The sequence below is a fragment of the Nocardia bovistercoris genome (genome assembly GCF_015674855.1).
In the GTDB taxonomy this organism is placed as follows: domain Bacteria; phylum Actinomycetota; class Actinomycetes; order Mycobacteriales; family Mycobacteriaceae; genus Nocardia; species Nocardia bovistercoris.
Window position 1 is genome coordinate 55721 of the sequence record NZ_JADMLG010000011.1, and the last position, 57671, is coordinate 113391.

The 57671-nt window shown below is 68.9% G+C and carries 40 protein-coding genes (2 of these 40 running past the window's edge); 19 read left to right on the plus strand and 21 right to left on the minus strand.

What is annotated here, in order from left to right:
* The 3 genes in view from IT779_RS24620 to IT779_RS24630 are tightly spaced (each overlapping or abutting the next) and all read left to right on the plus strand, a layout consistent with a single transcriptional unit that may run on beyond the window.
* Nucleotides 1-639, plus strand: the 3' portion of a protein-coding gene (locus tag IT779_RS24620; protein ID WP_196151780.1) for a hypothetical protein. It extends 252 nt beyond the left edge of the window; only the last 639 of its 891 coding nucleotides appear in the window; its start codon lies beyond the left edge, outside the window; the stop codon is at nucleotides 637-639.
* Complete coding sequence (locus IT779_RS24625; RefSeq protein ID WP_196151781.1) at nucleotides 639-1325, plus strand: hypothetical protein; 687 nt, start codon at nucleotides 639-641, stop codon at nucleotides 1323-1325. The genes IT779_RS24620 and IT779_RS24625 overlap by 1 nt, the downstream gene beginning before the upstream one ends.
* Nucleotides 1304-2179, plus strand: a complete 876-nt coding sequence (locus IT779_RS24630; RefSeq protein ID WP_232542066.1) for an inositol monophosphatase family protein — start codon at nucleotides 1304-1306, stop codon at nucleotides 2177-2179. Before IT779_RS24625 ends, IT779_RS24630 begins: the two co-directional genes overlap by 22 nt.
* Before the next feature lie 9 nt (nucleotides 2180-2188).
* On the opposite strand, the gene IT779_RS24635 is transcribed toward IT779_RS24630, so the two are convergent.
* Nucleotides 2189-3451, minus strand: a complete 1263-nt coding sequence (locus tag IT779_RS24635) for an ArsB/NhaD family transporter (RefSeq protein ID WP_196151782.1) — start codon at nucleotides 3449-3451, stop codon at nucleotides 2189-2191.
* Between the two features lie 57 nt (nucleotides 3452-3508).
* Here IT779_RS24635 and IT779_RS24640 point away from each other — a divergent pair, with 57 nt between their 5' ends.
* Nucleotides 3509-9247, plus strand: a complete 5739-nt coding sequence (locus IT779_RS24640; protein WP_332838950.1) for a WD40 domain-containing protein — start codon at nucleotides 3509-3511, stop codon at nucleotides 9245-9247.
* Between the two features lie 12 nt (nucleotides 9248-9259).
* Here the strand turns inward: IT779_RS24640 and IT779_RS24645 are convergent, their stop codons facing one another.
* Genes IT779_RS24645 through IT779_RS24665 form a run of 5 tightly spaced genes read right to left on the minus strand, consistent with a single transcriptional unit; the run spans nucleotide 9260 to nucleotide 21567 of the window.
* Entirely contained in the window at nucleotides 9260-10702 is a 1443-nt protein-coding gene (locus IT779_RS24645; protein ID WP_196151784.1) for a hypothetical protein, read from the minus strand.
* The gene (locus IT779_RS24650) at nucleotides 10699-14475 is read right to left on the minus strand and encodes a hypothetical protein (RefSeq protein ID WP_196151785.1); all 3777 of its coding nucleotides are present in this window, start codon (nucleotides 14473-14475) and stop codon (nucleotides 10699-10701) included. Before IT779_RS24650 ends, IT779_RS24645 begins: the two co-directional genes overlap by 4 nt.
* Nucleotides 14472-16817 carry a hypothetical protein gene (locus tag IT779_RS24655; RefSeq protein ID WP_196151786.1) on the minus strand — a complete coding sequence of 782 codons (2346 nt, stop codon included), beginning with the start codon at nucleotides 16815-16817 and terminating at the stop codon, nucleotides 14472-14474. The genes IT779_RS24650 and IT779_RS24655 overlap by 4 nt, the downstream gene beginning before the upstream one ends.
* Nucleotides 16814-20779: a DUF6603 domain-containing protein gene (locus IT779_RS24660; RefSeq protein ID WP_198428895.1), complete on the minus strand. Its 3966-nt coding sequence runs from the start codon at nucleotides 20777-20779 to the stop codon at nucleotides 16814-16816. Before IT779_RS24660 ends, IT779_RS24655 begins: the two co-directional genes overlap by 4 nt.
* Nucleotides 20773-21567, minus strand: coding sequence for a ribosome-inactivating family protein (locus IT779_RS24665; protein WP_196151787.1), 795 nt, complete (start codon nucleotides 21565-21567; stop codon nucleotides 20773-20775). The genes IT779_RS24660 and IT779_RS24665 overlap by 7 nt, the downstream gene beginning before the upstream one ends.
* A 693-nt stretch (nucleotides 21568-22260) precedes the next feature.
* Here IT779_RS24665 and IT779_RS24670 point away from each other — a divergent pair.
* From IT779_RS24670 to IT779_RS24685, 4 genes are read left to right on the plus strand one after another with little or no spacing between them, the layout of a single operon-like run.
* Nucleotides 22261-23907 (plus strand): DUF4407 domain-containing protein, encoded by a 1647-nt coding sequence (locus IT779_RS24670; protein WP_196151788.1) that lies wholly within the window; start codon nucleotides 22261-22263, stop codon nucleotides 23905-23907.
* The gene (locus IT779_RS24675; protein WP_196151789.1) at nucleotides 23888-26308 is read left to right on the plus strand and encodes a hypothetical protein; all 2421 of its coding nucleotides are present in this window, start codon (nucleotides 23888-23890) and stop codon (nucleotides 26306-26308) included. Before IT779_RS24670 ends, IT779_RS24675 begins: the two co-directional genes overlap by 20 nt.
* Nucleotides 26305-29244 (plus strand): acetate and sugar kinases/Hsc70/actin family protein, encoded by a 2940-nt coding sequence (locus IT779_RS24680; protein ID WP_196151790.1) that lies wholly within the window; start codon nucleotides 26305-26307, stop codon nucleotides 29242-29244. The genes IT779_RS24675 and IT779_RS24680 overlap by 4 nt, the downstream gene beginning before the upstream one ends.
* Nucleotides 29244-30302, plus strand: coding sequence for a hypothetical protein (locus tag IT779_RS24685; protein ID WP_196151791.1), 1059 nt, complete (start codon nucleotides 29244-29246; stop codon nucleotides 30300-30302). The genes IT779_RS24680 and IT779_RS24685 overlap by 1 nt, the downstream gene beginning before the upstream one ends.
* Before the next feature lie 60 nt (nucleotides 30303-30362).
* Here the strand turns inward: IT779_RS24685 and IT779_RS24690 are convergent, their stop codons facing one another.
* Nucleotides 30363-30929 carry a GNAT family N-acetyltransferase gene (locus tag IT779_RS24690; protein WP_196151792.1) on the minus strand — a complete coding sequence of 189 codons (567 nt, stop codon included), beginning with the start codon at nucleotides 30927-30929 and terminating at the stop codon, nucleotides 30363-30365.
* Nucleotides 30930-31159: 230 nt separating this feature from the next.
* Between IT779_RS24690 and eat the strand changes: the two genes are divergently transcribed.
* The 3 genes from eat to eutC are packed head-to-tail and all read left to right on the plus strand — an operon-like array spanning nucleotide 31160 to nucleotide 34799.
* Nucleotides 31160-32572 carry an ethanolamine permease gene (gene eat, locus IT779_RS24695; protein WP_196151793.1) on the plus strand — a complete coding sequence of 471 codons (1413 nt, stop codon included), beginning with the start codon at nucleotides 31160-31162 and terminating at the stop codon, nucleotides 32570-32572.
* The gene (locus IT779_RS24700) at nucleotides 32569-33981 is read left to right on the plus strand and encodes an ethanolamine ammonia-lyase subunit EutB (RefSeq protein WP_196151794.1); all 1413 of its coding nucleotides are present in this window, start codon (nucleotides 32569-32571) and stop codon (nucleotides 33979-33981) included. The genes eat and IT779_RS24700 overlap by 4 nt, the downstream gene beginning before the upstream one ends.
* The gene (gene eutC, locus IT779_RS24705) at nucleotides 33978-34799 is read left to right on the plus strand and encodes an ethanolamine ammonia-lyase subunit EutC (protein ID WP_196151795.1); all 822 of its coding nucleotides are present in this window, start codon (nucleotides 33978-33980) and stop codon (nucleotides 34797-34799) included. Before IT779_RS24700 ends, eutC begins: the two co-directional genes overlap by 4 nt.
* A 59-nt stretch (nucleotides 34800-34858) precedes the next feature.
* Here the strand turns inward: eutC and IT779_RS24710 are convergent, their stop codons facing one another.
* From IT779_RS24710 to IT779_RS24720, 3 genes are all read right to left on the minus strand, one after another.
* Entirely contained in the window at nucleotides 34859-35263 is a 405-nt protein-coding gene (locus tag IT779_RS24710) for a Dabb family protein (protein ID WP_196151796.1), read from the minus strand.
* Between the two features lie 84 nt (nucleotides 35264-35347).
* Entirely contained in the window at nucleotides 35348-35713 is a 366-nt protein-coding gene (locus IT779_RS24715; RefSeq protein WP_196151797.1) for a VOC family protein, read from the minus strand.
* Nucleotides 35714-35790: 77 nt separating this feature from the next.
* Nucleotides 35791-37029, minus strand: a complete 1239-nt coding sequence (locus IT779_RS24720; RefSeq protein ID WP_196151972.1) for a helix-turn-helix transcriptional regulator — start codon at nucleotides 37027-37029, stop codon at nucleotides 35791-35793.
* A 187-nt stretch (nucleotides 37030-37216) separates the two neighbouring features.
* On the opposite strand from IT779_RS24720, the gene hxlB reads away from it, so the two are divergent.
* Together hxlB and hxlA are read left to right on the plus strand one after the other, a co-directional pair.
* Nucleotides 37217-37795, plus strand: a complete 579-nt coding sequence (gene hxlB, locus IT779_RS24725; RefSeq protein ID WP_196151798.1) for a 6-phospho-3-hexuloisomerase — start codon at nucleotides 37217-37219, stop codon at nucleotides 37793-37795.
* A gap of 39 nt (nucleotides 37796-37834) precedes the next feature.
* Nucleotides 37835-38464, plus strand: a complete 630-nt coding sequence (hxlA, locus tag IT779_RS24730; protein WP_196151799.1) for a 3-hexulose-6-phosphate synthase — start codon at nucleotides 37835-37837, stop codon at nucleotides 38462-38464.
* Nucleotide 38465: 1 nt separating this feature from the next.
* On the opposite strand, the gene IT779_RS24735 is transcribed toward hxlA, so the two are convergent.
* The 6 genes from IT779_RS24735 to IT779_RS24760 all read right to left on the minus strand — a co-directional run bounded on the left by IT779_RS24735 (nucleotide 38466) and on the right by IT779_RS24760 (nucleotide 46671).
* A complete protein-coding gene (locus IT779_RS24735) occupies nucleotides 38466-39641 on the minus strand; it encodes an alanine--tRNA ligase-related protein (RefSeq protein WP_196151800.1) in 1176 nt (391 codons plus the stop codon).
* A 486-nt stretch (nucleotides 39642-40127) separates the two neighbouring features.
* Complete coding sequence (locus IT779_RS24740; RefSeq protein ID WP_196151801.1) at nucleotides 40128-41762, minus strand: peroxidase family protein; 1635 nt, start codon at nucleotides 41760-41762, stop codon at nucleotides 40128-40130.
* 77 nt (nucleotides 41763-41839) lie between these two features.
* Nucleotides 41840-42079 (minus strand): hypothetical protein, encoded by a 240-nt coding sequence (locus IT779_RS24745; RefSeq protein WP_196151802.1) that lies wholly within the window; start codon nucleotides 42077-42079, stop codon nucleotides 41840-41842.
* Between the two features lie 39 nt (nucleotides 42080-42118).
* Nucleotides 42119-43417 (minus strand): S8 family serine peptidase, encoded by a 1299-nt coding sequence (locus IT779_RS24750; RefSeq protein WP_196151803.1) that lies wholly within the window; start codon nucleotides 43415-43417, stop codon nucleotides 42119-42121.
* Nucleotides 43418-43869: 452 nt separating this feature from the next.
* Complete coding sequence (locus IT779_RS24755; RefSeq protein WP_196151804.1) at nucleotides 43870-44067, minus strand: hypothetical protein; 198 nt, start codon at nucleotides 44065-44067, stop codon at nucleotides 43870-43872.
* 147 nt (nucleotides 44068-44214) lie between these two features.
* A complete protein-coding gene (locus IT779_RS24760) occupies nucleotides 44215-46671 on the minus strand; it encodes an FHA domain-containing protein (protein ID WP_196151805.1) in 2457 nt (818 codons plus the stop codon).
* 949 nt (nucleotides 46672-47620) lie between these two features.
* Here IT779_RS24760 and IT779_RS24765 point away from each other — a divergent pair.
* The gene (locus IT779_RS24765; protein WP_196151806.1) at nucleotides 47621-47782 is read left to right on the plus strand and encodes a hypothetical protein; all 162 of its coding nucleotides are present in this window, start codon (nucleotides 47621-47623) and stop codon (nucleotides 47780-47782) included.
* 595 nt (nucleotides 47783-48377) lie between these two features.
* A complete protein-coding gene (locus tag IT779_RS24770) occupies nucleotides 48378-50537 on the plus strand; it encodes a molybdopterin oxidoreductase family protein (RefSeq protein ID WP_196151807.1) in 2160 nt (719 codons plus the stop codon).
* A gap of 3 nt (nucleotides 50538-50540) precedes the next feature.
* Here the strand turns inward: IT779_RS24770 and IT779_RS24775 are convergent, their stop codons facing one another.
* Nucleotides 50541-51428 (minus strand): alpha/beta fold hydrolase, encoded by an 888-nt coding sequence (locus tag IT779_RS24775; RefSeq protein ID WP_196151808.1) that lies wholly within the window; start codon nucleotides 51426-51428, stop codon nucleotides 50541-50543.
* 170 nt (nucleotides 51429-51598) lie between these two features.
* On the opposite strand from IT779_RS24775, the gene IT779_RS24780 reads away from it, so the two are divergent.
* The gene (locus tag IT779_RS24780) at nucleotides 51599-52195 is read left to right on the plus strand and encodes an NUDIX hydrolase (protein WP_196151809.1); all 597 of its coding nucleotides are present in this window, start codon (nucleotides 51599-51601) and stop codon (nucleotides 52193-52195) included.
* Between the two features lie 11 nt (nucleotides 52196-52206).
* Here the strand turns inward: IT779_RS24780 and IT779_RS24785 are convergent, their stop codons facing one another.
* The gene (locus IT779_RS24785) at nucleotides 52207-52350 is read right to left on the minus strand and encodes a hypothetical protein (protein ID WP_196151810.1); all 144 of its coding nucleotides are present in this window, start codon (nucleotides 52348-52350) and stop codon (nucleotides 52207-52209) included.
* Nucleotides 52351-52558: 208 nt separating this feature from the next.
* Here IT779_RS24785 and IT779_RS24790 point away from each other — a divergent pair, with 208 nt between their 5' ends.
* The 3 genes from IT779_RS24790 (at nucleotide 52559) to IT779_RS24800 (ending at nucleotide 53727) form a co-directional block, all read left to right on the plus strand.
* Nucleotides 52559-52795 carry a hypothetical protein gene (locus IT779_RS24790; protein ID WP_196151811.1) on the plus strand — a complete coding sequence of 79 codons (237 nt, stop codon included), beginning with the start codon at nucleotides 52559-52561 and terminating at the stop codon, nucleotides 52793-52795.
* Between the two features lie 111 nt (nucleotides 52796-52906).
* Nucleotides 52907-53320, plus strand: a complete 414-nt coding sequence (locus IT779_RS24795) for a phage holin family protein (protein ID WP_196151812.1) — start codon at nucleotides 52907-52909, stop codon at nucleotides 53318-53320.
* The gene (locus tag IT779_RS24800) at nucleotides 53317-53727 is read left to right on the plus strand and encodes a DUF3618 domain-containing protein (protein WP_196151813.1); all 411 of its coding nucleotides are present in this window, start codon (nucleotides 53317-53319) and stop codon (nucleotides 53725-53727) included. The genes IT779_RS24795 and IT779_RS24800 overlap by 4 nt, the downstream gene beginning before the upstream one ends.
* Before the next feature lie 71 nt (nucleotides 53728-53798).
* On the opposite strand, the gene IT779_RS24805 is transcribed toward IT779_RS24800, so the two are convergent.
* The 3 genes from IT779_RS24805 to IT779_RS38880 form a co-directional block, all read right to left on the minus strand.
* Entirely contained in the window at nucleotides 53799-54695 is an 897-nt protein-coding gene (locus IT779_RS24805; RefSeq protein ID WP_196151814.1) for an SGNH/GDSL hydrolase family protein, read from the minus strand.
* 460 nt (nucleotides 54696-55155) lie between these two features.
* Nucleotides 55156-56295 carry a hypothetical protein gene (locus IT779_RS24810; RefSeq protein ID WP_196151815.1) on the minus strand — a complete coding sequence of 380 codons (1140 nt, stop codon included), beginning with the start codon at nucleotides 56293-56295 and terminating at the stop codon, nucleotides 55156-55158.
* Nucleotides 56296-56326: 31 nt separating this feature from the next.
* Nucleotides 56327-57671, minus strand: partial view of a metal-dependent hydrolase gene (locus IT779_RS38880; RefSeq protein WP_332838951.1) — the 3' portion only. The gene runs 632 nt beyond the window's last position; 1345 of the gene's 1977 nt are visible here — the last part of the coding sequence; the start codon falls outside the window, past its right edge — the gene reads right to left on this strand; its stop codon occupies nucleotides 56327-56329.

The following is a 57671-nucleotide window of genomic DNA, read 5'->3' on the forward strand; positions in this document are numbered from 1 at the left end:
GCGCGGCGCGATACCGAAGTATGGATCTTCAAGGGCGGCACCGGAACCTACATCCGCGCGGTCACGCTGCGCGCCTGCGTCGAGAATGCCCGCCGCGAACAGCGGCCGCTGCGTATGCAATTGGAGATACTCGACCCGGCCAACGAACCGCTGTGCAAGACCTACGCGCAGTTCCGCACCTCGCTCAGCCCGGAGACCGGGCGCTCCGACGAGGCGTGGACCACCGAGCGGACGCGGCGGGAGTCGTATGCGACGGTGCTCGCGGCGTGCTGGTTCCGGCAGCGGTTCACCTTCCTCACCATCGAGGTCGGGCTGTCCTCGGTGATGACCACCTTCCGCTGGGATCTGTCGTCGAGCTGCGTCATCGTCACCCAGGACAATCCGAACACCCCCGCGCTCATGTTCGAACGCGACAAGCCCTATTACCGCGACCTCAACCGAGAACTCGTGGCGAGTTTCAAACAGACCCGCCGGGTTCAGCTCAGCCGCTGCGAGGAACTGCCGCTGGGCAACGAGCCGACGGTCGACGAGGTCCGCGGACTCTTCGACGCCCTCGGACTCGGCCTGCCCGCATCCTTCACCGACCGCGATGTCGCCGATATCACGCGGCGCGCGCTGCAACCGAGGAATCCGTACTAGTGCACGATCACTTACCCGCCCGCTGGCCGATCACCTCCGAGACCACCGCGGCCGACATGCGCCGCTGGGCCCGCGCCTGGCTCAGCGACGTCGTCGCGGGCCGAGGCGAGGTCACCGCCGTGCGACATCCGCTGGGGTTCCTGTGCTTTCCGGTGTGGCGCGGCGGCACGCTCGGCATCTGCGTGCACGTGTGGTGCGACGGCGTGCACGCCCGGCTCACCACGTCCCCGATCCACGCGCACAGTTGGGACCTGGTGAGTTTCGTCCTGTACGGGACGGTGGCGAACGAGGTCGTCGACGTGGTGGACGCGGCGGCGCCGACGCACCGGATCTTCGAGGTCCGCAGCGACGAGGACGGCGATCTGGTGCGCGCGACGCCGCGGCTGGTGCGCCACCGGCACCGGTCGAGGGAACTGTTCGGCCGCGGCGACACCTACCGGCTGCCGCGTGGGGTGTTCCATCTGTCCGATGTGCGCGGCAACGCCGCCACCGTCGTCCTGGGCGATTATCGGCCGGATTGCCCCGATCGATCACTCGGAGCGGTTCTCGGGGAGGATCATCGGGTATATCGCATCCGTTGCACCGCCGAGGAGACCCGCCGGTTCGCGCGGGTGGTGCTGGAACGATTGGCCGATTCGAACACCCCGCGAGAGCTGGAGGACCGATGCGATCAGGCGAGATCATGAACGAGGCGCCGGACGCCGCCGTCGTGGCTTCGGCCACCGATATCGCCATCGCCGCGGCCGAGGAAGCGGGCGCGGCGATCCGCGCGGGCCTACGCGAGGCCCTGCAGGTGCGGGCCAAGGGCGCCGACGGCGATCTGGTGACCCAACTCGACCTGCTCGCCGAGGACATCATCCTGCGGCGGCTGCGCGAGGCCTTTCCCGGACACGCGATCCTGGCCGAGGAGTCCGGGCGGCACGGCGGCGCGCAGGACAGTTGGTGCTGGGTGGTCGACCCGCTCGACGGCACCAACAACATCGCCGTCGGGCTGCCGGTCTACTCCGTCGGCATCGCGCTGTGCCACGCGGGCACACCGGTGGTCGGCGTGGTGCACGAACCGACCACCGACCGGACATGGTGGGCGGTGCGCGGCGGCGGCGCTTTCGGCCCGCACGGCCGCATCCGCGGCCTGGCTCGCGAACGCAAGCGCTCGGCCCCCACACTGGCCTGGCTGCAAGGGTATTCGGTCGGCAGCGCCGATCCGGTGGCGCGCGGGCTGCGGCTCACACTCGAGGCCAATGCGCGGCGCGTGATCCAGCTGTGGTCGCCGCTGCTGTGCTGGATGATGGTGAGTCGCGGCGACATCGACGGATTCGTCGGCTACCGCGCCGGTGTGATCGACCTGCCAGCGGGCAGTCTCATCGCGCGCGAATCCGGCATCAGGATCACCGATTTCGACGGCGCGCCGCTCGACGAGCGCATCGACCCCGCCGACGGCGGCGTCGACTTCCTGGCGGGCACGGGCGAGATACCGCACGATCTGGCGCTGTTGGTGAAATCCGCGGCCGATGTGCGGGTCAGCGGTCTCGCACGCTGAGCACGCACCTCATCCGAATACGAGCAGCGCGCCGACGGCCGCCGAGGTGGCGAGGACCGCGAGCACGATGCCGGTGCGCACGAAGCGCGACAGCGGTATTCGCACCCCGTGGCTGCGGCAGAACTCGAGGCACAGCAAGGTCGCCAGCGAAGCCCACGGCGTGATGACCGGCCCCACATTGGTGCCGATCAACAGGGCCAGGAGTTGGTTGCGGTTCTGCTCCGGCACCACCGCCTCACCGGCGGTGTAGGCGGGCAGATTGTTCGCGATATTGGACAGCGCCGCACCGGCGCCCGCCGCGCGGTAGGCGCCCGCCGCACCGGGATCGGCGCCGATCAGCCCGCGCATGACATCGTCGAGGCCGTGCCTGCTCAGCGTCGGCACCACGAGGAACAGCCCGACCACGAAAACCAGCAGCCGCCACGGAATCAACGAGAACGTGAGGGCCGAGCGGTCCAGGACCGCGAAAGCCGCCAGCGCGATGAGCGCCGCGGCGGCGGCGGCGAACTCCACACGTTCGCCCAGAATCGGCACGGCGACGATGAACAGCACGCAGGCGCCCGCCGTGATGCGGAACAGGCGGCGTTCGTCGGCGCCGTCGAGCCGCACGGGTTCGGGCACCACGTACCGGTCGCTGTCGCGTTGTCGGCGCCGCCAGAAGAACACCCACAGGCACACCGAGGTCACGAGCATCGAGGCCAGTTGCGGCGCCCACATCGCCGCGGCGAACGCGGTGGCATCCATACCGACGCGATCGGAGGCGAGCAGATTGGTGAGGTTGGAGACCGGCAGCAGCAGGCTGGCGGTATTGGCCAGCCACAGCGTGGTCATGGCCAGCGGCAGCGGCGCGATCCGGGCGGGCGCCGCGACCGCGAGCATGACCGGGGTGAGCAGCACGGCGGTGGTGTCGAGGTTGAGCAGGACGGTGGTGGCGGAGGCGAACAGGACGCACAGCACGAACAGGGCGGGATAGTTGCCGCGGGCCGCGATCACGACGCGATGCGCGATCACCTCGAAAACCCTGGCGCGTCTTGTCAATTCCGCCAGCACGACGACACTGCCGAGGAACAGCAGCAGCGGCCCGATGCGCCGCATGTTGTCCACGGCGTCGGCGCGCGGCAGCAGACCGGTGAGCACGCAGAGCAGCCCGGCCGCCAGTAGCGACAGCCGCACCCGGTCCAGAACGCTCAGCCGCGCCGGGCGTGCGCGTGCCGCGCCGGGACTCGACGGCGACGACGCGGAGGGATCCACCTGTTCGGACACACCCGCCATCTCATCATGGCAATCCACCTGTGCTCCACGGGGATCAGGGCGGGGCATACTGGGTGGGTGACAGCGCGGGGTGGGCTTCCCAGGGACTTCTTCATCAGCTATTCCCCTGCCGACGAACGGTGGGCGACCTGGCTGGCGTGGCAATTGGAGGCGGCGGGGCACAGAACCCTCATCCAGGCATGGGACTTCGTGCCCGGAACGAACTTCATCGACTTCATGGACCGCGGCGTGCGCGAGTCGGTCGTGGTGATCGCGGTGTTGTCGGACAGATATCTGGCTTCGCGCTACGGAACCATGGAGTGGCAGGCGGCATATCGCACCGATCCGGGGAAGCTGTTGCCGATACGGATCGCCGACTGCGCACTGGACGGGCTGCTCGCCACCCTCACCTACGTCGACCTGGTCGGCGTCACCTCCGCGGACGAAGCCCGGCGCACCCTCTTCGAACGCATCGGGCACCTGCTGGAGGGACGGGCCAAACCGCGCATCGCGCCGAACTATCCGTCGGTCGGGATGCTCGAAGGGATCGGCGGCGAGACGAGTGATCTCGGGCACAGCGACCCGAGCGACCTCGGACCGGTCGAATCGCCCTTGCGCAGGCGCACCCCGGTCGCGGCGCCCGTATTTCCCGCCGCGCCCGACGCCGCGGGCAAGCGGCACGACGGCATCAGCGTCCTGCACATCGCGGGCCCGCGTTTCGGACGCGGCATGTTCGGACGCGACGACCCCGCGACCGCGGGCGAACTCCAGTCCCGCGTCTGGGCGAACGTCACCCACCTGATCGACCAGGGCGCCCCGAAACCCGACCTGATCGTGGTGACCGGCGACCTCACCGAATCCGGCCGCCCGAAAGAGGTCGACGAGGCGCTGTCGTTCCTGACCGGGCTGCGCGTGCTGCTCGGGCTCGAACCCGCGAGGCTGGCGATCGTGCCGGGCAACCACGACGTGTCGAAAGCGGGCTGCCAGGCCTACTTCCTGCAGTGCGAGGCCCGCGACCGCTTCCCGCAGCCGCCCTACTTCCCCAAGCTCGACCAGTTCGCGCGCCTGTTCGCCGAGCTCTACCAGGGCTTGGACCACCTGGTGTTCGACATCGGGCAGCCGTGGACGCTGTTCCCGATACCCGAACTGCACGTGGTGATCGCGGGCCTGAACTCCACGATGTCGGCCACCCACCGCGCGGCCGACGACTACGGCCAGATCGGCACGCCGCAGGCGGCCTGGTTCGCCGAACAACTGCGCGCCTTCGAGGAACGCGGCTGGCTGCGGATCGGTATCCTGCGCCACGATCCGGTGCCGGGCTCCAACGCCGCCGACGACGACCCGGCGCTGCTGCGCGACGCCGACGTGCTCAATCGTCTGCTCGGCGCCAGGCTGCACCTGCTCGTGCACGGACCGGGCCCCGGCGGTCGACTGCCCGACACGCTCGGCAAGGAATTGGTGGTGATGCCCGCCGCGGCGCCGGGCCGCGACGAGCTGATCCACATCACCGCGAGCGGACTGGTCAGGTACAGCGCGCACAGCGCGACACCGGAAAAACCCGAGGCGCGGGTGGAGCGAGCGTGGCCGAAAGCCGACACCGCACTGGCCGCCGCGGCGCCCGAGACGACGGATCCGCGCCGGATCGAAGCGCCGACCGAGCGGAACCAGGTCCTCGATCCGCACGCCAGACTGCTGGAACGGGTCACCGAGATCTGCGAGAACCGCTATCCGGGCGCCCGAGTCCGGCGGGTCGAATCGGACCCGCCGCACCTGTTCGTCACCCACCACAACGAAGGGGTGGCCGCGCAGTGGCGCATCGGCGTGCGCGTCGGCGAGACGACGAGGCAGGTCGTCGAGGACTTCCTCGCCCTCGATCCCGAATACGGATCCGAGATCGTGTACCGTGGCGCCGCCCCGCCGCGCTCGTTGCGCGAGCAGGCGGCGAGCAACGGGCTTCGGGTGCGCAGCTTCGTCGAATTCCAGGGCCTGCTGGATCTGGACGACTACCTGGCCAAGCAGGAGGCGCGGCTGCGCACCGACCACAGGTATCCGCCGAATATGTACGTGCCGCAACGGTTCCGCGCGATGGAGGAGGACGACCAGCGCGTCCACGACGATCTCGTCGAGGAACTGACCCGCATGGTGGCCGCCGACCACGGTCGTTTCGTGCTGCTGCTCGGCGACTTCGGCCGCGGCAAGACCTTCGCGCTGCGCGAGCTCGCCCGGCGGATCACCGCGACCATGCCCGCGCTGATCCCGATCTTCGTCGAATTGCGGACCCTGGACAAATCGCATTCGGTGGACGGGCTGGTGGCGGCGCACCTGGCCAATCACGGCGAGGACCGCATCGACCTCAAGGCCCTCCGCTACATGCTGCGCGAAGGCCGAGTGGTGTTGCTGTTCGACGGATTCGACGAACTCGTCACCCGTATCAGCTACGAATTCGCGGCCGATCACCTGCAGACCTTACTGCAGGCCGCCGAGGGCAAGGCCAAGATCATCGTCGCGGGCCGCACCCAGCATTTCGAGTCGCGCGCCCAGGTGCTGACCGCGCTCGGCGAGCGCGTCGGGCTGCTGCGGGAACGGCGCATCCTCGCGATCGAGGATTTCGGCGAATCCCAGATCATGGCCTTCCTGACCAACCGATACGACGGTGACGAGCAGCGGGCCGCGAGCCGGATGCGCCTGATCACCGGCCTGCAGGATCTGCTCGGGCTGGCCAGGAATCCGCGCATGCTCGGATTCATCGCCGATCTCGACGAGCGGCGGCTGCGCACCGCGGCGGGCGCCAAGCAGGCCGTCGGGCCCGCGGGCCTGTACCGGCAGATCCTGGAGTCGTGGCTGTCGTTCGAGGCGACGCGGGTCGCGGGCGTCGCGGGCGGGCAGCCGGGGTTGCGCCTGCCCGACCTGTGGCAGGCGGTCACCGCGTTCGCGTTGCGCTGCTGGGAGATCGGCGAACCCTACCTGCGGCTGTCGGAACTGACCGAGGTGGCGCGCAGCTTGGTCGACCTGACCGGACCGAACCGGATGTCGGTGCAGCAGTCCGCGCACGCCATCGGATCGGGCAGCCTGCTGGTGCGCACCGACGAGAACCTGTTCGGGTTCATCCACACCTCGGTGATGGAATGGCTTGTGGCCGACCACATCGCCGAACAGTTCGGCGCGGGCGTGGCGCATCCACCGCAGCTGTCGCACGCGCCGCTGTCGCAGCTGTCCATCGACTTCCTCGGCGACCTCGCCGATCCGCGGCCCGCGCGCGCCTGGGCCGAAGCGGTGCTCGCCGACCCCGACGCCGACGTGCACGCGCGGACCAACGCGCTGCGACTGACCACAAGGATGCGGACCGCGCCCACCGCGGATCTGCGCGACGCCGTCCTGATCGGCGAGGACCTCTCCTATCGCGACCTGCGCGGGGTGGATCTCAGCGGCGCCGATCTCACCGACGCCAGACTGGTCGGCACGAACCTCGCGGGCGCGAACCTGCGGGGCGCCCGGCTGGTCGGGGCGCGGCTCGACGAAGCGGTGCTCACCGACGCCGACCTCACCGACGCCGACCTCACCAGGGCGCGCCTGGCGCGCGCCGACCTCACCGGTGCGCGCGCGGTGGGCAGCCGATGGGCGCGGGCCGCGCTGGTCGAGGCCACCGGCCGACCGCTCGGCACCGACCTGCTCGGCGCCGCCGTCGTGCCCGGCGCGGCGGCGCAGACCGAATTCGCGCCCGCCGCCGTCGGTGTCAGGCACGGCTTCGACGCCAGGCACGGCAGGCTCCCGCAGCCGGTCGCCTACAGCCCCGACGGCGGCATGCTGGCCACCGGCAGCGACGACGGCGGGGTGCTGATCTGCGACAGCGAGACCGGACGCCCGCTGCGCACCCTGCAGACCCACCGGGCCAGGACCTTCGCCGTCGGATACACCGATACGGTCCTGGTCACCGGATCCGGCGACGGCACCGTCGGCCTGTGGGACGTGACCTCCGGCGAACTGCGCCGAATCATCCACGGGCACAAGGACTGGCCGTGGCCGGTGGTGCTGAACGAGACCGGGACGGTGCTGGCCACCGGCGACGCCGAGGGCGTGCTGCGGCTGTGGTCGCTGCCCGGCGGCGACCTGCGCCACACCTGCCGGGCCGAAACCGGCCACGAACTGATCTACAGCATGGCCTTCAACGGCGCCCTGCTCGCGGCCTCCTACCGCGACGGCACGGTTCGGCTCTGGAATGTCGAAACCGGCGCGCGGACGGGACAATTCACCGCCGTGTCCGGTGCGGTGTTCCGCATCGCGTTCAGCCCCGACGGCCGACTGCTCGCGACGGGCGGCGCGAACGGCGCGCTCGCGCTGTGGGATCCCTTCACCGGCACTCGGGTACACCGGCTGCACGGGCACACCGGGCGCGTCTACACCCTCGCCTTCCACCCCACCCGACCGATACTGGCCAGCGGCGACACCGAAGGAAGTGTGCGCATCTGGGACGCAGGCAGCGGTGCGTCGACCCACGTGTGCGCCGAACACGGCGCGGCGATCTACTGGATGGCGTTCGACCCGACGGGCTCGGTACTGGCCTCGGGCGACAGCGCGGGGCTGGTCTGCCTGCGCGACGGGGTGAACGCCGAACTGCGGCACCAGCTCTCGACGCACACCGGCTCGATCTGGCCGTTCGCGTTCCGCCCCGACGGCGCGCAGCTCGCGGTCACCGACGACCAGTTCACCACGCGACTGTGGGATCCGGTCACCGGTGCCTGCCGTCACACCCTGACCGGCCACGGCCGCCAGGTCACCTCGGTCAGCTTCAACGCCGACGGGACGCTGCTGGCCTGCCGGGGCAACGACGGGGTCGTCCGGATCTGGGATCCGGTGACCGGTCGCATGACCCGACCGCTCATCGGCAGCCGGGACCGCCTGTTCACCTTCGAATCCGCGGCGTTCAGCGCCGTACGGCCGAACCTGATCGGCACCGTCGGCAACGACGGCAGGCTCGGCCTGTTCGATCTCGGCGGCGACGCCTACGACCGGCACATCAGCGTCGAGGCGGCGCCGGTGTGGGCCTTCGCGTTCGACCCCACCGGAGAACTGCTCGCCACCGCCAACGACGACGACACGGTGGTGATCTGGGTGCAGAACACCGGCGCGCTGCACACCGTGTGCGGCGAACACCGGGGACGGGTGCGCTCCATCGCCTTCAGCGCCGACGGCGCCGTCATGGTCACCGGCTGCGACGATTCGATGGTGCGGATCTGGGACGTGCAGTCGGGACAGCTGCTGCGCACCCTGCGCGGCCACACCGACCGCGTCTACGCGGTGCTGACCCACGGCGACCGGCTGGTCAGCGCGTCCTGGGACGGTACGGCCCGGATCTGGGACACCGCGACCGGCGAATGCGCGCACGTCCTGGAACGGCACACCTCGCGGCTGTGGGCGGCCGCGATCGACACCGCCACCGGCGTGCTCGCGACCGGCGGCGACGACCTCGTCGTCCGGCTGTGGGACGTCGCCACCGGGCGCCACCTGCACACCCTGGAGGGCCACAAACGGCGGGTGTGGTCGCTGGCGTTCCGTCCCGGCGGCGGCCTGCTCGCCAGCGGCGGCGACGACGGGAACACCATCCTGTGGGACACCGACGCGGACTCCCCCGCCATCCGGGCGACCCTGCTCGGGCTGCCCGAAGGCTGGGCGGCGCTGGCCCCCGACGGCCGCTACAAGTTCGACGGCGCCATCGCGGGCCAGTTCTGGCAGGTGATCGGCATGTCCCGCTTCGAGATCGGCGAACTCGACCCCTACCTGCCCGAGGTCCGCCGCATGACCGCCGCCGAACCGTTCTGACTCAGCGCGGCCTCACCCGCGCTCGATGGTCCAGTAGGCCTCGAGGACCGGCTCGTCGGCGGCGTGCCAGGTGAAGACCTTCCAGCGGTCGCTGTCCTCCTGCCATTCGCTGGCGTACAGGTAGGACGGGTAGTAGGTGTTGTGCAGCGCGATGGTGTCGTTCTCGCTGATGACGCGGCTGCCTTCGGAGTACATGCCGGAGCCGGAGCTGATGCTCTCGTCGACGGAGAGGCTGCCGTTGACCGACAGGCTTCCGGAGACACTGCCGTAGACGCTCAGGTCGCCGGAGACGTCGAGGTCGGAGCGGGCGGTGAGACGGCCACTCGCGGCGAGTTCACCGCTGACCTCGATGCCGTCGGTGTCCTCGGTGGTGAATTTGCGTTCGCCGTCGGAGGAGACCGTGAGGTCGCCGTCGGTGCGCAGTGATCCGTCGATGGCGCAGTTGTCCTCGACGTACAGTTCGCCCAGCACGGTCAGGCCGTTGGTTCCCGAGGTGTCGATCTTGCGTTCGCCTTCGTCGTAGACGATCAGATCGCCCTTGGCGCTCAAGAGTTCTTCGACGGTGCACTCCCCCTGGACTTCGACCGAGCCGAGGACCGCGAGTCCGTCGGTGTCCGCGGTGGTGAGTTTCGTCCCCGAATACCCGGCGACGGTGAGGTCGGTCAGAATCGGGTTCGTGACGGTCACGGTGAGGGTGGCGTACTGGTAGATGGGTTCGAAACCGTTCTGCGGCTGCGCGTTTCCAGAGGTGAGGGTGGCGCACAGCGTGAAGGTCGTGTCGTTGTCGATCCCGTCCCACACGGTGTACTGGGTGCCCGCGCCGTCGGTGAGCAGGCTGCCGTCGCCGTCGTAGAGCTGGAAGGCGGTGCCGTTGCTCTCCCAGGTGAGGTCGATCCGGTCACCGACGGTGAATTTGGTGCGCGGCACGTTCGGGTTGCCGGGGTCGCGGGCCAGGAAGTTGTTGAGGTAGAAGGTCTGTTCGTCGACGGGCATGGTGAGGGCCCCCTGTTTGTAGGTGAAATCAGCCGGGGTGTCGGTGGTTCCGGAGTGCTCGCGCAGCAGGCAGGTGAGGGTGCCGGTGTTGGCGCCGAGGATTCCGTCGATGCCGAAGTTGAGGGGGTAGTCGACGCGGTCGTCGGACCGTTCGACGGTGCGGAAGCCGGTGCGGTAGTACTGCACTTTGCCGCCGATGTCCCAGTCGTCGATGTCGGTGCTGGTGTCGATCTCCCACGCGGCGTTGCTGCACGACCAGTTCGGGGCCTGCGTGAAGTAGGGATTGCCGTCGACATCGTTCTTGGGCACGGCCAGCTGGATCTTGTCGCAGTAGACCGGACCGTCTTCCGGAGCGAAAACGGCTATGGTGATGCGGTTCTCGCTCGGTGTGGTGGCGCCACTGGCTTGCAGCGGGTCGGGACTGGTTGCGGCGGCGTAGCGGAGCAGCGGCGGATCGGTCATCGTGTGATCTCCTCGGGGTTGTCGTCTTCGAGGTCGGTGGTGAACCGCAGCAGCCCGTCCTCGACGGTGATCGGGGTGTCGGGGAATCGGGCGTCGGAGGTGACGGCGGTGAGCGTGTTCGGGGTCCAAACGCCGTCCGGTCCGGGACGCAGCCAGGACCAGCTGCCGTGCTTCTCGCTGGGTTGCGGGAACGCGACGGACTGCCCGCTCTTGTCGGACACGGTCAGCACGGGGCCGAAGCGGAACAGGGCTTCGATGTGGTCCAGCGGTGTCTGGACGTGGCTGGGCGCCACGCTCACCGCCGCGGTCGGGGTGATGCCGGTGACGGCGTGCACGCTCGCGTGCGGGTCCATCAGCAGCAGCACTTCGGTAGGCGCGGGATCGGCGAAGGTGAGTTCGAGGTAGTTCGCGTCCGAGGGGGTCGCGCACGGTCCGAGGGGACCGATGCGGGTGATGTAGTCCTGCCGCGGGTCCGGTGCGGTGACGCTGTTGAACCGGTCGTATCGGTAGGTTCCGTCGGCGTCGGCGGTGAAGTAGCCGATGAGGCCGTCGTCGCGAGCCGCCTGGTCGCCGAGCCGCACGGCGAACCGATACGCCGTGAAGGCGGCTGGCGGCGGGTCGAGGGTCGCGGCCCACCCGGTGTCGAAGATCGGCGTGCCGTCGAGTTCGAGCCGCAGCTGGGCGCGCACGAGCGCCAGTGGACGCCCGAGCAGGACCGACAGGTTCCGGTCGGCGCGGGCGCCGAGCGGGTCGACGGTCCACAGGGTGGAGTCGATGACGTCGAGGAAGGCGGTGAAGTCGGCTTCGGTGGCGAGCTTCGACGAACCGATGAGACCCGCGACGACCGGTGCGCGGGCGGCCAGTTCGGCGAGGGTGGTGACGGCGCCGTCCGGTGGCGGATCCCACTGTCCGACGCGTCGGGAACCGCTGGTGACGAGCCGGTAGGTGCCGAGCAGCGCGCCCGCCGGGTCGTAGAGCAGCAGGCTGTGGTCGAGGTGGTTGGGCAGCAGCCAGCCGCCGACCGGGTTGGCCTCGGCGTCGGTGCCGACCACGCGCGTGCCGGTCATGCCGTCGAGCAGTTCGAAGTTCAGCCGGGCCGGTTGCAGCAGGCGCGGCGGCAGTTGGGCGACGGCGGCGATCGTCGGGTCGAGCGCGGTGTCGGTGGCGAAGGCGTCGTCGATGACGAACGGGAAGTTCCGGTAGTCGTGCAGCCCACCGTGTTCGGTGTCGGGGTTCACGACGTCGAGGACCCGGCCGAACTTGTCGTAGAGGAACAGCTGCTGGAAATAGAGCTGCCCCTGCCGAATTTCCTGGAACGGCGCGTCCTCGCCGCCGGGCAGGTAGGGCACGGTGGTGACGCGGCCGCGGTAGCGGGCGGGCAGACTGTCCGCACCCGCCGCGTCGGGATAGCCGACCAGGTCGGCGATGCGGGGGTGGTGCGGGTCGTCGGGGGTCGGGCGGCGGAACGCACGCGAGTCGCGGGCGGTCAGGCGCTCGTTGAAGCCGGTCAATTCCTGGGCGAGGAAACTCCAGTCGCCGATGGCGGCCAGCCACCGCGCCAGCCGGTCGCGCTGCGGGCCGGTGCCGTGATCGGTCACGAACTTCTCCAGGCGCGCGGCGAACAGGCTGCGGGGGTGTGGGCTCAGGGCCGAGATGCCCTTGATGTCCACCGGATTCGCCGACACCGTGGCCGTTCCGGGGGTGTAGCGGTAGTCGGTGCCGTCGAAGGTCCAACAGCGCTGCGCGCCTTCGGTGTACGGGATCGGCAGGTACTGCGCCTTCCATTCCATGAACAGCGGCTGCCAGGGTTGGGTCCACGCGGTCAGGCCGAGGGCGGGCAGGGTTCCGGTGTAGGCGGCGGGGTCGTGCGCGGTGAGCGCGGCGGTGACGGCTTCGACGGAAATGCCTGCGGCGGTAGCCAATACGGTGGCGTTGCCGGGGTCGAGCAGGAAGTATTCGGCGAGCAGGGCGGCGGCGCCGTCCGGAAGGGCGGCGAGAACGGGGATCTCGGGCATGGGTGGTCGGCCCGGCGTGGCGTCGATGTCGGTGCCCGACACCGTGACTCGGCTGATCAGGCTGGAGCTGTGTTCGTCCACCGGTCGCACGGGCAGCGATCGGTCCTCGGCCACGGCGTCGGAGGGCGGCAGCACGCCCGACAGTGCGACGACCGGATTGTTGCTCTGCCAGAACGAGGATTTGGGGATCGCTTTCAATGTCGCCCCTGCGGGCAGGTCCCTGGTCGCCGCGAAGGCGCCGATGCCCGCTCGCAGGGCCTGATGCGCGGTGGCGTGCGCGGTGTCGGGGTCGGGTTGGGGCACCGCGTCGGCCAAGGCGCGCACCGCGTCGGTCAGGCCGCGCACCGTCGCGGCCAGGCCGTCCCGGTCCGGGTCGAGCTGGGCGTCCATCTCGTCGGGATCCGGCGCGTCGTCGGGGGCGGGCCAGAGTGCGTCCACGAGACCGCGTTTGAGCCAGAGCGCGTTGAGTCGCCATTGTGACGAGGCGAGCAGACCCAGTTGTGCGTCGAGGCTGCGTTGGTCGTCGTTGAGGGTGTCGAGCCAGTCGGGTGTGGTGAAGTTCGCGGGCGCGCCGTCGGGGGTCGGCGGGGGCGTGATCGTCCAGTGGTAGCCGCCCGCGGTGGCGTCGAACCACGAATCGCGGATGCCGCGCAGCACTTTCGCGTCGCCGCCGGATTCGTCGGCCCGCGCCAGCAGACCGTGCAGGAAGGCGCGAAGCAGTTGCATGTCGGCGACGGTCAGCCCGGCGGCGTCGTCCACCGCGCGACCGGCCAGTGCCGCGAACGCGTCCTCGGTGGTGTTGCCGATCGCGACGTCGAGCGCGCCGCTGTCCCGCAAGGAACGCAGCGGATCCCGTGCGGGCGCCGGGCCGTCCGGATCCCACGCGACGGTCAGCGCCTGGCCGGAGTAGAGGCTGCGGGTGGCCGGGGTCACGGCCGCGTCGTGGTCGGCGTCGCCGGTCAGTCGCGGGTCCTGCCACTGCAGGTGCGCGAGGTGTTCGGCGTAGGTGGCGCCGGGCGGGAGGGTGGCGAGGATGTCGGCGTCCGGGTCGGAGTACCACCCAATCACGTGGTAGCCCAGGGTCGTCGCGTAGCCGAGATCGGCGAGGTCGTCGGTGCAGGAGAAGATATTGCTGTTGTGGGGTGTGTAGGAGGCGAAGGACGGGTTGCCCGCGCCGAGGGCGGTGAGGAACAGCGGATCGGCGGCGGCGCGTTCGGTCCACGAATCGGCGTCGAAGGCGAGTCCGATCGGCACGCGGGCGCTGCCAGGCACCGTGTCGTCGGGTTCGGCCTGATTGCGGTAGGGGTCGGCGCTGGTCCGCCAGGCGCCCGCGACGTCGGGGGCGACCAGATGGTCGGTGGAGAAGGCCACCTCGTGTCCGCCGTTGTGGACCGCGTAAGCGCTGTGCGGGCAATCGCTTTCGATCACCCAACTCTTCGCTGTGCGGCTGGTGGTCCCGCTGAACCGGGTGACCAGCCAGCGGTTGGGGACCAGCGGGAACGTCAATTGCCCGGACTTCTCATCCTGTACGCCGTGACGCAGGCCGCGCGGCAGCGTCCAGTGCAGGTGGACGCCCGCGCCCGCGAGTTTCGGGTCGCTGACCTGCCGGTCGCCCTCGTCCGGTTCGGGGCTGCCGTAGTCGGCCAGTGCCGTGTAGCTCTGCCGCCAGACGCGAAAGGTGTTCTCGTTCAGCACGGCCGGGGTGATCACGAGCGCGTCGAGCGCGACGGGGACGACGAGAGTGGGACGCATGCTCACTGTTGCTCCTGATCGGGTCCGTCGAAACGGATCGCCTCGGGTACGCGGACCATCTGCATGGCGAGGTCGGCGGGGCCGATGGGGCCGACCGACCGACCGTGCACGGTGTCGAGGGCCTGTTCGAGCGCCGGGACGAGCGAACTCACCTCGAGCACCCGGCAGTCGCCGCCGCTACGCAGGTGGTCGAGGACGCGGAAGGTCACGTCCGGGGTGAAGGTGTCGCCCAGTTTCAGGCCGCCGGGCGATTCGGACGGCGGCAGCAGGTTGCGCAACGGGATGTAGCCGTCGTCGTCCACCCCGAATCGGAAGCCTTCCTGCGGTTGGCGTAGTTCGACCCGCGCGGGTATGCCGTCGAACAGGCACAGCAACACCGTCGGCGACAGATGGTCCATGCGCAGCACCGGCAGCAGCCCGCCGTCGGGGTCGTAGCCGCGCACCGCGAGATTCGGCCAACCGGCGACGATCGCGGAGCGCAGAAGGAAGCCCGAGACATTGTGCAGCGCTTCGGCATTCGCCGAGGAGGCGAGTCGGCGGACGCTGACCGCACGCGCGGTGTCGCGGTGGATCGAGGCCAACCGCGCCGCCGCCGCGCGGACCGCGGCGCCGATGATCCGGTCCTGCTCGGTCTCTCGGCTGGACTGCGCGCCGATGGCGAAGGCCCCCGAGACCAGCGCGTCCGACCAGGCGCCGTCGAGGTGGAAGAAACGCAGCGATTCGATCGGCAGGATCCGCTCGTCGGGAACCAGGTGGGTGAAGGGCACGCCGTAGAGCAGCATCCGTTGGCCCAGCCAGGTCGCGACCGGTTCGAGCCGCTCCCCGAGGGCATCGTCCAGCGCGTCCAGCAGTGCCGATCGCGCCCGGTCCGAATCGAGGAAGGCGGCGAGGTCGCGCGTCGGATCCGCCGGTGGCGCGGCGGGAGTCGGCGGCGTCCAGGTTCCGGTGGGACGGGATGGCGCCTGTCCGAGTGTGGTCAGTATGTCGCCGTCGAGGAGTGCGCCGAACGCTTCGAGCACGGTCGCGGCGCCGCCGTCGGCGGGCAGGTGGGTGCTGGTGTCGCGGTGGTAGAGGGCGTCGACCACGCCGCGGGCGCCGCGCCGCAGCGTCACGAGTTGTTGTGCGAAGGCCGAATCGGCCGTGGCCAGCGCGCGGCCGAGTTCGAAGGCGCTCGCCAGCGACACGTCGAAGGTTCCCCACACCGGGTCGTAGCCGATCAGCGCGTCCGCCGAGGTGGCGGTGGCGGCCTGCGGCGTGGCGAGCGGCGCCACCGGCGTCAGCGGTCCGCGATACCAGCCGTAGGTCGACTCGCCGGAACGGGTCACATACGGCACGGCGACATAGCCGTCGTCGAGGCGGCGCGCCACCTGCCGCTGCGCCGCGGTGGCGCTCGCGTCGTCCGGATAGGGCGACGGCAGCCTGAGCCACATGCGTTCGCGCGGCGCCGGGGTGGACGAGTCGGGCAGGTGGGTCAACCCTTCGGCGAGTTCGCGGAAGTCGGCCTGCGGGTCGGGGAAACACCAGAACGACCAACTGCGCAGCGACAGCAGCGCCACCGAGGTGTGGCCGCCGAAATCGGGATCGTCGGTCAGGATGCGCTGATGGCCCTCGAGGGACACCAGATGCGCGATGTTCTTCGTCGCTTTCACGTTCTGCGAGGTCGGAGCCGCCGGGAACCGGCCCGCGACGACCACCGAGAACAGCCCGTCCTCCTCGATGCCGAGGATCGGCCGGTCGCCGGTGTTGGCGCCGCGGCAGTGCGCCAGGAAACGCGCGTCGTCCGGGCGCGGCGCCACCGCCCGGAACGCGGCGGAGGCGACCTGGATATAGGAGCACGGGGTGTCCGGCGCGATGTCGGGTTCCAGGGGCAGGTCGGGTTTGAGCACGTCGGGGTCGGCGGCGAGGAAGTCCTCGACGGTGGCGCCGATGGTACGGGTGACATCGGTCGGCGCGCCGAGGAGTTGATCGTCGGTGAGCACGAGCAGCGCGAGCCACGGCGTGCCCTCCGTGGTGTCGCGCATCGTGCGTTCCCACGGCAGCATGGGGTCGCCGAGCACGACATGCGGCAGCACCTCGGCGAACCGTCCGCTGCTGCCGTCGGCCGGTTGCACGGCGACCACCGCGCTCGGGTCGAGAGCCACCTGCGGGCCGCGCACGGTGAAGCGCTGGGTGCTGCCGAATCGGCCGCCGTCGATGATCGAGGAAGCGCCGGAACCGGTTCCGTCGAGCAGATCGTGGGTGACCTCGATGGAGTAGTCGCCCGCCTGTAGACCGGGCAGGTAGTTGTCGTGCAGTTCGACATCGCCCAGCGGCAGGGTGTCGCGGGCGGAATGGGGCCTGCTGCTCATGTCGGACTTCCCACTTTCTCGACCATCGGCGCCTGGCTGTAGAGGTGGCCCGCGGCGGCGGCCAGCGCCGTCATCGCGTCGTTGCCGCCGGTGTAGAGCCCCGCGTCGGCCAGCGCCGCGAACACCGCGTCGCGTTGCTCGCGTACCGGGTCCGTCGCGATCTCGCCGAGGTAGTCCATGACGTCGGGATCGGCGTCGAGGACGTAGTCGCGGTTGTCGTCGGAATGTCTCGGCAGCGGGGACAGGCCGGGTGGTAGTTCCTCGTCGTCGTATTCGCTGAGCGGGAAGACACCGCGGGAATCGGCGAGCACCGGCAGCGGCGCCTGCACCGAGAAGCCCACCGGCAGATCGGGAACGGTGTCGGCGCTCGGCGCGTCGGGTGTGTGGCCGAACGGCGAGGGCGGCGCGCCCCACAGCGAGGCGGGCAGGTTGCGGGTGTCCGCGGTGATCGTCCAGCCGGAGGTGTCGACGAGTCGATCGTCGTGGCGCACGCGCAGGCGGTGCACGCCCGCGAGCGCCGACTTGTTCATCGGGCGGATGTCGACACCGGCCAGGTCACCGGATTGCGCTGTGTCCCATGGCGTGTCGCCGATGCGCAGGTGGCTGGCCGGGATCGCGGACCCGGTGCTGAACCGCAGGTCGCGGGCGCGGACCAGCCAGCGATTCCCGCCGGTGCTCTCGCCGTCGGCAATGGTGGCGTCCAGGCCGTTGACCGCGACGATGCCGATCACCTTGTCCCGCTCGGGCAGCATGGCGGCGACCTCGGACCAGGTCAGCGGCGTGCTGGTACCCCCTCGGCCGTCGTCGCCGAAGCTGATGGTCACGGTGAACACGACGATGTGTGCGGTGACCGTGCCGCCGGTCGGCGGACCCCACAACCGCAACGACGCGCCGACCGAGGCGCCGATCGTCTTCTGGATGCCGAAGACCGAAATCGTCACCGAGGCGCCGATCTCGATCGAGAGGCCCGCGAGGAAGAAGAACGGGCGCCAGGACACCAGCAGGTCGGCCTGGGCGTTGAACCACGCCTTGACCGGGCCCGCGTGGAACAGCACCCGCAGGTCGGTGCCCGCCATCGCGCACGACGGCGTCACGGCCAGGTAGGCGTCGGCGGTGACGGAGACGGCGTCGCTGACCGCCCATCTGATGCCGAGGCGGGGCACGGTGGGATAGCACGACGGCGGCTGGAAGGCCGGGTGGTAGCCGCCGAGGGTGACGACGAACTGTCCGGCGTTCGGATTCGACCCGAACCACACCGCCGCCGCGAAACCGCCGGTCACATGGCAGTCCGGGGTCAGCACATACGAGGCGGGCGAGAGCTGTGCCTGCACCTGCGCGATGCCATCGGTGGGGCGCAGCGTTGCCTCCAACCCCAGTTCGGCGTACACGTACCTGACCGCGCCCTCGTCCTTGAGCGGCAGCTGGAGTACGGCGGTGCCGAGCAGGGCGAAGATCAGGTCCTGACCGAATTCCGCGGCGAGCACGACCGTGGCCGTCACCACTTCGAACACGGTGAGCTGCGCTCCGACCGCCAGCCAGTAGTTCCCCTCGAGCGGCGCTATCCATTGCCGCGTCGTCCCGTCGGGCGTGGACGCGCGGCCCTCGAGCACGTCGAGGACGTGCATCGCCTTCTGCCCCGGCGCGTCCAGGATCAGCAGCGGGAAGCCGGGCACCTGCGCGGCGGTCGGCATGGTCAGCTTCCGGTTGAATCCGAAGCCCGCCATCAGCGCGCTCACCACCAGCGGCGGCTCGCCGAGCGGGACATCGAGCTGCGCGAACACGAAAAGCGAAGGCGCGCCGCCGCTCAGCTGGGCATAGGAGCCGATCGCGGCGAGGGAGAACTTCGAGGTCTCCACGACCGCGGCGCCGTCGTACTGGAAGTCGATCGGGGCGGGCGGGTCCGGCACGTGCAGCAGGCCGCCGGTGATCGTCACGGCCGGGTTCGTGAAGGACACGCCGAGACCGGACAGCGCGAAGGTCGGCGCGAACTCCTCGAGCGGCGAACCGACCCCGAGTCCGTCGAAACTCAGCGTCAGTGGGCCGAGGGTGACCGCAGCGTCGAGGGCGAACAGCAGTGCGTTGTGCTGATAGATCAATCCGACCCGGTTGATCTGGAGCACGCCGAGCTGCTTCTGCACCTGCACCCACACGCCGGTGGAATTCGAACTCGGCGCGGTGTCCGCGGCGGCGAGCGCGGTCTGCGGTGCGCTCTGCCCGGCGGGCAGGCCGAGCGCCACCGGTACCAGTCGACCGCCGAGGCGCAGCGAAGCCTGCACGGCCAGACCCGATTTCAGTCCCGCGGCCGGAATCGGCAGCACGCTCAGGCTGCCGAGCAAGGTGTTGACCGCGGCGGCGGTCGCGGCGTCGACGATCCCGGTGCTGTAGAGAACCTGGAGACCGTCGATGCCGAGCGTCCCCGCTTCGGACAGGAAACCGCCGACCAGCGGCAGCCCGGACAGGTCGATATCGGCCGAGAGATCGAATCCGACAGCCAGACTCGCGGTTTTCCCGCCCGGTTTGACGCGCACGACCTTGGCGTCGATCAGGTCGACACGCAGGCCATCGGGAACCACCGCCGCGAGATCGGCGGAGAAGTCGGCCACCCAGTCGTGCACTTCGACCTCGGCCGCCTCGGCGGTGCTGTGGTAGGCGGCGACGATCGCCTCGGTGCCGCCGCCGGTGTCGAAGACCAGGTCCAGTTCGAACTCACCGACCCGAAGCACTCCCCCGTACCGCGTCTGCGCGCTGTCGCGGTCGATGCTCACCCCTATTGTCGCCGTGACGCTTTCGGTGATGTCGATATCGCCTTGGCAGGTGAAGTGGAACTTCTCGGTGCCGGTGGTGTGGGCGAACCAGAGCGAGGTCAGTTCGAGGCTCCGCACGACCTCGGGAACACCGGTCAGGTTCAGGGCCGTGACCACCGCCGCCATCGTGAGCGCGTCGCCTGCGGGGAGCCCGCCCTCGAAGGTCCAGCCGCCGCTCGCGTCGGCCGATTTGGCGGCGTCGATCTCGACGGTGATCGCCGAGTCGATGCCCACCGTGCCCGAGAACCCGGCGACGAACTTCTCCTCGGTGTCGTAGGCGATCCGCGCGGACAGCTTCTCGATGTCGAAAGGGCCTACGGCCCAACTGCCTTCGAGGCCGAGCGCGAGTTGGTAGGTCTCACCGAAACCGCCGGAGAAATCCAGTTCCCTGACGTCGAGTCCGCTGGGCACATCGGTCGGTAGGCCGAAGGCGGCGAGCAGCGTCGCCACATCGGTCTTCCCGCCCGATGTGGCGTGCAGGCTGCCCTCGATATATTTGTCCTGCAACCACAACCAGATGTCGAAGGTGAGGTCGTGCAGCGGGAGCGCCGCGGTGACGGCGCTCGAGCGCAGCGTATAGGCGATCGGGTCGGCGCCGGGGGTCCGCTCGAGGCGGTAGTCGAATCCGGTGGCCTGTCCCACGCTGAGATCCAGTTCCCTGAGCCCGCTTTCCAGTTCGCTCCAGCTGTCACCCGCGGCCAGGCGGGCGACGAGTGTCGCCACCTGGAAGGCGCCGGGCGTCGTGGATCGCACCGCACCGGTCACCGCGCCGGTGTCGTCCTCGGTCACGGTGGCGACCACGGCCGTGGCGTCGAACTCTCCGTTCAGGGTGAGGGTGACCGCGCCTTGTTTCGTGACGACGACCGTCATCGCGCTGATCGTCGCGGTTGCCGTCGCGTCGGAAGGCCAGGCGCCGCCTGCGGCACATGTCACCGCCAGCGTCAGTTCTTTTCCCTCCGAGTCGATTCGAGGGTCCAAGACACCTGCCGCCGCGTGGACCTCGCGACCGGCGAAGGTGGTGAGCATGTCTCGCAACGAATCCGGCAGCGTGGTGTCCGCGGCGGCCAGCACCGGCTGGTCACCCAAACCGATCAGATGCGCCTGCAGGCCGTTCAGATCCACCGGCGTCCGACTCGCCGAGCGTGCATCCTCTAACACCGGGCCCCGTCCTTCCCCAGAACTTCCTCGGCCATTTCCTTCGTCACCTTTATGCCTCCGAGTTCGAAGGCTTCGCTGTTCGATTCGGTCTCCACGGCCTTCTTGCTGAATTTCTGCCATTTCAGGTGAGCGACGTCGAAACGTGGCATCACCGTCCAGTGGGTAGACGGGCTCGGTCGCATATTCTGGTCGACGCCGCAGTTCCATTGCGCGGCGAACAGCTGGTGATAAGGATCGAATCTCGCCATTTCCGACGTCATCTTGGCCAGGAGGTGCAATTTGCCCTGCACCTCCGCCCGTTTCGGTTCCGGGGCGGTACGCCACGCCCCGTCCGCCAGGTAGTCGTAGAGTTTATCGGCGGCGGTGAAGAATTCAGCTCTCGAGAGTCGCGGCTTCTTCGCATTGTCATTGTCGGAATACCTCAGGCTGATATAGCCGCCGGGCGGAGGACCCAGGTATCCTGCCCCGCCCGCGGGCAGGGCCTGGATCGGACCTCGGTCGCCCCCCTGAATCCTCGCCCATTCCTCGTTGTCCCATGCCGCCATGAACGCGGTGGCGGGTTCTTGACCGCCGACAGTCCATCCACGCAGGTAGAGGCTCGACTTCTCGAAGTACAGCCCGATTTCACGCCGGTTGTCCGTGATCACGGCGACCCGGAAGAACTTAACGTCGCCGTCCCCTCCGGGGCGGGTGGCGTAGCGGTCCCGCAAGAACTTGATCATGCGCTTGTACGTCTTCACGCCCGCGTTCTTCTGCCGAAAATTCACAAAGGTGTCGTCTTCGCTCATTACCATGGCATGCCTTTTCCCGTCGACCGCAGGGCCGCACGGCATCTCGTACGAACAGCCGAATCGGATAGATTAATCGGAGTCAAGAACAGGAAGGTAGAATAACTCTCGGCACATATCGCTCGACATTTTCCGACCAAGTGGACGACACACCGGCTTCACCGCTTCCCCCTGCATCGACGACTGAAGAGTTGCGAATCTCGCGGCCGGTCGAAGTCGCCTGAAATGTAAGGGGATTCATCCGTTCGGCCTCGATTGATGCGTTATCAGCGTATCAGGATCACCTAACACCGGACAAGGCGTAAGTAGTTCGAAACGGTAGTATCAGGAACCTACCGGTCTTTTTTCGGGTCCGGATATATCGCGGATTCGATCGGATCACACGCATCGGGCGGCTCGATAATATTAGCCGAGCAGTCGCTGTACGCGACTCCCGATGGCGTCAGCCCCCGTATCGCTCGTACAACTCCCTCGCTGGCACCGTGTCAGCGATCTTCGACGAGCGGCCCGCGGGGCGACGAGTCGTCGATGATCGCAGCGAACCTCGAACATGCGAGGCTCCAACACAATTGGTGGCCTGCTCGGTCGTGATGATCGTGCACGAACCATGGCGGCAAGGTCGGGACAAGGTCGCGGCCGGCCTCTCGCTCTACCTTCGGTGACGGATCGGTCGAACCGGTCACGGGAGGCAACATGGACAGCGCGAACGCCCGCCGAAATGGGCGCCAGGACAACCGTATCCGGGTCGAGAAGGACTCCGCGAGCCTCGATTCCGCAGCCGCGTCGGACACCGAGGACCGAGCGGAGGACACAGGGGCGCCCACCACCCCGGGCCGCCGCGCCGGGTCGAGCGGGGGCTCGACTCACGACGGTGCGGGCGGACACGGTACCGCGCGGGCGGCACGCCGTGCGGACGCGGAGGCGGGCGGCGCACCGATCGACCGGATCGGCCGGACTCGGCCGGGGACAACGCGACCCGAGAACGCACGGCGCGACGGGTCGGACGGCGCCCGCGCACCGAGCCGCGTCGAACGGGCCATGATCTGGGTGTCCGGATACGACCCGGCGCTGCTCGCGACCGCGGTGGAACGGTACCGAGCCGTCTGCGCGGGCGTTCTGGTCCTGCTCGTCTCCGCACTGGCCGCCTTCGGGGTGACCGTCCTGCTGTGGACCGTCGTCGGCGGGTTCCGGTTCTGGTTTCTCGCGGCCGGTGCGGGATGGGCCACGGTGGTCTTCTGGGTCGATCGGTCCATTCTGGTGGAACCGCACTACGGGAACCTGCGCGACACCGACGCCGAGGCCGACCGGAGGTCCGAACAATCCACCGCCGAACTGCGGACCCCGTGGCCGCCGCACGAGTCCGAGGCCGACGAGAAGCGTACCCGCCGTGGGCGAATGCCGCGTCCGAGCGGCGCGGGAGCTAGCAGGATCGTGGTGTACGCGGCGCGCGTCCTGTTGGCGGTGGCGGTCGCCTTCCTGGTCGGCGAGGCACTGGTGCTGGCCGTCCTGCATCCCGAGGTCATGAGCGTGTGGCGGGCGACCGCCGAGCAGGACTACCGCAGCGAGCTGCTGGAGCTGGGGCCGAAGCGGGTGCCGGGGTTGCAGCGACAGCTCGCGGGCGTCAACGACACCCTCGCCGCGAAGACCACGGCACGCGACACCGCCAAGACCGAACGCGACCGCGCCTACGCGATCTACAACGAAGAGCTCAACGGCACCGGCGGCACCGGCGTTCCGGGCCGAGGCCGAGAGGAAGGGGACGCGCAGGCGAAATACACCCACGCCGAGGCACAACTCACGGCGGCCCAGCAAGAGCTCGACCGGGCCACCCCGATCCTGCGCGGGCAGGCGGCCGGACTCGAACAGCAGATCAAGGATCTGAGCGGCGGCGCGATCGACAGCGACGCGATGAAGGCGGTCGCCGACGACGACGCGGGCCGCGCGGCGTGGGAGCGCACCCACGCGCGCCCCGGCTGGGTCGAGCAGGAGAAGGCGCTCGAGACCTACCTCTCCCGACAGGACAGCTGGTTCGTGCTCGCGGTGCCCTGGGTGCTGCGGGTGCTGCTGCTGAGCGTCGACCTGCTGCCGCTGAGCCTGAAGCTGCTCACCCCGCACACCGTGATCGGCGCCCGGATCCGCGATCAGGCGCTCGCGGTGCGCTACGACGACCGCCGCCTGCTCCGGTCCCGCCTGCGGCACCTCGATCGGTCGGCCGCGCTGCGGGACCACGACGAAGGCCTCGCGGCACGGCTGCGCTACGACACCCAGTCCTTCTACTTCCACAACCGCACCGATCACCTGAACCCGAGGAGACCCCGCGATGGGCAACAGCCGACCTGATGAGGACTACCCCGCCACCATCGCCGAGCTGCGCGCCAAGGCGGTGCGGATCGGCGCCGAGCTGGCCGCGATGAAACCGCCACCGCACCTGGCGAAGACCTTTCAGCGCGCGAACGCCGTGCGGCGCGCGCTGCATCAGATCACCCACCACAACACCTCCGTCGCCATCGCGGGCGGTTTCAACATCGGCAAGACGCTCGTCGTCTCGGAGTTGCTCGGCCTGTCCGAATTGCTGCCGGTGCGGGCCGAAGCGGCCACCGGCAACATCACCCGGATGCGGCTGCGGCCAGGAGCCACCCCCGCGATCACCTACGCCGCGATCACGCTGATGCCGGTGGAAATCGTCGCCGAGATGGTGGAATACGTCATCGCGGGGGTCACCGACGAGGTCGGGACACTGCCCGCCTACGCGGCGCTGCGAGCGCTGCGCGGCACGCCGATCGTCGATGTCGACGATCCGGCGGAGACGGACTGGTCGGCGCTGGAATCCGCGCTCGCACAGGCATGGCGCGCGCCCGCGACCAGTCCGGCGATCCGCAACGCCACCGTGGAACTGCTCGGTATAAGGAACGCGCTGCGGGTCGCGGGTCGGCAGCTGCCGCGCCGCCTGCCCGGCGCCGAGATACCCATAGGGTTGAACCTGCTGCCCGCGGCGCTGTTGATCGAGGACAGCCGCGACATCTCGGACGACCCGCTCGGCGCCGCGGCCCCGCACGAGGAGATCGGCGGCGCACAGCTGTCGTCCGAGGCCGGGCTGCGGGCGGTGTTCCCGCTGATCCACGAGGTGGTCGTGGACGTCGTGGTCGATCCGCGGGTGTGGTCGATCGCCGACACCGGCACCGATCTGCTCGACCTCCCCGGGGCGGGTGCGTCGAGCAAGCACGACGACTTCCTCATCGATCTGGCGATCGCGCAGGCGACGGTGGTGGCGTTCATGGTCGACGCCGAGAATCCGCAATCGGATCGGGTGGTGCGCATCCATCACGCGCTGGAGAAGGGGCGGCGCGATCGCCGGGCCGTCGCGGCGTCGGCGCTGGTGCTGGCGAACCGTTTCGATCGGGTGAATCCGCCTGTGCAGCCGATGAATTCGGCGGCGCAGCTCGGCGCGCACGAGGGCGTCGCCCGGGTGCTCGCCCAGGTCGACGCGCTGGCGGGGCAGCATTACGAACGACTGGTGCTGCTTTCGGCGCTCGGCGCCGCCGGGGAGCGCGGACAGACCGTGCCCGGCGCGAAAGCCAAGGACCAGAACGACGATTCGCGGCAGCGGTGGGCGCACGCTCTCGCGCATCTGCCCGCGGCGAGCGAAGGCGATCACCCCGTTCCCGCCCTGCGCGGCTACATCGCCGACTACGGGGTGCGCACCGCCCGTAACCTGATCACCGAACACCTGCTGCGCCACGGGCATCCGATCGTGCTCGCCGAAGCCCGCGCCGCCGAGGCCGAGCTCGACGAGCTGATGCGACTGCTCGGACCGCCCGCGCGACCCGCGGCCGCGGACGAGCGCGAGCGGATCCATACCCTGGTCTCGGCGTTGTCGCGGGTCATGCACCACATCCGGGACGGAGTGGACGACATCCGGCTGCTGTCCGGGCTCACCACCGCAGATGCCGACGGTGCGTCGGTACCGCTGGACGACGCGCTGCGCGCACGAGCCGCGCAGCTGGTGCACGGCTGGCCGCTGTGGCAGGAAACCATTCGGGTGGCCGCCGACCCGACCGCGCATACACCGCCCCCGAAATCCGGCGCGTTCGACGACTGGCTCGGCATCGAGAACGAGATCGCCGACGAGCGCGGCGATTCGCACGACTCGGTCGCGCTCACCACCCGACCGCTGCTCGTCCACTATCGCGACAGCGCCGCCGCCCTGGCGGGCGAAGTGGACACCCTGCTCGGCGCGGCGCTGACGGCATGGCTCGACGAGGTCAGGACCGCCGAAGCGGTGCGCGTCGCGGCCGATCGGTACGGCAGCGCCGACGCGCCCTCCGAGGACCGTCGGCTGCTCGAGCGACGGTGGGGCTCGATCAGCTCGCTCGACCTGGTGCGCAAGCGGCTGGCCGTGGTCGACCGGGTGTTCACCGGACCGTCGCTGGTCGAGCTCACTCCGGCACAGCGCCCCACCCGCGACGAGAACCATGACCCGGCGCATCCGAACCGCGCCCTGCCGTGGCATCCCGATCTGCCCGCCGCCGAGGCGGGCGGCCTGGCCGAACTCGCCCACCCGTTCACCGCGCTGCGGATCAGGCACGACTTCGTGGCGGCGCTGCACCGCGACGCCTGCCGATATGCCCAGCAGACGCTGGACCGGGTCTGCGCCGAGGTGCGCGGCCGCGCGGAATCGATCGACAAGGTAATCCTGCCCTCGGCCGCCGAGCAGCAGCGCATGAACGGAGACCAACGATGAGCACGCCCGATCCCGCGAACGGCCCCCGCGAATCACTGCGCTACGAGCCGCGCGACCGCGCCGACAACACCGACCTGACCGTGGCCGTCGACTACGGCTCGTGGTCGTCGGCCGCCGCGATCTTCGCCAATCGCCAGGTGCGCGACATCTTCGAACCGCAGGCCCTCGACCTGTGGGGCGCCGAACTCGCCGCCCTGCTCGGCGCGGAGAGCGGGATCGCGGAGAAGGTGTGCGAAGGGTTGGACAGCGCGGCCCGCCTGGATCACCGGTCGCCGAAACTGCGCATCCCCGCGTCGGTGGGCGAACTGCTCGATCGGCTCGGCGGCGACCCGGGCGGACTCCGGCACCGCCTCGCCGCGACGACCGCGATCGCGCTGGAACAGGTGCTCGCCTACGACGAGGTGAATGGTCCGCGTCTGGCGCCTACGCTCGACGACCTCTACACGAGGGTGTTCGCGCTGCCCGCGCTCTCGGTGCAGCGCCTGCACCTGCCCGCGCTCGGTCGACGCGACGACATCCCCGACACCGACGATCTGCTCGACGTCAGCAGCGTGCTCATGGTGGCCCCGAAGGAGGTGCGTTCGGCGCACCTGCGCGATATCGGCGACGAATCGAAGTACGAGGAGACCGACGAAGCGTTCCCCGGTTCGAAACGGGCGCTCGCCGAACCGCGACGCCGCGGCAGGCTCGCCGACCGCTCGCTACCCTTCGGCTGGCGCGCCGACACCGACCTGCTGGTCGGGCTCTCGATCCGGGATCTGGTCAAACGCGTCGAGTTCAACGCGCTCTCCTCCGCGAACGAGTTCGAGCTGCCCATCCGACCCCGGCTGACCCAGTTCGTGATCACCTTTCCCACCACGCTGGACCCCTTGGCGCGCAAACGGTACCGGCGCCTGGCGCACGACGCCCTCGCGGTAGCCCCTGACATCGACCCGACGGCGAAACCGATTGCCATCACGATGGATTGGGACGAGGGTGTGGCCGCGGCCATGTACTTCGTGCTGCGCTCGCTCTCCGGTTTCCTGGAACAGGGCCTCGACACCTTCCGCTCGCGCGCGGTCGGGCTGCCCGGCCGCCGCGGCGGCTGGCGCACGCACATGCTCGTCATCGATGTCGGCGGCGGCACCACCGACATCGCGCTGCTCGCCCTCGACCTCGTCGACCTCACCGCGGGCGATCCCGCGGGCCCGAACGACCCACCGGACCTGAAGGGCCGCAGCTATACTCTCGTGCCACGACTGCTCGGCTCCACCGGCCATCCGCAGCTCGGCGGCGATCTGCTCACGTTGCGCATGTTCTACTGGCTCAAGGCCGCGATCGCCGACCGCCTGCACGCCGACGATCCCGACCACATCCCGCTGGCCCCCGCCGTTCTCCGGTCCTACGACTACCGGCCCGTGCCCGCCGAGGTCCGCGCGGCGCTGCGGCGGCTGACGCCGACGCACCGCACCGCCGAGGTGGACGGACCGCAGGGATGGCAGGACGCCGCGTTCCTTCGGCTGTGGGGCGCGGTGGAGAACGCGAAGCGCAACGGGGTCGATTCGAAGGGCATCAAATTCAGGTTCGGCGCCACCCACGCCGCCGACCTGCCATCGGGCGTCGCGTGGATCGACGCCCTGCGCGCGGGCGACATCTCGATCGAGTTGAGCCAGGCCGATTTCCGGCAGCTGTGCGCACCGCTGATCACCGGCGCCGCGCGCCTCGGCGCCGACCTGGTGCGGCGTTGCCTCGGGGGCGACACCTCCGCGCGACTCGACATCGTGGCGCTGTCGGGGCGGACCACAACCCTGCCCGGCGCGGACGACGACATCACCGAGGTGCTGGCGCGCGAGTTCGAGCGGGCCGACGGACCGGGAACGGTCCGCTGGAATCCCAACGGCGTGATCGTCGAGACCACCCACCCCAAGCAGGCCGCCGCCATCGGCGCGGCGTGGGTGGCGGGGGTCAACAGATTCGGCTTCGCCAACCGCCGCGCGCACGGCGGCGACGAGCTCACGGTGCAGGCGGGCGAGCTGCGCTGGACCCTGCCCATGAGCCTGGGTCCCGCGGGCGCCTTCGGCACCCCGATCCCCATCCTGTCGGTGGGCACCCGCTACGCCATGACCGACCCGACCGGGTACGCGTCGACGATCGCGTTCACCCGGTCCGCCTGGCAGCCGCTGGCCGCGTCGATCTCGCTGCACCGGCTGCTCGGACCGCTCGAAGGCGCCAGATCCATGGTGTGGGGGCACTACCTGTTCCCCGACAGCGGCGGCCGGATAGCGAGCAGAACGCTGTGGTACCAGGCCCAGATCGATCAGAATCTGATGCTGCGGCTGCTCATCTGCCACGGGACCGAGGACGGTGTGCGGCCGCTGTTGCATCCTGACCTCGGAAATCACCTGGCCTCGGTCGAGGCGATGCGGCTCGCCGAGGTGGAGGCCGCGCGGCACTGCTTCGAGGGCGACCGGCTGCGCGGCGTGCCGAGGATCGAGGTGTGGAGCACCGAGGATCCCGAGCGCACCAGGACCGAACTGTTCGGCGCCGCGACCGCGGAGTCCGTGCTGACCGCGGCCACCACCACCGACGGCGCCTTCACCGGCGACTCGCGCCACCCCGGCGCGTCGCTCGGGCAGGACGCGGGTCGTATCGGCATTTCGGCACAGCCACTCCCGCTGGCGGGTTCGGGCAAGTACACCTTCGCCGTCGACGGCGTTGACACCGGCATCGAACTCCACGCCCCGACCTTCGACCCGGATATCGAGGTGGACGGCCCCGACTGGGCGACCCTGGACGAATACGGAGAGCTGCGGATCCACGCGGGCTACCCGGTCTTCCGATTCGTCGACTCGATCGATGCGATGTGGCACGAATCGGGCACCGTGCACCTGGTCGACACCGAACCCGAGCCCGCCGAACCGCGTCCCGAACTCGATCCTTTCAGCGGAGAACACTGATGAGCGACACCAACATCCCGGACCGGCTCGAACAGCTCGAGGAACGTATCACGGCACTGGAAGGCTATCGGGCACAACAGGATTCGGATCAGCAACCCCATGACGAGTTCACCGCTTTCCTCGGCGGCATCGCGCACACACTGTGCACCCCGCGCACCTTCACCGAGCACATCGGGGAACTGTTGATCACGGTGGGCACACTGCTGAGTCGGCCGACTCCCGACACCGACCCGGCACCGGATCGCCCGGAGCACGAGCCGGAGACCGATACGCTCGACCCACCGCCCGAGGACATCCCGGTGAGTCCGCGCGTCGAGTTGTGGCGGAACCACACCCGAGGCACACCCGAACTGGCGGCGCCGACGCGCACCGACGACGAGATCGGCACGCTGCTGCCCACTCTCGCGTTCCGACTCGGCGAAGCGGACCGCGCGCGACTCGAGGCCGAAGCCGGGCATCACGGACTGTCCATCGAACTCGACGGGTCCGACAGCGATGAAGTCGATCGGCTGCTCGGCGAGCACGCCGCTCGGTTCGGCGGCGCGGTCGAGACGATGCTCGCACTGGTCCGAACCGGTGGCGGCCTGTGGCATTTCCCGCCAGGCCAGAAAGCAACCCGCCTGGCGCCGGAACTATACCGCCGTCAATTGCTCGCGACCGCAGGCAGTTTGGGCACTTCCCAGAACGTCGTCGAAGCGGCCGTCAATCTCGACCGACAACTCAGGGCGGTGGTGCCGGTGGCGGGGACGGGAACATCCGCCCGCCTCGTCGCCCCCCCTCGGGACAGCCGATGGTGGACGCGGATACTCGATCCCTCCGCCGAGGCCGTGGCAGCCGTCTGTGCCGCCGATCCCCGCGAATGTCGAGTGTTCTACCCGGAAATCGGCATGTCCCTGCGCGAGCTCGAGCAAAAAACGACGATCGAAACGAAGCCGACCAGGTTCCCGGCGGACCGCCCGAACACGGTGCTGTGGCCGCTTCGGCCGTCGGTGTCCGATCCGAAGAGCCCGGAGTCCTTTTCCATCTTGGGAGATTGCATCGTCGGCAGCACCCCCTGAACCCCACCCGCGGGCCCGGACGGGAAGCGGACAGCCCGGCTTCGCGTAGAACTCGTACGCTCAGCCGGGCTGCCGCACCATCGTCCAGAAGCGCGGCAATCCCTCCGGCGCGTGCGCCGAGGTGACCGTGAAACCGTGTCGCTCGTAGAAGGGCAGGTTCGCTTCGTTGGCCGTCTCCAGGTAGCACGGATGGCCCTCGTCGCTCGCGCGCGCCAGTTCCGGATCGATCAGTGCGCCGCCGTGGCCGCGGCCCTGTTCGGCCGGATCGACGCCGAGGATGAACAGGTGCAGGAACGGCTGACGCACCACGTCGCGCTGGGCGCGCTCGAACGCGGTGGTTATCGCGCCGAAGCGGCGAAAGGCGCCGAGCCCGAGGCGCAGCGGGGCCGCGGCGAAACCGGAGCCGACCAGTTCGCGCAGGCCGAGGCCGTTGTGACCGGGCGGCAGCCAGATCGCGGCCGCCCGGCCCGGCCGTTCGTCGAGCTTGCCGTATTTGGTTCCGAGCCGGGCCGCCGCGCCGAAGAACCACGGCAGCACCGCCGCGCGGCGCGCCGCGTCGGGCTGGACGAAGGTGAACATGGGATCGTTGTGGAATGCGCGGGCCAACACCGTTCCGGGACCGGTCATAGGTCGAATCGTAGGCCCTCGCGCCGACGTCCACACCCGACTCGGATCCGAGCGCCGACGACCGTGCGGGAGCCCCGGATCGAGCGCGATCGAAATCGGCTGCTCGTCCTCACCGCGCCGTAATCCACCTATATCTGCCGCTGACCTCAGCGATTCATTGCCGTAACAGTGATAGGCGAGAGTCCGTTCCAAGGGGAACGAACCGTGGTCCCGGCCGATGAGGAGTCTCGATGAGTACCAACACCACAGACGCGCCCGCGGACGGCTACCTGGCCAAACGCACCCTGCGATCGGGCTCGGCCGGGTGGGTGCTGCTGGCCGGGCTCGGCATCAGCTACGTCATCTCCGGTGACTACTCGGGCTGGAACTTCGGCCTCGCGGAGGGCGGATTCGGCGGACTGCTCATCGCCACCGTGGTCATCGCGGCCATGTACCTGGCCATGGTGCTCGGCATGGCGGAACTATCCTCGGCGCTACCCGCCGCGGGCGGCGGCTACACCTTCGCGCGTCGCGCGCTCGGCCCGTGGGGCGGGTTCGCCACGGGCACCGCGATTCTCATCGAGTACGCCATCGCACCGGCCGCCATCGCCACCTTCATCGGCGCCTACGTCGAATCGCTGAACCTGTTCGGCGTGACCGACGGATGGTGGGTCTACCTGGCCGTCTACGCGCTGTTCATCGGCATCCACCTGGCCGGTGTCGGCGAGGCGCTCAAGGCGATGTTCGTGATCACCGCGATCGCGCTCGTCGGACTCGTGGTGTTCGCGGTGGCGGCGCTCGGGCGCTTCGACGCCGCGAACCTCACGAATATCGCCCCCGACGCCGACGCGGCGGGCGCTTCGACCTTCCTCCCGTTCGGCTACCTCGGGATCTGGGCGGCCATCCCGTTCGCGATCTGGTTCTTCCTCGCCGTGGAGGGGGTGCCGCTGGCCGCCGAGGAGTCCCGCGATCCGGCGCGCAACGTCCCGCGCGGCATCATCGTCGCCATGCTGACCCTGGTGGTCACGGGCGCGGTCGTGCTGGTGCTCGTCCCGGGCGCGCTCGGTTCCGAGGCGACGTCGGCCTCGGGGAACCCGCTGGTGGAGGCGCTCGGCGACGGCGCGGCGGCCAAGGCGGTCAACTACATCGGCCTGGCCGGTCTGGTGGCCAGCTTCTTCTCCATCGTCTACGCCTACTCCCGCCAGACCTTCGCGCTCTCGCGGGCGGGCTATCTGCCGACCAGCCTTTCGGTCACCAACTCCCGCAAGGCGCCCGTGCTCGCGTTGATCGTGCCCGGCGCGATCGGTTTCGGTCTCTCGCTCACCGGCGAAGGCGCGATGCTGCTGAACATGGCGGTATTCGGCGCCGCGCTCAGCTACGTGCTGATGATGGTGAGCCACATCGTGTTACGAGTGCGCGAACCGAATATGCCGCGCCCGTACCGCACTCCCGGCGGCATCGTCACCACCGCGTTCGCGCTGGTGATCGCGGCGGCCTCGGTGGCGGCCACCTTCCTGGTCGACCCGAAGGCGGCACTGTGGACCCTCGGTGTGTTCTGCGCCTTCCTCGCCTACTTCGGCCTCTACAGCCGCCGCCACCTGGTCGCGAGCTCCCCCGACGAGGAGTTCGCGGCACTGGTGAAAGCGGAAGAGGACCTCGAATGACCGCCTACCGCAGCACCAACGGCGTCCGCACCCACGTCTTCGCCGACCTGACCGACCTGCTCGCCAAGGCAACCCCGCTGCGCAGCGGCGACCAGCTCGCGGGCTGCGCCGCGGACACCGACGCCGAACGCGCGGCCGCCCAATGGGCCCTGGCCGAGGTCCCGCTGACCACCTTCCTCACCGACGTGGTCGTGCCCTACGAGACCGACGAGGTCACCCGGCTCATCATCGACAGCCACGACCGGCAAGCCTTCGCCCCCATCGCTCATCTCACCGTCGGCGACCTGCGCGACTGGCTGCTCGCCGTCGCCGCCCGCGAGGACCCGGCGACGGCGCTCGGCGCGGTCGCCCCCGGACTGACCCCCGAAATGGTCGCGGCGGTCAGCAAGATCATGCGCAATCAGGACCTGATCGCCGTCGCCGCGGCCGCACGGGTGACCGCCGGCTTCCGCACCACCATCGGCCTGCCCGGCCGACTGAGCACCCGACTACAGCCCAACCACCCCACCGACGATCCGCGCGGCATCGCCGCGGCGACCCTGGACGGACTGCTGCTCGGCTGCGGTGACGCGGTCATCGGCGTCAATCCCGCCACCGACTCGCCACGCGCCACCGCCGACCTGCTCGCCCTGCTCGACGAGGCGCGCGAGCGGTTCGCCATCCCGACCCAGTCGTGTGTGTTGTCCCACATCAGCACCACCATCGGGCTCATCGAGGCGGGCGCGCCGGTGGACCTGGTGTTCCAGTCGGTGGCGGGCACCGAGAGCGCCAACGCCGGATTCGGCGTGGACATCGCCCTGCTGCGGGAAGGCAACGAAGCGGGCCGGTCACTGCGGCGCGGGACAGTCGGCGACAACGTCATGTACCTGGAGACCGGACAGGGTTCGGCGCTCAGCGCGAACGCGCACCTCGGCGTCGACGGAAGACCGGTCGACCAGCAGACTCTCGAAGCGCGCGCCTACGCCGTCGCGCGAGACCTGCGCCCGCTGCTGGTCAACACCGTCGTCGGATTCATCGGACCCGAATACCTCTACGACGGCAAACAGATCATCAGAGCCGGTCTCGAAGACCACTTCTGCGGGAAGCTGCTCGGCCTCCCGATGGGTGTCGACGTCTGTTACACCAACCACGCCGAAGCGGACGCCGACGACACCGACACCCTGCTGACCCTGCTCGCCGCGGCGGGCTGCGCCTTCGTCATCGCGGTGCCGGGAGCCGACGACGTGATGCTCGGCTACCAGAGCCTCAGCTTCCACGACGCGCTCTACGTGCGCAGACTGCTCGGGCTGCGTCCCGCGCCGGAATTCGAGGACTGGCTCGCCGGACTCGGCATGCTCGACGCGGGCGGCGGACTGCGTCAGCTGGAACCGCTGTCCTCACCGCTGCGCGCGCTGGCGGGCTCCCGATGAGCCGACCGGTGCATTCCGTCGCGTCCCTGCGGTTCTGGGAGGAGCTGCGGCGCGCCACCCAAGCCAGGATCGGACTCGGCCGCACCGGAAACGCACTGCCGACCACCGAGATTCTGGCTTTACGCGCCGCGCACGCGGCCGCCCGCGACGCCGTGCACGAACCCCTCGACGTGAACGCGCTCACCGCGCGCGTCGCCGACCTGGGATCGGGCACGCCGATACCGGTCACAAGCCGTGCGACATCGCGCTCGGAATACCTGCGCCGACCCGACCTCGGCCGCCTGCCCGAGGATCTGTCCCGCATCGAAAACGAAGACGCCGACATCGGTTTCGTACTCGCCGACGGACTGTCGCCACGCGCCATCGAAGACCACGGCCCCGCCCTGCTCGACGCCCTGATCCGGGAGCTGGGCAAGACCTACACCCTCGCCACGCCGATCATCGCCACCCAGGCCCGCGTCGCGCTCGGGGACCACCTCGGCGCCGCCATGGGCGTGCGCACGGTCCTCGTGCTGATCGGCGAGCGTCCCGGATTGTCGGTGGCCGACAGCGTCGGCATCTACCTCACCCACCTGCCGCGCCCCGGCCGCACCGACGCCGACCGCAACTGCGTGTCCAACATCCACCCGCCCGACGGCCTCGGCTACGCCGAAGCCGCACGGGTGGTTTCGGGCCTGGTGGCGGGCGCCAGGGAACTGGGCCGATCGGGCGTAGATGTCAAGGACAACTCCAGGGCCGCTGGTCTCACCGATGCGCAACCCCTGCCGCTCACAGCGACACGAGCCGAGGGCTCGACACCGTATGCCGAAACATCCTGATACAGACGAAATCCGACAACCCTCCGGATCGTGCGACGACTCGATCTGCGGTGATCCGATTACCCGATCACCCGCAGTCGCGGGATCGTGCCCAACAACGTCGCCCACTCCGGATGAGCGGCGAGTTTCGCCTCGTTCAGCGCACCGATCTTCGCCCACAAGCCGGGATCGGTGTCATCGGAAAGATCCGGTCCGATCACCAATTGGTCCAGGTGCGGCACGATCAGCGGATCGCCCTCGAGATGCGCCGGATCGTAGATGTAGCGCTCCATCGCGGCGAGGTCGGCGATGCCGACACTGTAGCCGTGGGTCAAGCCGTCCTCGGCGGCGCCGAGCAGCGGACCCACGGTGCCGAAGGACACCGATTCCACCGAGGCCGTACGGCGCATCACGGCGAGGACTTCGGCCTTCTGTTCCTCGGTGGTCTCGGGACGAAATCCGAAGCGCAGTTGGTGAACGATCATGAACCCTCCTCCATTGTCGAACTACTCGAGTTCGTCTTGGAGAACCGATTCGGCCGCGTAGACCTTCCTGGCGGCTTCAGCGGGTCACCCCTCGAGGAATTCGAGGCGATTGCCGACCGGGTCATCGGTATGGAAACGGCGGCGGCCGGGGATCTCCGCCGGGTCCGCCCAGCGCACCGCGTGTCCGGCCGCTTCGATCACGGCGGCCGTGGCGTCGATGTCGACCACGAACGCCGGATGCGCCTTCCTGGCCGGCCGGAAATCCGCCTCGATGCCGACGTGCAGTTCCGCGTCCGGACCGCCGTGTCCCGGCACCCGGAACCAGCAACCGCCCCGAATGGCGAGTCGCGGCGGCTTGGGCAGCTCCGACCACCCCAGCACGTCGGCGTAGAACGCGCGCAGCCGCTCTTCCGAACCAACCGGCGCGGCGATCTGAACATGATGCAGCACGGATCTCTTCTCCCCGCGAGCCGTCGATACAGGACAAGCGTACGGGTTCGGAGTGCCACACCCCAACCGCCGGGTGGTCAGTGCTCGGTCGAGGGGTAGGTGAGGATCCCGGCTCGGATGGCTATCGCGCTCGCTTGGCTGCGGTTGGTGACCGCGAGCTTTCGCAGGATTCCGGCCACGTGGTATTTGATGGTGCTCTGGCTGATGCCGAGTTCCTCGCCGATCGCCCTGTTGCGCTTGCCGAGTGCGAGATGTCCGAGTACTTCGATCTCACGGGGATTCAAGGTGGACAGCAGGTGGTCGCCGGGGCGGGCGGCGGGCGGGTCGAGCGGCAAGGTCAGCGACACCCGGTTGCCCCAGCCCGGGACCGATTCGACGTCGATCTCGCCGCCGAGGGTGCGTAGCCGTCCCGACAGTCGGAGAACCAGTGCGGTGCGGTCCAATTCGCCGGCGCCTTGATCGCGGGCCTCGATGAGGACGTTGTCGCCGTCGCAGTCCCAGGCGATGCGGATGCGCGTCAGCTCCGGCTGCGGGAGGAACGCGAGGACGACGGTGCGCACCATCGCCCTTGCCGCGTGCGCGATCTCACCGGGCAACGGGCGTCCGTCCGCGGGTGGCTCCGCGAATTCGATCCGCGCGCGCTGGCCGCGCAGCAGCGGACGCAACTCCCCGCGCAGGCGCGCGAAGGCGGTGGTGACCGTCTCCTCGGAGAGTTCGCGGTCCGCGGTGCTCGCGGCACGCAGGGAGACCAGCGCCGCGGAGGCGGTTTCGCCCGCGGTGATCCTGGCGCGGTGGTCGTCGAGGTCGTGGGAGCGCAGGGTGGCAAGGATCGACGCGAGGGTCGCCTCGTGTTGTTCGGTCAGCTCGGCGATGGTGCGGGCTCGCTCGCTCGAGGCGGCGCGCGATTCGGCGAGATAGTCCGGGCCCGCTTGCGAGACCTGATGGCGGATGGTCGTGGCGACGATGCCGAACAGGCCACCGGCCAGGTCTGGGTCGGGCGCCGCGAATCCGGCGGCACGCGGGACGAGGACCAGCAGCACATCGGAGGAGTCGCGCAGGGCCCAGATGTCGCGAGTCGCGCCCGCGATCGTCGCGGGCCCGTCGAACACCGCGCCGAGCTCGATGGTCGCGCGTATCCGGTCGAGTTCTGCGATGCTGACGCGGTCGACGATCTCGCGAGAACCGGCGACCTTGCGCGGACGGCCGGTGCATTCCCGCGTGAAGATGATCAACGCCTCGTGCGGCCACAGCCGATTCAGCACCTGGGCGAACCGGCCCGCGATCTCCGGCAGCGGACCCGCGATGACCTCGCGCATCTCCGTCCAGCACTCGTGCGAGAGCCCGAGCGTATCCGTACTCACCACAGCCCGATCGTAGTTCCCGCGACGGAACACACGCACTGGCCGTCGGGTCAGTGCGGACTCGCCGAGCGGCCAGGTGTCCGCGCCCGGAACTCGCGACAGGCTTGGCGATGTACCGATGAGCCGACTCCCGAGGAGAACAATGACTGCCGCGGTCCAGGCGCCCCTGACGTTCACCGCCGGATGTCGAATCGTGCTGGAGGAGAACCAGCGTGTGCTCGACGCGGTCGATGCCACGCAGTGGGATCGAGCGGGCGTCCGCATCCTTTCGGCGCGAAAGGTTTTCGCGATCGGCGGTGGGCGCAGCGGGCTCGCGGTCCAGATGGCGGCGATGCGTTTGATGCACCTGGGACTACGAGTCCACGTCGCGGGCGAGGTCACCGCGCCCGCGATCGGCGCCGGGGACGTGCTGATCGCCGTGTCCGGGTCCGGTGCGACCACCGCGGTCGTCGACGCCGCCGACACGGCCCGTGCGGTCGGCGCTTCGGTCATCGCGGTGACCACCGCGCCCGAATCCGAACTGGCGCACCGAGCGGAGCTGACCCTGCTGCTCGCGGCCGCGGACAAGCAGGACCACAGCGGCTCCCGCACCCGCCAGTACGCGGGCACCCTGTTCGAACAAGCGGTGCTACTGGCTTTCGACGCGCTGTTCCAGTCGCTGTGGAGCGCCGACACCCAGAGCGCCGAACGGCTGTGGGAACGCCACGCCAACATCGGCTGACCCGCCCATAACCCGAAGATCCGGAAACAGGAGAAAAGCATGACGAAGTTGCAGGTTGCCGTAGATCTGCTCACCACCGCCGACGCGCTGGCGCTGACGAACAAGGTCGCCCCGTACGTCGACATCATCGAACTGGGCACCCCGCTGATCAAGAGCGCGGGACTCGCGGTGATCAGCGCGGTCAAGGCCGCGCACCCGGACAAGGAGGTCTTCGCCGACCTGAAGACCGCCGACGCGGGCTTCCTCGAAGCCGATCTCGCCTTCGCCGCGGGCGCCGACCTCGTGACCGTGCTCGGCGCCGCGGGCGACGCCACGATCAAGGGAGCCGTCGAAGCGGGCGCTCGACACGGCAAGAAGGTCGTGGCCGACCTCATCGGCGTGAGCGACCGCGTCGAACGGGCCCGCGAGATCGCGAAACTCGGCGTGGCTTTCGTCGAGATCCACGCGGGCCTCGACGAACAAGCTCAGCCCGGCTACTCGATCCAGGCGCTGCTCGACGACGGCAAGGCGGCGGGCGTGCCGTTCTCGATCGCGGGCGGAGTCAAGCTCGACACGATCGCCGCGGTCCGGGACGCGGGCGCGGAAGTCGCCGTCGCGGGCGGGGCCATCTACTCGGCGGCCGATCCCGCCGCCGCGGCGAAGGCGCTCAAACAAGCTCTGGCGAAATAGATCAACGACAGTCCTTCAGGTACTGCACGAGATCGCGGGGCAGGCCGTGGGTGTCGTACAGGTAGTGGTAGTCGTCTTCGGTCAATGTTCCGGTGAAGCGATTGCGGGACAGTATCTTTCGTCCACGATGGAGCTGTCGGCCGAAGGTGTGCTCCTCCTCGAGCAGGAGGGTGCGCACCTCGTTCGGGTGCACGGATTGCCGGAAGTGGTCGAGGGTGTGTTCCACGAGTTCGATCGGCAGATCGGACAGGGTGCGGGTCGGGTCGTCGCGCCACAGGGTGGTCAGGGTGCGGCGGATCAGGCGGCGTAGTACGTGACCGCGACCGGACGGGGAGACGGTGACGCGGTCGCCGAGTATTACGACGCTCGATCGGAGATGGTCCGACAGCAGTCGCGACGAGGATCGGTCCAGGGGTCCCCAGATGCGGGGCAGGGTGGTCAGCCAGGGGTGGAAGACATCGATGTCGAAGACGGATCGGGTGTGGTTCAGGATTCGCACCAGCCGTTCCAGGCCGAGGCCGGTGTCGACGCAGGGTCGGTCCAGAAGTTGGAGGCCGCCGTCGGGGCGGCGGCGATATCGCATCATGACGTGATTCCATACTTCCACCCACCGATAATCGGAAGTCGGTGTGCCCCTGGGTGTTTCGTTTCCGGTCCAGACGAAGATCTCGGAATCGGGTCCGCAGAGTCCGGTCGGGCCGTTGGACCACCAGTTCTCGTCGATGGTGGATTCGACCGGCACGCCCAGCTCGTCCCACGTGCGCGACGACTCGCGGTCGGGCTCGACGTGGTCGTCACCGCCGAACACCGTCACGTGCAGTCGGTCGGTGGTGATGCCGAAGCCCTCGCGCAACAGTTCCAGACCCCATCGCAGACTCCGCGGGCCGTCGTAGTCGCCGAGCGACCACGACCCGAGCATTTCGAAGACGGTGAGGTGCGTGTCGTCACCCACCTCGTCGAGGTCGGTGGTGCGCAGGCATCGCTGCACGTTGGTCAGCCGCGGTCCCAGCGGGTGCGGTCGGCCCATCAGATACGGGGTCAGCGGGTGCATCCCGGAGGTGGTGAACAACACCGGATCCCCCGGCGACGTAATCAGCGATTCGCCGGGGAGGAGTTCGTGCCCGCGTTCGCGGAAGAACTCGAGGAAGGTCCGAATCGTCTGGTCGGTCGTGATCATGGTGGTGGCTCCATCGATGGAATCGACCGGAAGCGACCACACGGGGCAACTTCGGCGACATCACCGACACGCACCGGCAGACCGTTTCCGGTCGCCGGCATGGGGAAAGAGGTCAGGCGGGCGCGACCGGCGAGCCGAGAGCTCGTGCGGCAGCGGCGGCGTTTCGTGAAGTGACCTCCATGACCGCAACATAGCAACCGAGCGGCGCGGAAAGCGACCGATTATCGCCCCGGGGCAGGTTTCCGACCGCCGGGCGCGGGCCGTCGGCACCATGATCGCCGTTGTCGCCGCCGCCATGGGAGCGGAGTCCTGACCCGCCTCGTCGTGAGCTGGACGGCCGAACCGGCGTCGGTCCGGTGTGTGCGGCCCGACAGTCGAACCCGCGCCGTGGCACAACGGCCTCGGCGCGGGTCGGGGAATGAGCAGGATCTTGCCGACGGAGCGGCGGTGGCAGTGCGAGAAACTCGGTGAGGCAGAACCCTGGGTTCAGGAGGATGTGGCCCACGGACCGCCGTTCCGGCTTTCCTCGCCGACGTCACGCCGGGGATCGCGAGCGTAGCTGAAGCTCACGTGAACGGTGTCGGGTTCGGCGGCGTTCCTGGCCACGATCTGGTGCAGCGCGTTGGTGTCCTTGATGATGCGCATCCCGGTCTCGGTGAATGTCGCTTCGTTGAAGACATTGCGCGCGAGCAGGGGGTTGGTGAGCGCCTGGGTGAACGCGTCGTTGGCGACCATTCGGGTCATCAATTCGCCCATCATCATGTAGTCCGGATAGTCCTCGGCGAATATTCCGACATACCATTCGAGATCATCGATATCGCCGTAGAGGGCTTCGAGTCGTTCCCGCACCTCGACGTCGGAGGTGAGTTCGGCGAAGTCGGTGAGTTTGCGCAGGCCGTATGCCTCACGGTACTCGTTGAACGATCGCAGTCTCGCCTTGCGCATGAGCGACACCGTCGCCTGCTCGACCGAAGGCCATCGCGGATCCGGGCTGTCGATCAGGAAGGCGGGGGTGTTCATCAGCCCGATTCTGCCCGCGGGCTCCCGCGAGCACTCGGCTGTGATCTCCTCGATGCCCAGCTTCAGTACGAGCGGATTGTTGTTGTGGAAGCCGCGGGCGTCCAGTGCGCCGGAACCGGCGCCGATGGCGTCCGGGACGAGCGAATGCCAGCGGTAGAGGAGATTGAACTCGATGGCGCACCAATTGGTTCGGTTCCAGCGCTCTTCGTCGGCGATGAACGGGACAGCTTCGATCGGGAAGTCGAACGGCCCGATGTGCATGATGTATTCCTCGACCACGATCTTCAGCAACAGCACGATCATGATGTTGCGTGTGGTCTGGAAGATCCGCTCGTCGTCCCACCGGGGGTTCTCGGCGGCGAGAATGCCCGCGATGCGGTTGTGCTCCCGCAGGAACACGATGTTCATGGTCGTGGTGCCGATCGTCGAATTGCCGTGTTCGAGTCCGACGGCGAAGAACGTATCGACGTGCTCTTCCGGAGCATTTCGCAGGATCACGTCGGTGATGAATTTCTGGTCGAACAGTTTCTCGAACTCGGGCTTGAAAGTCGGCGGCCGACCCGCCGCGCGCGCGGCGAAGAGGAACTCGGGATATTCCTGCCCGTCGATCACCTGACTCTTGAGGCGACCGGCCCGTTTCGAGCGCAGCAGATTCGTCGCGTCGATGTTCCTGCCGTAGATCTGACACAGGTCGATATCGTGGTTCGACTCGTTCTTGCGCGGGTCGGTGCGACTCGTCCGCAGGAAGCTGTCGGTGAACCATTGCGCGAAGAACATGAACATCACGCTGGTATCGGTTGCCTGCGTCAGTCGCGCACGCCGATACAACTCGACCACATCCGATTCGGCGGGCAGCGCCGCCTGCTGTTCCGGTGTCGACGGCGGCAGATGCCTGCCCGAGTAGCTGCGGTCGGTCAGACTCAGCCAACTCGTGTAGTCGCCGGCCAATGAGAGTGCACGCGGCCGCAACGTCGTCGAGTACGCGAAATTGTTGATCGCTATTCGGCTGATCAGCCTTCTGAACGGCTCGATCCGACCGAGGCCGAGCGGACCGACAACCTTCGGGATCTGTTTCGTCACCGCATCGGGTAGGAGATTCACGCAACACCTCTCTCGGCTACTTTTCGGCTGACGGCTCGCGAATTTCGAAAGCGACGCGACCCGAGGTGATCGGGGCTCTACCAGGTTTCCGGCGAATCCGGCGGCCCGATGTCGACGGAATAGTCCGCCGACACATCGGTGACACCGGGGATTTCTCGGAGCCGCTGGGCGGTATCGTCACCGGCCTCACCGGTGACGATACCGAGTTCTTCCAGAATCGTGTCGATCATGAATCCCGCGGCCGTCAGGTCGCCGATGATCTCCGAGAGAGGACGGTCGGGAGCCGTGGTGACGATCCATTTCCGCACGCAGGCCATTGTTCTCCTCCTCGGGACTCGACGGGGCCTACGACACGGTTACGGCGCCTGCACCAGACCGGCGCCGACGCGGGAAGCCGGGAACGGTAGCCGCTTGGCGGTCTCCTCCAACCTCTTCCAGAGCTTCGCGCCACGCAGATTGACGTCGGATTCCGCCCACAGCGCCGCACACCCGGCGACGTGCGGGGTCGCCATGCTCGTGCCGGACTTCGTGCCGTGCAGTGACGGACGCGGCACCGAGGAGAAGACATCGCGGCCGGGCGCGGCGATCTCGACCTTGCCGATGGCGGAGAAGGACGAGGGGGTGAGGTTCGTGTCCAACGACGCCACCGACATGATGGTCGGCGAGTTCGCGGGCGCGCCGGTGAACAAGGGCCCGTGATTTCCGGCGGCGGCGACGATCAGCGCCCCGCGCCGCAGCGCCCGCTCTCCGGCCGTGGTGTACGCGGCCTGAACCGGTGTGGGGGCTCCCAACGACATCGAGATCACGACACAGCGGTTGGCCAGCGCCCAGTCGATTCCGGCGAGGATGCTGCCGGTCGTTCCCGACCCGGCGTTGCTGAGAACCTTGCCGACGAAGATCGGGGCCCGATACGCGATTCCGTACCGCTGGATCGCGCCGACGGGCGCCTTCGGACCGCATGCGGTGCCGACGCAGTGCGTTCCGTGACTGTGCAGATCCTGCACCGGTTGCCCGACAAAAGTGTTGCTGACGAATTCGCGGCCTTTGAAGTCCGGGTGACCGAAGTCCATTCCGGTGTCGAGCACCGCCACCCGGATTCCGGCGCCGCCGCGGGTGCTCGGCGGCACCTTGCAAGCGACCAGGCCCCAGGTGGCGCCCGCCACCTGGGCGACGATTTCGTCTTCCATGACCAGTTCGCGTCCGCCGTTCATACGCAGATCGTCGGCGATGACCTCGGCCGCCCTGTTGAACCCACGCAGGTAGTCGACGTCGGACTCGCTGAACGCGAAGTACTCCGGCTCGACGGTCTCGATCGGACTGTCCGCGGACTCGACCTGCGCGAGCAGTTCGTGGGCCTGCAGTGCGTTACCCGACACCACCGCGCACCCGACTTCCGGCAGGACCAGAGCGTCGGAGTCGCCGATGTCCTCGAGGGTGACCGCCTGGTCGCCGAAGTCGCGGGCGCTGATCACGTTGCAGCCTTGGCTGCGCAGCGCCTGCACACCTCCGTCTTCAGCGTCTACCCGGAAGCTGATGACATAGCGGCCGGTCTCCATGCTCTCGTCGCCGCGTTCCTGCACGGCCTGCAACAACTCGTCGGGAGAACTGCTCAGACCACTGACGTCACCGGAGCCGTTTCCAGGGTTCTGCGCCATGATTACTCCATTCTTCGAAGGGGGACTTGATATTTCGGGGCAGTCGGACAATGGGTGGACAGGACCACCACGCTCGGCTCGATGCGGCGTCCATGTGGTGGTCGCCGACGCCGCGCGGGCCGCGGACAGGCATGTCGACGCGGCGGTCCGCCACGAGCACCGCGCACGCGGGCGCCTGCCGCGTGGTGGTCAGGTCGAGAACTTCTCCGGCGCTGGATATTCGACCGAATCCGTCGAACCGGGCCGGGTGACGGCACCGCGTACGAACAGCGCACGTCCGCGCCCGGTGCCGGCATGATTACCGTTGTGCGACAGAGTATTTCGTCCAATGCCGGCGCGCGGCCTCCCCCGAACCGCAGGATCTCGGCTCTTCTGCCGCAAGTCTTCGACCGTGGATCGGCGAACCGTCGAGTGATCGGCAGGTCGTCGCGCCGCACGCTCCCCGGCGCGCGCTACGCGAGATTCTCGCCGGTCTTCACCGCGCCCTCGACCGAACGAGCGGTGAACTGTGAAGTGACGACCGACGACATCCGCGCCGGCATCCGAATATCGGGGTTATCGCCATTGGTGGTGTCGACCAGGTGCATAGCACTCAGCGATGGCATCGCCACCTCTGCCGTCGAAAACGACACCTGCACTGGCTCGATCATGGACGCCTCCAGGTCAGAGGACAAGACAGATCAGATCAGTAGTGAGGGTGTTCGCGGTTCCGATTCATCGTAGGGCGAGCGCGTATCGCCCGGGTCCCGATCCGAGGTCACAAAGTGATAGCTGTGCACGGCACGAACCGGCCCGGGTCAGATCCGTGCCGGACGGGCGCCGCGCCGCCTCGGCCGCAGTCGATAGAGGCGATACCAGGCCAAAGCGAGGAATAGGACCGCCAGACCGGCGACGACTCCCATGTCGAGTAGCCAGGTCCCGATGGTGTGTTTCCACAGCGGGTCAGGGTCGCCGTCGTGCGGTGAGAGCGTATCCATGTCGAGTGTGGCGGCGCCCGCGCCGTAACCCCAGCGCGACGGCGACAGGTAGGACAGCTGTTCCAGCACCGGTGTGCCCGGCAGTCGCACCAGCCCGCCGGTGAGCACCAATTGGGCCATCGAGACCACGATCAACAACGGCAGGGTTTTCTCCGAGGTGTCCACCGCCGCCGAGATCAGCAGGCCGAGCGTCAACGACGCGAGACCGAGCAGCGCCATGGCCATGATCAGTTCCAGCTCGACCGCGGTGAATATGCCGCTGGGCGGGAAACTCTCGCCGATGGTGCCGATCAGGAACAGCACCGCGGCCTGGAGAATGGTGATCACGCCGAGGACCAGGAATTTCGACATGAGGTACACGCCGGGCGACAGGCCTGCCGCGCGTTCTCGTCGGTAGATCGTCTGCTCCTTGACGATCTCGCGGATCGAGTTGCCGGTACCGACGAAACAGGCGCCGAAGACCAGGATCATGAGTTTGGTCGGTGCGTCGACATTGGTGCCGGGCGCGCCGGTGAACCCTTCGCCCGAGGGCACCGCGGCGATCAATCCGCCGAGCAGCAGCGGCAGGACGACCAGCAGCGCGACATAACTGCGATCGGAGAAGATGACCCTGAGATAGCGTCTGCACAGGGTGCTCAGCTGGCTCAGCGCGGATTGCGGCGCGGGCGGCGGGGGCGGGGGATGCTGCGGACGCGCCGAGGCGACATCATCGTCCGACCCGACCGCCAGGTACTGCTCGTAGCGCGCCGAATCCCGGAACTCCCCGGCCCAGTCGCGGTCCTCCTCGCGATCGAACGCCTGGAAGACCTCCGCCCAGCTGCCCTGACCGAACTGCCGCAATCCCTCGGCGGGCGGCCCGTAGTAGGCCAGTTTGCCGCCGGGGACCAGCACCAGCAGGCGGTCGCACGTGTCGAGATTCGCCACGCTGTGGGTGACGACGATGACCGTCCGTCCGTCGTGTGCGAGTTCGGACAGCATCTCCATGACCGTCTTGTCCAGGCCGGGGTCGAGGCCGGAGGTCGGTTCGTCGAGGAACAGCAGCGACGGCTTGGTGAGCAATTCCAGTGCGACGCTGACACGTTTGCGTTGTCCGCCGGAGAGCTGATCGATGCGGGTGTCGCGATGCCGGGTCAGACCGAGTTCCTCGAGCACCTCGTCGACCCGCTGCTCACGCTCCTGCGGGCGCGTGTCGCCGGGGAAGCGCAATTCGGCCGCGTAGAGCAGTGCACGCCGCGTGGTGAGCTGGTTGTGCAGGATGTCCTCCTGGGGTACCAACCCGATCCGGTGCCGCAACTCCTCGTATTCGGCGTAGAGGTCGCGACCGTCGTAGCGCACCGTCCCCTCGGTCGCGGGCCGCAATCCGGTGACCGCGCCGAGTAACGTGGACTTGCCCGCTCCGCTGGGACCGATCACACCGACCAGCGAATGATGCGGGATGGGGAAACTCACGTCATCGAGCAGGACTTTGCCCTCGGGCGTCCGCACGATCAGATTCCGCACCGACACCGAGATGTCGCCGGTGTCGACCGACTCCCGCAACTCGGCACCGACCAGCCGATACGTGGTGTGCCCCATACCGATCGCGTCGGATTCCGCCAGTTCTGCGACCTCGACGCGGGCGCCGTTGACGTAGGTGCCGTTGTGGCTGTCGAGATCGACGACCCGATACCTGCCCGCGTCGATCGTCTGGATTTCGGCGTGGTGGCGCGACACCATGAGGTCCGCCACCACGATGTCGTTGTCGGCCGAACGCCCCATCCGCATGGTGCCCGAGATGGTACGGGCACCCGACCCCGTGCTCGCGGGCCGAGCGCGCGAAACCCGGCGCGGCGGCCCCGCGTCCAGCAGCGTGACCGTCGCCTCGTCGTCCAGGTCGTAGCCGGGATCGGGCACGACCATCGTGTCCCCGCCGATACCACCGTCGCGCTCCGGCGTGGCGCGGGCGGCCCCCTCGAGTGAACAGACCAAACACTCACCGTCGACCGCGTGCCCCAGTTGGAAGGTCTCGTCGTGGTCGATCACCATCCGCTCGACACGACGACCGTCGAAGAAGGTGCCGTTGCGACTGTGCGCGTCCTCGATCTCCCAGCCCCCGGCGCCCCGCTCCAGCACGGCATGCACGGTGGACACCCGAGGATCGTCGACGACGATATCGGCGCTCGGATCGCGACCGACATTGTAGGAACCCCCGGCACGCAGCCGATAGACGCGTTCTCGCGTCTGTACCACAAGGACCGGCGATTCGGAGAATTTCGCGGAGGATCGCTCTTCCACCATAGCGGGAGTATACGACCACGCCACACGGTGGCGGCAATAGCCGAATCACCTCTATTCCATCGCCACCTTCGCGCACCACCTCTCCAAATGAGCCTTGACCTGCGAGTATTCGGTCGGCGGACAGCGCGGTAACTATTTCGCCGCCGAATGGCAGGAGATTTCGCGCACCGTCGAGGAGGCGGCAGAGATACAGGGTAATCGATGCATAGAACGTCACGATTCCGATCGAAATTCACGCGCAATCGAAACAGAATATCGCCCCGATCGTTTTCGTCGCGGCAATGACGCGGCGACCGCCCCGCAGCACGGCATCCCGTTGAGTGACAGACGAACACACGCACGAGCGCGGTGTGCCCACCCCGCGAGGCGATACGGCGAGGACGGCGACCCGGCGACCGACGCCGAGCGCCTCGAGGCGGATTCATGTCGTCCGGCCCCTCGTCCACTCACCCGCTCTCCGACGGGATCGCCGCGCAGGCCATCCGCTCGAAATCATCTTCTCGTTCGCGGAATATTCCGCCGAGACCTCGCGCTCGCCGGTACAGCTTCGAGCCTCGGATGTCCCCGGCACGGATGCCGCTATGTTGCGACCACTCTACGGCGCGGTCACTTTCGAATTGCCGGCGAACACACGAGAACCTCTCCACCCCACGCGTGCGGAAGTCGGAGAGCCTCGCCCGCGTCCTCGCCGCCCGCCGTCGGCGCCCACATGGTCGGCGCCACCGCTCGCGGGTCGCTCGAACGAAACCATCTGTCCCAGCGGAGAGGCCGCGCGTAGGCTGGTGATGTACGCACCGCGGGCCGGACACTCCGCCGAGGTTTGCGTTCCGTTACGATGATGCATCATGATTCACGTGTCGATATCTGGCTTTTCAATTGCCAGGTGTTTACCGTGAATGGTGCTGGAATATCCGGCGCCTTGCTCGATCTCTCGAATTAGGAGGGCTGCATGGTCTTCACCCTGCTGGTACCCAGTGCCATCGCCCAAGGGCCCGCATGGGCCCGTGTCGTCTCGATCCTTCAGGACGCGGAAGCTTCCGGAGCGCGCAAATCCGCGGCGCCGCATGCCGACCGCGTCGGCGCGGGGTTGCCCGAACCCGCCGCGCACTGACCGGCGCTCGCGGGCGGCGGCGCCGTCCGCGAGCGAACGCGCCGATCCACCCGAGAACGTGCCCCACCGGGGGTGATTCGGGTGGATCGAGCTGTATCCGAGGCCGGGCGAGCGAGTCGGGAGTGCGGGATCGTTCACGTCGCGGAAACACGAGGACGGTGCCCGGGCAAGGGAAACGATCGCCGGTCGCGCGAAAAAGGACGTCGAGGCGGACGTTTCACCGCAAGGGATGCCGCCGTGCGCACCATGCTCGAATTCGGGTGGCGGCAGGCGCGATCCGGTCACGATGCGGTCGGGACGTCACGATTCGGCATCGATCGAGCGCCCCGAACGGGTCGCGGCCCACACGGCGACCGCCGAGACTTCACCTCCGCACCGCCGCGTAGCGGCCGTTCGGAACTCGTAGGCCCGACGGGCTTCCCGCGCGCTCGCGAGCCGCCGGTTCGACCGTGGGCGAGCACCGACGATCACGCGGATTGGGCGCGCCGCATCCCGCCGAGGAGTGGTTTTCACGTTCCCGTGCACAGTCGCCACGGCGAGAGAATGAGACGGGTACTCTGTCATCAATCGACTTCGCGGGAAGAGGCGACAACTCATGGGCGCTACGACGATTGCGCGACAGTGCACCCTCTGCGAGGCGCACTGCGGAATCCTGGTCACCGTCGAGGGCGATCAGGTGAGCAGGATCGAGGGCAATCCCGACGACGTGCTGTCCAAGGGCTATATCTGCCCCAAGGCGACGGCGATGGGTGGGCTGCACCACGATCCGGATCGCTTGCGCACGCCGGTGCGCAAGGTCGGCGACCGGTTCGAGCCGATCGGCTGGGACGAGGCGTTCGCCGAGATCGGCGCGCGCCTGCGCGGGGTACGCAAGGCACACGGGGCGAACGCCGTCGGGATGTACCTGGGTAATCCGGCGGCACACAGTTCGTCGGTGCTCTACGGCGGCATGCTGCGCGCCGCGCTGATGACCAAGAACTTCTACACCGCTTCCTCCATCGACCAGTTCCCGCAGGAATTCGCGGCGTGGCGAATGTTCGGGTCCAATGTGCTGATGCCGGTCGCCGACATCGATCGCACGGACCGGCTCGTTGTGGTCGGCGCGAATCCGGCGGTGTCCAACGGGTCGATCACCACCATGCCCGGCGCCAAACAGCGCATCAAGGATGTTCGCGCACGCGGCGGCAGCGTGGTCGTGGTCGACCCGCGCCGCACCGAGACCGCGCGCCTGGCCGACGAACACGTGGCCGTCGCACCAGGCGGCGACCCGTATCTGCTGCTCGCGATGCTGCACGTGCTGGTCACCGAGAAGTTGTGCGACGAGCGGCGGATCGCCGACACCTGTTCCGGGTGGGGCGAGATCCGCGCGCTGGTCTCCGATTTCACGCCGGAACTGGCGGCCCGCCACGCGGGGGTCGACGCCGAGACCATCAGGCGGCTCGCGCGCGAGCACGCGGCCGCGCCATCGGCCGTCGTATACGGTCGCATCGGCGTGTGCCAGACGGTGACCGGCACGCTCACCCACTGGCTGATCAACACCGTCAACACCGTCACCGGCAACCTCGACAGTCCCGGCGGCCAGATGTTCACCACCGCACCCGTGGATGTCGCGCGCATCGGGAAGTATCTGCCGATCACCCACGGCGACTGGACCGACGACTCCGGGACGTTCAAATCGTTCCGGGCCGAGCTGCCGGTGGGTGCGCTGGCCGATCAGATCCTCGGCGACGGGCCGACGAAGATCCGCGCGATGGTCACCTACGCGGGCAATCCGGTGCTGTCGACGCCGCAGCGCGGACGGCTCGCGGCGGCGCTGGATTCGCTCGACTTCTATGTCGCGGTCGATATGTACATCACCGAGACCACCCGGCACGCCGACATCATCCTGCCGCCGATCTCGCCGCTGGAACGCGAGGATCTCGATGTCGTGATGCCGGTGTTCAGCGTCAGGAACAATCTGCGCTACAACCGCCGGGTTTTCCAGCCGCCCGCCGACGGGCTGGAGGACTGGGAGATCATGGCCCGGTTGGTGACCGAGATACTCCCGCTGCCCGCCCGTCGATTCACCACGCGTGCGGTGCATGCCGTATTCGACCGGTTGAGTCCGATGCGACTGTCCGCGCTCGGGATCGCCGCGGGTCCCTACGGCGTGCTGCGCAAGGGGCCGTCGGGGCTGACGGTGGCGAAAGCGCGCCGCAGCGTGGGCGGTATCGATCTGGGTCCGCTGCGGCCGCGGTTACGGCGGATCATCGGCACCGAGGATCGCAAGGTCCGGTTGGCGCCGCGCGATTTCGTGGCCGCGGCGCGCACGCTGATCGAGGACGCGCGGCGCGGTGCGAGCGCCACCGAACCCGCCGACGGATTCGACCTGCGCCTGATCGGGCGACGCCACCTGCGCAGCAACAATTCGTGGCTGCACAACCTGCCGCCGATGGTGAAGGGCCGCGCCCGCTGCACGGCGCTCATGCATCCCCGTGACGCGGCCGAACGCGGACTGGCCGACGGCGCGCCGGTGACCGTCGCGTCGAAGAACGGTTCGATCGTGGTGCCGCTCGAGGTCAGCGACGATATCCGGCGCGGCACCGTCGCTGTCCCGCACGGGTGGGGACACGACGAACCCGGCGTCGGCTGGATGGTGGCGGCCGCGCAGCCGGGCGCGAATGTGAACCTGCTGCACGATCCGGCGGTGGTGGACGCCTTCTCGGGCAATGCCGCGGTCAACAGCACCTGGGTGACGGTGAGCGCGGCGCCCTAGTTCCTAACGCACGCGGCTGCCGTGGAACTCCATGAGCGCGCGCAGGGTTTCCTCGGGAGCTTCGAGTTGCGGATAGTGCCCCACGTCGGGCAGTTCCACGACATCGGGGCGCGGCACGACTTCGCGGTAGCGGCGCACCATGTGGGCTCCGGACACCGGGTCGAGCAGTCCATCGATCAACCGGATCGGCGCGACCGAGGTGTGCAGCGCGCCCACCCAGCGCTCGCGATGTCTGCGGCGTTCGGCCATGTAGCGGATCAGCTTGTGGCCGTTGCGTTTGCCGTGTTTGCTGCACCACAGGATCCAGAACTGGTCCATGGCCTCGGCGTCGGGTTTGGTGTTCGGGCCGAAGACCGAGGACAGTGCGTGAGTGAAGGCGCGCTCCCCGCCGATCCTGCCGACCAGCGGTCCGAGCGGACTCGCGAGCAGGCGCTGCACCGGTCGCGGATGGTGGGTTTCGGGGAACAGGCCGCCGTTGAGCAGGCACACCGATTCGATGATCGGCGAATCCGAGCCCGCGCGCTCGGCGGCGCGGGCCAGCAGTTCCTGCGCGACGGTGTCGCCGTAATCGTGCGCCAGGATGTGGACGCGCGTCACACCCTGTTCGCGCAGAAGTTGCTCGTGCAGGTCGGCTTGGTCGGCGATGGTGTACTCGTAGTGCCGCGGTTTGGCCGACCAGCCGAAGCCGATCATGTCCGGCGCGATGACCCGCGCGAAGTTCGCGCACAGCCCCGGCCACAGCGCGTGCCAGTCCCACGACGCCGTCGGGAAGCCGTGAATGCACAACAGCGTGTCGCCATCGACGCCGCTACCGCCGTTGCGCCAGAAGATCTGATGGCCACGATGGGTGAACCGTCGACCGGTGGCCCGCCATGCCGCGAATTCCTCCATGACTACCTCCTCCGTGTGCCGACCAGCATGCGCCAGTCGCGCCGCGCGCACAGCCATTCGCGGCAACCACCCGCGTGTCGCCGCCGCACGAACCGGTAGCCTCCGGGTCGCCGGATCGGCTGCACCCGCCGAGGGCATTTCTTGTCGGTGGCGAATGCGAATCTGTGCGCATGCGATCCGTCATCCGCGAACTCGTCTCCGACATCGCCCCGGCCGACGACGTCGAACACGCGCACCGCGCCGAGGTGCTCGCCTGGCTGGACGGCACCGACGACATCTTCCGGCGTGTCGAACCCGCCACGCCGCCACGGCATCTGGTCACCTATGTCGCGGTGGTTGATCCGACGCGCGAGGCCGTGTTCCTGGTCGACCACATCAAGGCGGGACGGTGGCTGCCGCCCGGCGGCCATGTCGAACCGGGTGAGCATCCTGCGGTCACCGCCCGCCGGGAAGTCCAGGAGGAACTCGGCGTCGCCGCACCGTTCGACACCGACACGGCTCCGCTGTTCCTCACGCTCACCACCACGGTCAATATCGACAGCGGTCACGAGGATGTCAGCCTCTGGTATGTAGCCACCGCCGCGTCCGGCACCGAATTCGTGCTCGACCCCGCCGAATTCCACGGGGGACGATGGTGGCGGGTCGAGGAGATCACCGTTGCCGATGCACGGCGCTTCGATCCGCATCTGCATCGCTTCCTCGAGAAACTTCGCGGCGCGGACGCGTCCTTTCCGATCGCCACTCCGATTCGCACACACCTCGATTGACCGCGCCCCGATCACGGAGGCTTGTATTTCTCGTCCTTGTTCGCGGGTGGATTGCCGGTGGTCACGTCCAGATTCCGATCAGTGCCCTTGACCTTGCGGTACAGCAATACCGCGCCGACCAGCACGACCAGAGCGACGATCACCAAGAGTTCCATGGGAACGCCCTACCCGCGGAGGGTTCGGCCTAACGGGATCGCACCGGTCGAGGGCGAGTGTCGCTCCGATCGAACCCGAGTCGCGGAAGATCGGATTCGATCCCGAGAGGCCGGGTATGTCGGCGACGACCACGAGCCGGACTCGCGGCACGGACCCATGCGGCTTGCCGCCGGACCGAGCATCGGGTCCCCGAACCGGGGAACGCATATGACGAATGATCGCACCGACCTGGCCGACGATCCAGCACTACGGCGCAGACGGGATCTCGCCGCCCTGCACGCGATGCAGAACACTCGAATCCGGGAACTGTTGGCCGAACTCGTGATCGATCGCGGCGGCGACCGCTCCGCGCGGTACGCCGAACTGCGCCGCTGGTTCGCGGTACGCGAAGCCACCGCGAACGTGCTGTCCGGAGGTTCGCACCGCGCGCCCGCCGCGGCGTAGTCGAGCCGATCCGGAGCCGGTACGTCGAACGTCCGGGCCCACCGCACCGGTCGTCTCGTTCGTTTCACCACTATTGCTACGGGTAGGCCGCGAGCAGGAGGTGAGAGGCTCATGGTGCAGACGCAGAGCAGGACCTATGCCGACGTGCGGTCGGTGTCTGAGCTGGTCGAGGACGCGAGTAGCCAGATCACGCGTCTCGTTCGGGATGAGATGCGGCTGGCTCGGCTGGAGGTTCAGGACAAGGCGGGTGGGATGGCGCGTGGCGTCGGACTCGCCGGGGCGGGCGCGCTGCCGGCGTTCTGCGGCGGGATCGCGCTGACCGGCGCCGCCGTCTTCGCGCTGGCACTGGTGCTGCCCGACTGGGCGTCGGCGGCGATCGTCGGGGCCGCGCTGCTCGCGGTCGGCGGGACCGTCGCCTACTTCGGTAAGTCGACGGTGTCGAAGGCGGCGCCGCCGGTGCCGACGGAGGCGGTCGAAGGGGTGCGCGCGGATGTGGACGCGGTGCGGAACGGGAGTCGACGATGACCGAGAACCGACCCGAAATCCCGGACACCCCCGAGGATTTCCCGCGCACGGCGGACGAGATCCGCGCCGACCGTGATCTGACCCGCGCGGAACTCGGGCAGACCGTGTCCGAACTCGCGGACAAGGTCGACATCCCGGCGCGGGCCGAGGCGAAACTGCACGAGACCGCCGAGGCGACCAGGCAGCGCACCGCGGCGGCGAGCCACCAGGTCGCGGTGACCGCGCAGCGCGCCAAGGCGCAGGTGGACAGGTTCGCGAACCAAGCGCCCTCGCTCGGCGAACCGGTCCGCGACGCGGGCAAGCAGGTCGCCGATTCCGTACGCAGGCACCGTGTACCGGTTGCCGTGGTGGCCGCGGGGTCGGCCGCCGTCGTCACCTGGTTCGTACTACGACGGAGGCGGTCGTGACCACGCTGTAGAGGCCGGCCGGCTCGAGACCGTCGTTCCGCTGTGACGGTTCGGCTGTCGCGGTGAGCGGTTCAGCGGAGGGCGTCGACCACCAGTGCGGCGATGGCGGCGCTGCCGACCGGCGTCGGGTGGCGCACCGGGGTGCTGCCGGTCGAGACATTGCCTTCGAACCACCGGTTCTCCGCGGGCGCGCATGCCTCGTGTCCGGCGGCCGCCGCGCGCACGTCCACGAAGCGTGCGTCGTGGGCGATGGCGCTGCCGCGCAGCACGCGGTCGATTCCGGCGAAGACCTCGGCGACCCACGCGGCGTCGGCCGCGCTGAAGGTGGCCGTCGGTCCGCAGCCCGCGGGGCCGTAGATGCCGCCGTGACCGACCACAACGACGGTGGCGTGCGGCGCTTTCGCGACCACCGCGTCCAGGTCGGACTCGATCAGCTCGGCGAGTTCGGCCAGCCGGTGCTCGACGCGCTCGCGAGCGGCGCGATCGAACCGGCAGCCCGCGTCGATGCCGTCGATCGGCGGGAAGCACGCCGACACCAGCTCCCACCAGCGCAGGTCGTTGCCGCCGATGCTGACCGTCACCAGTGTGGTCGACGGTTTCAGTGCGGCGACCTGTGGCGACATCCGGTACCGGACGCCGTCGGCGCTCGTCGTCTGCTGCGCGGCGGTCAGCAGGTTCGCCGAGGTCGCGCCCGAACAGGTGACGTCGACGAAGGAATTCGGGTGGATCGCGGCGGCGACCCGCACGGGATAGCCGGTCGCGCTGCGGCCGCAACCGTCGGCTCCGGCGCCGACGACCCGGTCGGGAGCCGCCGATCTGGAATCGCCGAGCGCGACGTATTCGACGACGGCGCTTTCCCGGCTCTCCCCGACGGCGCCGCCGGTCGGCGGGCAACTGCTCACGGCGAACGCCGACGCGAGCACGATCAGGCCGAGTCCGGGGAGGAGTCGCTTGTCGCGTGCGGTCATCGGACCGAGAGGTCGCGAGCGGATCCGGATCGCTCGGTGCGCGACTGCGCGCGGTCGTGCTGGTGGTTCATCGCGGAAACAGGTCTCCATGAAGCTCGGACGCCCGTGTTCGCGCGTGCTGCGGATAGTTGACCATGGCGGTCGGGGTGGCGGCGAGCAGTGGGGTCAGCCTGATCCGAACCCCGCGCGCCACCGACAAACCGTGCCGGACCGGGGTGAACCGGTGACGGCCGATGCGCGACCACCGCGACAACGCGGTGAGAATTCGGCCGTCACGTGCAGACCGCCACTGTCCGGCGCCTGTTCCCGAACCCAGCGGGCATGTGCTTGCACGATCCGGTCTCACGCGGTGTCGCGCACCACTGACGACGCGCCGATCCTGAACCGAGGACGCCGGTCGGAAACCGGCGGCCCGGGTCGTCCTCGCGGCAGGTGGTGTCGTGGCGCTGTGCCGTCGAACTCAGCTCGCGGGTGACATCGCCCGAGGCTCTTCGCTGGGTTGCCGGACACCGCTTCCGCCCGCCCATGTCGCCGCCGCCGCGACGACGAAGCACAGGATGGTGAAGGCGATGTTGCCCGTCGGGGTGTTGTCGGAGGTGATCCCGCCCTCGGCGTCGAACAAGTCCGGCAGGGCGGTGGCCCAAAGGATGGCGAACGTCGCGAGGTAGATCCAGCCGAAGTTCCTCACGGCCGGACTCGGTTCGAGATCGCCCGCCGCGCGGCCCGCGAGCCATGCGCGCACCAGAAAGTAGCCGCCGGCCAGCCAGATGCCCGCGAGTTCGATGGTCAGCAGGACGGCGGTGCCGGTGTCGCCGCCGCCGATCGCCTGCTGGATGCTGATCAGGGCTCCGACGACCACGATCAGGATCGGTACCGCGACCCCGATGCCGATGGTGCGCAGGGTCAGCGACCATCCTCTCGGCGCCTGCCCCGCCCACGTGGGCCGCCCGACGTAGCGGGCGACGAGGTAGGCGAGGATCGCGGGTCCGATGGCGGAGAACAATGTCACGCTGCCCAACGGCACCGAGTCGAAGAACACCGAGTTGGATGGCGCGTCGGCGTTCCATGCCCACCAGCGCAGTTGCGGGCCGATGTGGTCGAAGATCTCGTAGAACGCGCTGTGCGTCATGCCTACGCTCAGCGCGCCTGCCAGGAGTCCGAAGCGCCGGAAGACGCCGAGCGCGCGGGTCGTCTCGTAGGCCAGCATCGGCACGGCGCCGTAGAGCGCCACGATGTAGAGCGGCATCCGGTCGTAGAAGATGTCGACGGTGAACACGTTGTGGACGAAGTTCAGGCCCGTCCTGTCCATCATCCCGAACTTGTTGGGCAGGTAGAGCGGCGGCTCCATGACCAGCAGGTACACCATCGCCCCGAACCACAATGCGAGGTTCGTCGGGTCGCCGTCGCGGCGCAGCCTGCGCACGGCCCACCACAGCGCGTAGACCGAGCCCGCGATCATCAGCGCCTCGACGACAGGGAGCGTCCAGTTGGACAGGTCGGCGGGGTTGCGGAACTCGACGAAAGGCGAACCGCCGCAGTCGAATCCGCCGAGTTCGCGGGTCATCACGTCGGCGATGTCAGGACACGGGCCGGTACTCATGAGCATTTCCTCGGTTGGGACATCGTGCGGCTCAGACGTCGTAGTCGATCGACACGCGGTCGCTGGTCGGGCGGGACTGGCAGGTCAGCACGTAGCCGTCGGCGAGTTCCCGCTCGGAGAGCACGTCGTTGAAGGCGATCTCGACCGTGCCGTCGCACAGTTTGGCCCGGCAGGTTCCGCAGATACCGGACCGGCACGACCACGGCACGTCGGTGCCGGTGGACAGGGCGGCGTCGAGCAGTGTGCGCCCGGCGACCGGGACGGTCCGCTCGCTGCCGCCGAGGGTGAACGTCAGGTCGGCGTCGGCGAAACGGGCGGCGGCCTCCGAGGTCGGCAGGCTGCGGGACTCCCCGGCGGTGTAGGACTCCGAGCGGATCAGCGCGGGATCGACGCCATTGGAGGTGAGGGCGGCGTGCACGGCGTCGGCCATCGCGTTGGGACCGCAGAGGAACCACAGACCGGCTTCGGCCAGGGTGCCGTCGGCCAGCCACGCGGCGAGTTTGTCGGCGTCGATGAAACCGTCGGTGTCCTCGAAGACGTGGACCACGCGCAGACGGTCGCCGACGGCGGCGCCGAGGGCCGCCAGGTCGTCGCGGAACATCACCGCGTCGGCGGTGCGGTTGGCGTACAGGAGGGTGAACGTGCTGCGCGGCTCGACCTCGAGGGTGGTGGCGAGCACCGACAGGATCGGGCCGATGCCGCTGCCGCCCGCGATGCCCACGTGGTGGCGCTCCAGCGCCGGGTCGAGCGGGGCGTGGAAGAGCCCGGTGGGCTGGGCGACCTCGAGCATGCCGCCGACCTGAAGGTGCTGCACCGCCCAACCGGAGAAGAGTCCGCCGGGCGTGCGTTTGATGCCGACCCGCAGCGTGTCCGAGGACGGCGGGGTGCAGATCGAATAGGAGCGGCGGACGTCCTGTCCGTCGATCAGCGCGCGCACCGACACGTGCTGGCCCTGGGTGAAGGCGAAGGTGTCGCGCAGGGCGGCGGGAACGTCGAAGGTCACCGCGATGCTGTCGGCCGTCATCCGGTCCACGGCGCTGATCCGCAGTTCGTGGAAACCGTGCGCGCCCCGCGCGGCGCTCTTCGAACCGTCGCCGGAAGTGGAGGTGTACCAGTGCGTGACGTCGCCGCCCGCTTCGTAGTGCGCGAACCAGCGGTCGGCGAACTCGGGCAGCGGCTGGTGCACCGGGTCGTGGTTCGGCGTCTGCGACAGCAGGATTCGAGTGAAGGAGATGATCTGGTCGCCCTTGGGCAGGGTACTCAGCGCGCCGCCCGGCAGCCTGACCTTGCGCGGGTAGCGGGAGGCCAGGCGCTGCCACCACAGCAGCGGGCGATCGGCGGCGTCGCGCAGCACGCGCGCGTCGATGCCGCGCTCG

Coding starts and splice junctions, on each gene's coding strand:
- IT779_RS24765 (WP_196151806.1), top strand. CDS start 47,621: ATGGTCTTCACCCTGCTGGTACCCAGTGCCATCGCCCAAGGGCCCGCA.
- IT779_RS24795 (WP_196151812.1), top strand. CDS start 52,907: ATGGTGCAGACGCAGAGCAGGACCTATGCCGACGTGCGGTCGGTGTCT.
- IT779_RS24755 (WP_196151804.1), bottom strand. CDS start 44,067: ATGATCGAGCCAGTGCAGGTGTCGTTTTCGACGGCAGAGGTGGCGATG.
- IT779_RS24780 (WP_196151809.1), top strand. CDS start 51,599: ATGCGATCCGTCATCCGCGAACTCGTCTCCGACATCGCCCCGGCCGAC.
- hxlB (WP_196151798.1), top strand. CDS start 37,217: ATGACTGCCGCGGTCCAGGCGCCCCTGACGTTCACCGCCGGATGTCGA.
- IT779_RS24760 (WP_196151805.1), bottom strand. CDS start 46,671: ATGGTGGAAGAGCGATCCTCCGCGAAATTCTCCGAATCGCCGGTCCTT.
- IT779_RS24710 (WP_196151796.1), bottom strand. CDS start 35,263: ATGATCGTTCACCAACTGCGCTTCGGATTTCGTCCCGAGACCACCGAG.
- IT779_RS24700 (WP_196151794.1), top strand. CDS start 32,569: ATGACCGCCTACCGCAGCACCAACGGCGTCCGCACCCACGTCTTCGCC.
- IT779_RS24680 (WP_196151790.1), top strand. CDS start 26,305: ATGAGCACGCCCGATCCCGCGAACGGCCCCCGCGAATCACTGCGCTAC.
- IT779_RS24690 (WP_196151792.1), bottom strand. CDS start 30,929: ATGACCGGTCCCGGAACGGTGTTGGCCCGCGCATTCCACAACGATCCC.
- IT779_RS24770 (WP_196151807.1), top strand. CDS start 48,378: ATGGGCGCTACGACGATTGCGCGACAGTGCACCCTCTGCGAGGCGCAC.
- IT779_RS24810 (WP_196151815.1), bottom strand. CDS start 56,295: ATGAGTACCGGCCCGTGTCCTGACATCGCCGACGTGATGACCCGCGAA.
- IT779_RS24735 (WP_196151800.1), bottom strand. CDS start 39,641: ATGATCACGACCGACCAGACGATTCGGACCTTCCTCGAGTTCTTCCGC.
- IT779_RS24720 (WP_196151972.1), bottom strand. CDS start 37,029: ATGCGCGAGGTCATCGCGGGTCCGCTGCCGGAGATCGCGGGCCGGTTC.
- IT779_RS24655 (WP_196151786.1), bottom strand. CDS start 16,817: ATGAGCAGCAGGCCCCATTCCGCCCGCGACACCCTGCCGCTGGGCGAT.
- IT779_RS24630 (WP_232542066.1), top strand. CDS start 1,304: ATGCGATCAGGCGAGATCATGAACGAGGCGCCGGACGCCGCCGTCGTG.
- IT779_RS24805 (WP_196151814.1), bottom strand. CDS start 54,695: ATGACCGCACGCGACAAGCGACTCCTCCCCGGACTCGGCCTGATCGTG.
- IT779_RS24675 (WP_196151789.1), top strand. CDS start 23,888: ATGGGCAACAGCCGACCTGATGAGGACTACCCCGCCACCATCGCCGAG.
- IT779_RS24800 (WP_196151813.1), top strand. CDS start 53,317: ATGACCGAGAACCGACCCGAAATCCCGGACACCCCCGAGGATTTCCCG.
- IT779_RS24775 (WP_196151808.1), bottom strand. CDS start 51,428: ATGGAGGAATTCGCGGCATGGCGGGCCACCGGTCGACGGTTCACCCAT.
- IT779_RS24670 (WP_196151788.1), top strand. CDS start 22,261: ATGGACAGCGCGAACGCCCGCCGAAATGGGCGCCAGGACAACCGTATC.
- IT779_RS24785 (WP_196151810.1), bottom strand. CDS start 52,350: ATGGAACTCTTGGTGATCGTCGCTCTGGTCGTGCTGGTCGGCGCGGTA.
- IT779_RS24745 (WP_196151802.1), bottom strand. CDS start 42,079: ATGGCCTGCGTGCGGAAATGGATCGTCACCACGGCTCCCGACCGTCCT.
- IT779_RS24750 (WP_196151803.1), bottom strand. CDS start 43,417: ATGGCGCAGAACCCTGGAAACGGCTCCGGTGACGTCAGTGGTCTGAGC.
- hxlA (WP_196151799.1), top strand. CDS start 37,835: ATGACGAAGTTGCAGGTTGCCGTAGATCTGCTCACCACCGCCGACGCG.
- IT779_RS24790 (WP_196151811.1), top strand. CDS start 52,559: ATGACGAATGATCGCACCGACCTGGCCGACGATCCAGCACTACGGCGC.
- eat (WP_196151793.1), top strand. CDS start 31,160: ATGAGTACCAACACCACAGACGCGCCCGCGGACGGCTACCTGGCCAAA.
- IT779_RS24685 (WP_196151791.1), top strand. CDS start 29,244: ATGAGCGACACCAACATCCCGGACCGGCTCGAACAGCTCGAGGAACGT.
- eutC (WP_196151795.1), top strand. CDS start 33,978: ATGAGCCGACCGGTGCATTCCGTCGCGTCCCTGCGGTTCTGGGAGGAG.
- IT779_RS24645 (WP_196151784.1), bottom strand. CDS start 10,702: ATGACCGATCCGCCGCTGCTCCGCTACGCCGCCGCAACCAGTCCCGAC.
- IT779_RS24665 (WP_196151787.1), bottom strand. CDS start 21,567: ATGAGCGAAGACGACACCTTTGTGAATTTTCGGCAGAAGAACGCGGGC.
- IT779_RS24635 (WP_196151782.1), bottom strand. CDS start 3,451: ATGGCGGGTGTGTCCGAACAGGTGGATCCCTCCGCGTCGTCGCCGTCG.